General features: G+C 72.1%; 55 protein-coding genes and 1 pseudogene (2 of these 56 running past the window's edge). 26 read left to right on the top strand and 30 right to left on the bottom strand.

Annotated elements, in window-relative coordinates; translation table 11 throughout:
* From D7223_RS24090 to D7223_RS24100, 3 genes are all read right to left on the bottom strand, one after another.
* Positions 1-228, bottom strand: the 5' end (the start) of a protein-coding gene (locus D7223_RS24090) for a GNAT family N-acetyltransferase (RefSeq protein WP_120730719.1). It extends 945 nt beyond the left edge of the window; the window shows 228 of its 1,173 coding nt (coding positions 1-228); it begins with the start codon at positions 226-228; its stop codon lies beyond the left edge, outside the window.
* 72 nt (positions 229-300) lie between these two features.
* Positions 301-1,299, bottom strand: a complete 999-nt coding sequence (gene cydB / locus D7223_RS24095) for a cytochrome d ubiquinol oxidase subunit II (RefSeq protein WP_120730720.1) — start codon at positions 1,297-1,299, stop codon at positions 301-303.
* A 14-nt stretch (positions 1,300-1,313) separates the two neighbouring features.
* On the bottom strand, positions 1,314-2,729 hold the full coding sequence (locus D7223_RS24100; RefSeq protein WP_120730721.1) for a cytochrome ubiquinol oxidase subunit I: 1,416 nt from the start codon (positions 2,727-2,729) through the stop codon (positions 1,314-1,316).
* 176 nt (positions 2,730-2,905) lie between these two features.
* Between D7223_RS24100 and D7223_RS24105 the strand changes: the two genes are divergently transcribed.
* The 9 genes from D7223_RS24105 to D7223_RS24145 all read left to right on the top strand — a co-directional run bounded on the left by D7223_RS24105 (position 2,906) and on the right by D7223_RS24145 (position 15,283).
* Positions 2,906-3,682, top strand: coding sequence for a lysophospholipid acyltransferase family protein (locus tag D7223_RS24105; RefSeq protein WP_120730840.1), 777 nt, complete (start codon positions 2,906-2,908; stop codon positions 3,680-3,682).
* Between the two features lie 185 nt (positions 3,683-3,867).
* Positions 3,868-4,419, top strand: a complete 552-nt coding sequence (locus D7223_RS24110) for a hypothetical protein (protein ID WP_147252516.1) — start codon at positions 3,868-3,870, stop codon at positions 4,417-4,419.
* A gap of 124 nt (positions 4,420-4,543) precedes the next feature.
* Complete coding sequence (locus tag D7223_RS24115; protein WP_120730723.1) at positions 4,544-5,311, top strand: glycerophosphodiester phosphodiesterase family protein; 768 nt, start codon at positions 4,544-4,546, stop codon at positions 5,309-5,311.
* A 21-nt stretch (positions 5,312-5,332) separates the two neighbouring features.
* Entirely contained in the window at positions 5,333-6,727 is a 1,395-nt protein-coding gene (locus D7223_RS24120; RefSeq protein ID WP_120730724.1) for an MFS transporter, read from the top strand.
* Positions 6,728-6,781: 54 nt separating this feature from the next.
* The gene (locus tag D7223_RS24125) at positions 6,782-7,495 is read left to right on the top strand and encodes a thymidine kinase (RefSeq protein WP_120730725.1); all 714 of its coding nucleotides are present in this window, start codon (positions 6,782-6,784) and stop codon (positions 7,493-7,495) included.
* A gap of 138 nt (positions 7,496-7,633) precedes the next feature.
* Positions 7,634-10,819, top strand: coding sequence for an FtsX-like permease family protein (locus tag D7223_RS24130; RefSeq protein WP_120730726.1), 3,186 nt, complete (start codon positions 7,634-7,636; stop codon positions 10,817-10,819).
* A 35-nt stretch (positions 10,820-10,854) separates the two neighbouring features.
* A complete protein-coding gene (locus tag D7223_RS24135; RefSeq protein WP_120730727.1) occupies positions 10,855-13,617 on the top strand; it encodes an ABC transporter permease in 2,763 nt (920 codons plus the stop codon).
* Positions 13,617-14,585, top strand: a complete 969-nt coding sequence (locus D7223_RS24140) for an ABC transporter ATP-binding protein (protein WP_120730728.1) — start codon at positions 13,617-13,619, stop codon at positions 14,583-14,585. Before D7223_RS24135 ends, D7223_RS24140 begins: the two co-directional genes overlap by 1 nt.
* Positions 14,582-15,283, top strand: coding sequence for an ABC transporter ATP-binding protein (locus tag D7223_RS24145; protein WP_120730729.1), 702 nt, complete (start codon positions 14,582-14,584; stop codon positions 15,281-15,283). The genes D7223_RS24140 and D7223_RS24145 overlap by 4 nt, the downstream gene beginning before the upstream one ends.
* Here the strand turns inward: D7223_RS24145 and D7223_RS24150 are convergent, their stop codons facing one another.
* Positions 15,284-15,742, bottom strand: coding sequence for an Rv0361 family membrane protein (locus D7223_RS24150; protein ID WP_120730730.1), 459 nt, complete (start codon positions 15,740-15,742; stop codon positions 15,284-15,286).
* A gap of 120 nt (positions 15,743-15,862) precedes the next feature.
* Here D7223_RS24150 and D7223_RS24155 point away from each other — a divergent pair, with 120 nt between their 5' ends.
* Positions 15,863-17,566: an acyl-CoA dehydrogenase family protein gene (locus D7223_RS24155; RefSeq protein ID WP_120730731.1), complete on the top strand. Its 1,704-nt coding sequence runs from the start codon at positions 15,863-15,865 to the stop codon at positions 17,564-17,566.
* Between the two features lie 4 nt (positions 17,567-17,570).
* Here D7223_RS24155 and D7223_RS24160 read toward each other — a convergent pair whose 3' ends face one another.
* Complete coding sequence (locus tag D7223_RS24160; RefSeq protein WP_120730732.1) at positions 17,571-18,569, bottom strand: tyrosine-type recombinase/integrase; 999 nt, start codon at positions 18,567-18,569, stop codon at positions 17,571-17,573.
* A gap of 277 nt (positions 18,570-18,846) precedes the next feature.
* Between D7223_RS24160 and rox the strand changes: the two genes are divergently transcribed.
* On the top strand, positions 18,847-20,292 hold the full coding sequence (rox, locus tag D7223_RS24165) for a rifampin monooxygenase (protein WP_120730733.1): 1,446 nt from the start codon (positions 18,847-18,849) through the stop codon (positions 20,290-20,292).
* Between the two features lie 66 nt (positions 20,293-20,358).
* On the opposite strand, the gene D7223_RS24170 is transcribed toward rox, so the two are convergent.
* The 6 genes from D7223_RS24170 to D7223_RS24195 form a co-directional block, all read right to left on the bottom strand.
* Positions 20,359-20,790, bottom strand: coding sequence for an Hsp20/alpha crystallin family protein (locus D7223_RS24170; RefSeq protein WP_120730734.1), 432 nt, complete (start codon positions 20,788-20,790; stop codon positions 20,359-20,361).
* 138 nt (positions 20,791-20,928) lie between these two features.
* A complete protein-coding gene (locus D7223_RS33710; RefSeq protein WP_222622260.1) occupies positions 20,929-21,333 on the bottom strand; it encodes a DUF6069 family protein in 405 nt (134 codons plus the stop codon).
* A gap of 75 nt (positions 21,334-21,408) precedes the next feature.
* Complete coding sequence (locus D7223_RS24180; protein ID WP_120730736.1) at positions 21,409-21,882, bottom strand: MarR family winged helix-turn-helix transcriptional regulator; 474 nt, start codon at positions 21,880-21,882, stop codon at positions 21,409-21,411.
* 52 nt (positions 21,883-21,934) lie between these two features.
* Positions 21,935-22,453 (bottom strand): DUF2087 domain-containing protein, encoded by a 519-nt coding sequence (locus tag D7223_RS24185; RefSeq protein WP_120730841.1) that lies wholly within the window; start codon positions 22,451-22,453, stop codon positions 21,935-21,937.
* Between the two features lie 51 nt (positions 22,454-22,504).
* Entirely contained in the window at positions 22,505-22,900 is a 396-nt protein-coding gene (locus D7223_RS24190) for a cupin domain-containing protein (protein ID WP_120730737.1), read from the bottom strand.
* 49 nt (positions 22,901-22,949) lie between these two features.
* Positions 22,950-23,459, bottom strand: a complete 510-nt coding sequence (locus tag D7223_RS24195) for a DinB family protein (RefSeq protein ID WP_120730738.1) — start codon at positions 23,457-23,459, stop codon at positions 22,950-22,952.
* 63 nt (positions 23,460-23,522) lie between these two features.
* Here D7223_RS24195 and D7223_RS24200 point away from each other — a divergent pair, with 63 nt between their 5' ends.
* Positions 23,523-25,049 carry a hypothetical protein gene (locus D7223_RS24200; RefSeq protein ID WP_238162185.1) on the top strand — a complete coding sequence of 509 codons (1,527 nt, stop codon included), beginning with the start codon at positions 23,523-23,525 and terminating at the stop codon, positions 25,047-25,049.
* A 66-nt stretch (positions 25,050-25,115) separates the two neighbouring features.
* Here the strand turns inward: D7223_RS24200 and D7223_RS24205 are convergent, their stop codons facing one another.
* The gene (locus D7223_RS24205) at positions 25,116-25,916 is read right to left on the bottom strand and encodes an aminoglycoside phosphotransferase family protein (RefSeq protein ID WP_120730739.1); all 801 of its coding nucleotides are present in this window, start codon (positions 25,914-25,916) and stop codon (positions 25,116-25,118) included.
* A gap of 274 nt (positions 25,917-26,190) precedes the next feature.
* Positions 26,191-26,448, bottom strand: coding sequence for a S1 domain-containing protein (locus D7223_RS24210; protein WP_202864691.1), 258 nt, complete (start codon positions 26,446-26,448; stop codon positions 26,191-26,193).
* Positions 26,449-26,525: 77 nt separating this feature from the next.
* On the opposite strand from D7223_RS24210, the gene D7223_RS24215 reads away from it, so the two are divergent.
* The gene (locus D7223_RS24215) at positions 26,526-27,290 is read left to right on the top strand and encodes an inositol monophosphatase family protein (protein ID WP_158610926.1); all 765 of its coding nucleotides are present in this window, start codon (positions 26,526-26,528) and stop codon (positions 27,288-27,290) included.
* A gap of 15 nt (positions 27,291-27,305) precedes the next feature.
* On the opposite strand, the gene D7223_RS34340 is transcribed toward D7223_RS24215, so the two are convergent.
* Positions 27,306-27,587 (bottom strand): VOC family protein, encoded by a 282-nt coding sequence (locus tag D7223_RS34340; RefSeq protein ID WP_158610929.1) that lies wholly within the window; start codon positions 27,585-27,587, stop codon positions 27,306-27,308.
* Positions 27,588-27,644: 57 nt separating this feature from the next.
* On the opposite strand from D7223_RS34340, the gene D7223_RS24220 reads away from it, so the two are divergent.
* Positions 27,645-28,079: a VOC family protein gene (locus D7223_RS24220; protein ID WP_120730741.1), complete on the top strand. Its 435-nt coding sequence runs from the start codon at positions 27,645-27,647 to the stop codon at positions 28,077-28,079.
* A 128-nt stretch (positions 28,080-28,207) separates the two neighbouring features.
* On the opposite strand, the gene D7223_RS24225 is transcribed toward D7223_RS24220, so the two are convergent.
* From D7223_RS24225 to D7223_RS24240, 4 genes are all read right to left on the bottom strand, one after another.
* Complete coding sequence (locus D7223_RS24225) at positions 28,208-28,543, bottom strand: VOC family protein (RefSeq protein WP_202864692.1); 336 nt, start codon at positions 28,541-28,543, stop codon at positions 28,208-28,210.
* A 164-nt stretch (positions 28,544-28,707) separates the two neighbouring features.
* Positions 28,708-29,757: an LD-carboxypeptidase gene (locus D7223_RS24230; RefSeq protein WP_120730742.1), complete on the bottom strand. Its 1,050-nt coding sequence runs from the start codon at positions 29,755-29,757 to the stop codon at positions 28,708-28,710.
* Positions 29,758-29,867: 110 nt separating this feature from the next.
* Positions 29,868-30,695, bottom strand: coding sequence for an aminoglycoside phosphotransferase family protein (locus tag D7223_RS24235; protein WP_120730743.1), 828 nt, complete (start codon positions 30,693-30,695; stop codon positions 29,868-29,870).
* A 443-nt stretch (positions 30,696-31,138) separates the two neighbouring features.
* A complete protein-coding gene (locus D7223_RS24240) occupies positions 31,139-32,209 on the bottom strand; it encodes an adenosine deaminase (protein WP_120730844.1) in 1,071 nt (356 codons plus the stop codon).
* 529 nt (positions 32,210-32,738) lie between these two features.
* Between D7223_RS24240 and D7223_RS24245 the strand changes: the two genes are divergently transcribed.
* Entirely contained in the window at positions 32,739-33,581 is an 843-nt protein-coding gene (locus tag D7223_RS24245) for an alpha/beta hydrolase (RefSeq protein ID WP_120730744.1), read from the top strand.
* 231 nt (positions 33,582-33,812) lie between these two features.
* The gene (locus D7223_RS24250) at positions 33,813-34,022 is read left to right on the top strand and encodes a DUF1048 domain-containing protein (RefSeq protein ID WP_238162186.1); all 210 of its coding nucleotides are present in this window, start codon (positions 33,813-33,815) and stop codon (positions 34,020-34,022) included.
* Between the two features lie 89 nt (positions 34,023-34,111).
* On the opposite strand, the gene D7223_RS24255 is transcribed toward D7223_RS24250, so the two are convergent.
* Positions 34,112-35,059 (bottom strand): tyrosine-type recombinase/integrase, encoded by a 948-nt coding sequence (locus D7223_RS24255; RefSeq protein ID WP_120730745.1) that lies wholly within the window; start codon positions 35,057-35,059, stop codon positions 34,112-34,114.
* Positions 35,060-35,181: 122 nt separating this feature from the next.
* Here D7223_RS24255 and D7223_RS24260 point away from each other — a divergent pair, with 122 nt between their 5' ends.
* On the top strand, positions 35,182-35,550 hold the full coding sequence (locus tag D7223_RS24260) for an ArsR/SmtB family transcription factor (RefSeq protein ID WP_120730845.1): 369 nt from the start codon (positions 35,182-35,184) through the stop codon (positions 35,548-35,550).
* 28 nt (positions 35,551-35,578) lie between these two features.
* The gene (locus D7223_RS24265) at positions 35,579-36,232 is read left to right on the top strand and encodes an SRPBCC domain-containing protein (RefSeq protein WP_120730746.1); all 654 of its coding nucleotides are present in this window, start codon (positions 35,579-35,581) and stop codon (positions 36,230-36,232) included.
* A 93-nt stretch (positions 36,233-36,325) separates the two neighbouring features.
* On the opposite strand, the gene D7223_RS24270 is transcribed toward D7223_RS24265, so the two are convergent.
* Positions 36,326-36,895, bottom strand: a complete 570-nt coding sequence (locus D7223_RS24270; protein ID WP_120730846.1) for a class I SAM-dependent methyltransferase — start codon at positions 36,893-36,895, stop codon at positions 36,326-36,328.
* A 279-nt stretch (positions 36,896-37,174) separates the two neighbouring features.
* Positions 37,175-38,050 (bottom strand): annotated as a pseudogene (locus tag D7223_RS24275) (Tn3 family transposase); the annotation flags it as partial.
* A gap of 290 nt (positions 38,051-38,340) precedes the next feature.
* On the opposite strand from D7223_RS24275, the gene D7223_RS24280 reads away from it, so the two are divergent.
* The 3 genes from D7223_RS24280 to D7223_RS32875 all read left to right on the top strand — a co-directional run bounded on the left by D7223_RS24280 (position 38,341) and on the right by D7223_RS32875 (position 41,269).
* Positions 38,341-39,462: a tyrosine-type recombinase/integrase gene (locus D7223_RS24280; protein WP_186832217.1), complete on the top strand. Its 1,122-nt coding sequence runs from the start codon at positions 38,341-38,343 to the stop codon at positions 39,460-39,462.
* Complete coding sequence (locus D7223_RS24285) at positions 39,459-39,794, top strand: helix-turn-helix domain-containing protein (RefSeq protein WP_120730748.1); 336 nt, start codon at positions 39,459-39,461, stop codon at positions 39,792-39,794. The genes D7223_RS24280 and D7223_RS24285 overlap by 4 nt, the downstream gene beginning before the upstream one ends.
* Positions 39,795-39,910: 116 nt before the next feature.
* A complete protein-coding gene (locus D7223_RS32875; protein WP_158610927.1) occupies positions 39,911-41,269 on the top strand; it encodes a site-specific integrase in 1,359 nt (452 codons plus the stop codon).
* Here the strand turns inward: D7223_RS32875 and D7223_RS24295 are convergent.
* From D7223_RS24295 to D7223_RS24310, 4 genes are all read right to left on the bottom strand, one after another.
* Complete coding sequence (locus D7223_RS24295; RefSeq protein WP_120730749.1) at positions 41,248-41,919, bottom strand: hypothetical protein; 672 nt, start codon at positions 41,917-41,919, stop codon at positions 41,248-41,250. The two genes, D7223_RS32875 and D7223_RS24295, sit on opposite strands and share 22 nt — an antisense overlap.
* A gap of 274 nt (positions 41,920-42,193) precedes the next feature.
* Positions 42,194-43,057, bottom strand: a complete 864-nt coding sequence (locus D7223_RS32575) for a hypothetical protein (protein WP_147252517.1) — start codon at positions 43,055-43,057, stop codon at positions 42,194-42,196.
* Between the two features lie 322 nt (positions 43,058-43,379).
* Positions 43,380-43,784, bottom strand: a complete 405-nt coding sequence (locus tag D7223_RS24305) for a RidA family protein (RefSeq protein ID WP_202864693.1) — start codon at positions 43,782-43,784, stop codon at positions 43,380-43,382.
* Between the two features lie 24 nt (positions 43,785-43,808).
* Entirely contained in the window at positions 43,809-44,702 is an 894-nt protein-coding gene (locus tag D7223_RS24310) for an RNA polymerase sigma-70 factor (protein WP_120730752.1), read from the bottom strand.
* A 171-nt stretch (positions 44,703-44,873) separates the two neighbouring features.
* Between D7223_RS24310 and D7223_RS24315 the strand changes: the two genes are divergently transcribed.
* The 3 genes from D7223_RS24315 (at position 44,874) to D7223_RS24325 (ending at position 46,626) form a co-directional block, all read left to right on the top strand.
* Positions 44,874-45,260 (top strand): DoxX family protein, encoded by a 387-nt coding sequence (locus D7223_RS24315; protein ID WP_120730753.1) that lies wholly within the window; start codon positions 44,874-44,876, stop codon positions 45,258-45,260.
* A gap of 64 nt (positions 45,261-45,324) precedes the next feature.
* A complete protein-coding gene (locus tag D7223_RS24320) occupies positions 45,325-45,891 on the top strand; it encodes a maleylpyruvate isomerase N-terminal domain-containing protein (protein WP_120730754.1) in 567 nt (188 codons plus the stop codon).
* A gap of 90 nt (positions 45,892-45,981) precedes the next feature.
* Positions 45,982-46,626: a LysE family translocator gene (locus tag D7223_RS24325; protein ID WP_120730755.1), complete on the top strand. Its 645-nt coding sequence runs from the start codon at positions 45,982-45,984 to the stop codon at positions 46,624-46,626.
* A gap of 16 nt (positions 46,627-46,642) precedes the next feature.
* On the opposite strand, the gene D7223_RS24330 is transcribed toward D7223_RS24325, so the two are convergent.
* On the bottom strand, positions 46,643-48,238 hold the full coding sequence (locus tag D7223_RS24330) for a pentapeptide repeat-containing protein (RefSeq protein ID WP_238162188.1): 1,596 nt from the start codon (positions 48,236-48,238) through the stop codon (positions 46,643-46,645).
* Positions 48,219-50,291: a beta-galactosidase gene (locus D7223_RS24335; protein WP_120730756.1), complete on the bottom strand. Its 2,073-nt coding sequence runs from the start codon at positions 50,289-50,291 to the stop codon at positions 48,219-48,221. The genes D7223_RS24330 and D7223_RS24335 overlap by 20 nt, the downstream gene beginning before the upstream one ends.
* 163 nt (positions 50,292-50,454) lie before the next feature.
* On the opposite strand from D7223_RS24335, the gene D7223_RS24340 reads away from it, so the two are divergent.
* On the top strand, positions 50,455-52,806 hold the full coding sequence (locus tag D7223_RS24340; RefSeq protein ID WP_120730757.1) for a TIM-barrel domain-containing protein: 2,352 nt from the start codon (positions 50,455-50,457) through the stop codon (positions 52,804-52,806).
* Positions 52,807-52,881: 75 nt separating this feature from the next.
* Here the strand turns inward: D7223_RS24340 and D7223_RS24345 are convergent, their stop codons facing one another.
* From D7223_RS24345 to D7223_RS24355, 3 genes are read right to left on the bottom strand one after another with little or no spacing between them, the layout of a single operon-like run.
* Complete coding sequence (locus tag D7223_RS24345; RefSeq protein WP_120730758.1) at positions 52,882-53,853, bottom strand: carbohydrate ABC transporter permease; 972 nt, start codon at positions 53,851-53,853, stop codon at positions 52,882-52,884.
* Positions 53,850-54,875 (bottom strand): ABC transporter permease, encoded by a 1,026-nt coding sequence (locus tag D7223_RS24350; RefSeq protein WP_120730759.1) that lies wholly within the window; start codon positions 54,873-54,875, stop codon positions 53,850-53,852. The genes D7223_RS24345 and D7223_RS24350 overlap by 4 nt, the downstream gene beginning before the upstream one ends.
* Positions 54,872-56,539 carry an extracellular solute-binding protein gene (locus D7223_RS24355; protein ID WP_120730760.1) on the bottom strand — a complete coding sequence of 556 codons (1,668 nt, stop codon included), beginning with the start codon at positions 56,537-56,539 and terminating at the stop codon, positions 54,872-54,874. The genes D7223_RS24350 and D7223_RS24355 overlap by 4 nt, the downstream gene beginning before the upstream one ends.
* A 210-nt stretch (positions 56,540-56,749) precedes the next feature.
* Here D7223_RS24355 and D7223_RS24360 point away from each other — a divergent pair, with 210 nt between their 5' ends.
* On the top strand, positions 56,750-57,340 hold the 5' portion of the coding sequence (locus tag D7223_RS24360) for an ROK family transcriptional regulator (protein WP_120730761.1). It continues 624 nt past the right edge of the window; the window shows 591 of its 1,215 coding nt (coding positions 1-591); its start codon is at positions 56,750-56,752; the stop codon falls past the right edge of the window.

A 57,340-nucleotide genomic window follows, 5' to 3' on the forward strand; every position in this document is an offset into this window, starting at 1 on the left:
ACCGGCGACGTCGGCGGCGGCCACCGCACGTCCGGTCCACCACTGGTCGTGGTGCAGGTCGACGGCCTTGCCCAGCAGCGCCCCGGAGGCGTCGAACGCGCCGTAGCGGGTCAGGCCCGCCGTGGTGGTGGTGGGCGGCGGTTGCGGGTCGGATCCGAAGGCGAGGCGGCCGAGGGCCCAGGCGTCGGTGAGGTCGGCGTCGGTGAGCGGGCGGACGGTGACGGGCATCGGCACACGATAGTGCCGGGTCGCCGGTGGTCGCCGCCGGGTTTTCCCGTCGGCGACCACCGGCGCCGGGTGTCAGTGCTGCGGGATGTGGGCCACGCCGATGCGCTTGCGGAACACCCAATAGGTCCAGCCCTGGTAGGCCAGCACGATCGGGGTGAACACCACCGCCACCCAGGTCATGATCTTCAGGGTGTAGGGGGTGGACGCGGCGTTGGTGGCGGTCAGCGTGCCGGCCGGGTCCAGGGTCGAGGGCAGCACGTTCGGGAACAGCGCGGCGAACAGGGTCGCCACGGCCAGGCCGATGGCCACGGCGGTGCCGGTGAAGGCCCAGCCCTCCCGGCGTACGCGGGCGGCGGCGAGACCACCGAGCAGCGCCAGGGCCGCGCCGACGGCGAACACGACGGCGGCGGCGCTGGAGCGGATGGTCAGCGTCCAGGACAGGAACGCCACCGCGAGCACGGCGGTGGCCACGCCCAGGCGCACCGCGAGCGCGCCGGCGCGCTCGCGGACCTCGCCGACGGTCTTCAGGGCGATGAACACCGCGCCGTGGGTGGCGAACAGGGCCAGGGTGGTCGCGCCGCCGAGCAGGGCGTACGGGTTGAGCAGGTTGAGCAGGCCGCCGACGTACTCGTGGTCGGCGTCCAGGGGCACGCCGCGCAGGATGTTGGCGAAGGCGACGCCCCACAGGATGGCCGGCAGCACCGAACCCCAGAAGATCGCGGCGTCCCAGCGGCGCTTCCAGGCGGCCTCGGGGCGCTTGTGGCGGTACTCGAAGGCCACGCCGCGGGCGATCAGGGCGAGCAGGATCAGCAGCAGCGGCAGGTAGAAGCCGGAGAACAGGGTGGCGTACCACTCGGGGAACGCGGCGAACATGGCCCCGCCGGCGGTGATCAGCCACACCTCGTTGCCGTCCCAGACCGGGCCGATGGTGTTGATCAGGACGCGCCGTTCGCGGTCGTCGCGGCCGAGGACGGGCAGCAGCATGCCGACGCCGAAGTCGAAGCCCTCCAGGATGAAGTAGCCGGTGAAGAGGACGGCGACGAGGAGAAACCAGATGGTCGTCAGTTCCACGGGGTGCTCCGGGGTCAGTAGGCGAAGGCGAGCGGGCGCTCGGCGTCGTCGTGGGTGTCGTCAATGGGGTGCTCGTCGCTGACGTCGGGTACGCCGGCCTTGGCGTAGCGCAGCAGGAGCTTGACCTCGATCACGGCGAGGGTGGCGTAGATCAGGGTGAACGCGGTGAAGGAGGTGAGGACCTCGGTCAGGGACACGCTGCGGGACACGCCGTCGCGGGTGAGCATCTCGCCGAACACGATCCACGGCTGGCGGCCCATCTCGGTGAAGATCCAGCCGAAGGAGTTGGCGAGCAGGGGCAGGATCGGCATGGCCAGGGCGGCGCGCAGCAGCCACCGGTTGGTGGGGGTACGGCCCTTGCGGTGGGTCCAGAGCACCAGCAGGGCGATCGCGGCGGCGGCCAGCCCGAAGGCGATCATGAACCGGAAGCTCCAGTAGGTGACCGGGATGATCGGGGTGTAGCTGCCGGCGCCGTACTGGCTGGCGTACTGGGCCTGGAGGTCGTTGATGCCCTGGACGGTGCCCTCGGGGTCGCCGGTGCCCAGGTACGACAGCAGGTACGGGATCTTGATGGCGAACAGCTCGCGGGTGCCGTCGAGGCTGCCGACGGTGAGTACGGAGAACGAGGCGGGGCTCTCGGTCTCGTACAGTCCCTCGGCGGCGGCCATCTTCATCGGCTGCACCTGGGTCATGATCTTGCCTTGGATGTCGCCGGTGACGACCACGGCGAAGGCGGCGACGAGGGTGACCCAGGAGCCGAACTTCGCGGCGAACCGGTAGGCGGGGGTGTCGGCGGAGTCGCGGTTGCGGATCAGGTGCCACACGGCGACGGCGACCAGCAGGGACCCGGCGACGAGGAACGAGCCGGCGATGGTGTGCGGGAAGGTGATCAGGGCGACCTTGTTGGTCAGCACGGCGACGAAGTCGGTCAGTTCGGCGCGACCGGTGTCGGGGTTGATCCGGTAGCCGACCGGGTTCTGCATGAACGAGTTCGCGGCGAGGATGAAGTACGCCGACAGGTTCGTGCCGATCGCGGCGGCCCAGATGCTGGCCAGGTGCAGGCGCTTGGGCAGCCGGTCCCAGCCGAAGATCCACAGGCCGATGAAGGTGGATTCCAGGAAGAACGCCACCAGGGCCTCGATGGCCAGGGGGGCGCCGAAGATGTCGCCGACGAAGCGGGAGTAGTCGCTCCAGTTCATGCCGAACTGGAACTCCTGCACGATGCCGGTGACCACGCCCATCGCGAAGTTGATCAGGAAGAGCTTGCCGTAGAACTTGGTGAGCTTGAGGTACTTCTCGTCGCCGGTGCGGTGCCAGCGGGTCTGCAGGATGGCGACCAGCACGGACAGGCCGATGGTCAGCGGTACGAAGAGAAAGTGGTAGACGGTGGTGACACCGAACTGCCAGCGGGCGACGTCCAACGCGTCCACCTGAACCCCCAGCTTTGCGTACTACGAGACGTAGTAAATACTACCGGCCGTCGTAGAAGTTTCGGCAGGGCCGGGGGTCCCGGACCGGCCCGGGACCAATGACCCTGATCACCCCGGCCGGTCGACCGGGCCCGGTCCCCCACCACGGCGCGCCGCCGTGCGAGCATGTCCCGCTGATGGACACCGCCCACTCCCCCTGGCAGCCGCCGTTGATCTGGCGCGGCGCGCAGGTGCTCGCCCGTACCGTGGTCGGCGCCGTGGCCCGGTTGGAGGTCACCGGAGAGGTGCCGGCGGCCCTGCGCCGGGGCCCCCTGGTGCTGGCCGCCAACCACCTCAGCCCGTTCGACCCGGTGGTGCTCGCCGCCGCCTGCCGCGCCGTCGGTGTCGCGCCGCGGTTCATGGCCACCGGTGGGCTGTTCCGCGCCCCCGTCGTCGGCACGGCCATGCGCCGCGCCGGGCACATCCGCGTGGACCGGGGCACCGCCGCCGTCGGCCGGGCCCTCGACGACGCCGCGCGCGCCGTCGCCGGCGGCTCGGTGATCCTGGTCTACCCGGAGGGGCGCATCGGCCTGGACCCCGGGCTGTGGCCCGAACGCGGCAAGACCGGCGCGGCCCGCCTCGCCCTGGCCGGCCACGCGCCGGTCATCCCGGTCGCCCAGTGGGGCTCGCACGAGGTCGTGCCCTACCAGGCGCCCCGGGGCCTGCTGCGCGGTGTGGCCCGCTCGCTGCTGCGCCGCCCGGTCGTGCGGGTGCGCTTCGGCGCACCGGTCGACCTCGGCGACCTGAACCCCGGCGCGCCCGGCGCCGCCCGGCGGGCCACCGACCGGATCATCGACGCGATCACCGACACGCTGGTGCCGCTGCGCCCGGACGAGCCCGACCGGCCCCGGTACGTCGACCCGAGCCGCCCCGTCGACTCAAGCCGCGTGCACCGCCGCCGCCCACCGGGCTAGGGCTCAGCCGGCATCGGAGGCACGGAAACCGGGGCGTGCCCGGCCCCGGACATCCTGCCTCCGCGGAACCGGTGTCGGTCCCCGGGCCGAGGGATGCGACTGGCTCGGTGGAGGGATGAGGTCGCTTCGGCCTGCGCTGATGCTGGAACACGTCAGCCAACCACCCGGCCGAAGGAGTGATGTGCATGTCTGGTTCCCGTGTGACGGCATTGGGGGCGGTGGCAGCCGTGCTGGTTGCCACGTGGCCCTCGGGGGCATGGGCTCAGCAGCCCGAGACCAGAACTGCCGCAGGCGGCTGGTCGGTGGTCACCGGACTGGGACAGTTCGTGTACGACGAACCCCGCGTGGTGGGGCACCGGATCTGGTTCGGCGTCTCGGCGTTCTCGGCCGCCGACGGATCAACGGTTGGCCGGTTCCTCTACCGGCACGAGTGGCCCGACGGCACACTGGCCGCGCAGGGCCAGGCCGACGTGACGTGCGTACGGGTCACCGGAAACGTCGCGCTCTTGACCGCGATCGTGCCGGAGGGCGAAGGCACGGTGAAGAACCACGGCTTCTACGTGAAGATCATCGACGGTGGGCGGATGCCGGATCTGATCGTCGACGCCCAGGTGCAGAACGGCGAGGAGCGGCCACCCACCCACTGCCTCGATCCCGAGACGGACCTCCCGCCGGGCCTGCCCCAACGGCCCCGGTACCCGGTTCTCGCCGGTGGATACGCGGTGGCATGCTGCTGAGCAGAGCCGAACGGGCGCCCGGCCGACCTGACCCCGAGCGCGGATCCGGACGGCGGCGCGGCGGGCGGGTCACCGACGCCGGCCGGTTACCAGCCGGCCACCGACCGGGGGCATACTGCGTCGCGTGCTGACCCGATTCGGCTACCTCGACGCGCCCGCGCCGCTGGCGTTCGCCCACCGTGGCGGCGCCGCCGAGGGCGACGAGAACACCACCGAGGCGTTCGCCCGCGCCATCGGGCTCGGTTACCGGTACGTGGAGACCGACGTGCACGCCACCGCCGACGGAGTGGCCGTGGTCTTCCACGACCCGACCCTCGCCCGGGTCACCGGCGAGCCGGGGCGCATCGCCGACCTGCGCTGGGCCGACCTCGCCTCGGTACGCGTCGGCGGCGCCGCCGTCGTACCCCGGCTCGACGAGGTGCTGGGCGCCTGGCCGCAGGTCCGCTTCAACATCGACGTGAAGGCCGACGGCGGCGTCGAGCCGACGGTCGCCACCGTGACCCAGGTCGGCGCCGCCGACCGGGTGCTGCTCGCGTCGTTCAGCGACGCCCGACTGACCCGCCTGCGGGCGCTCACCGGGGGTCGGGTCGCCACCAGCCTCGGCATGCGCGGGGTGGCCCGACTACGGCTCGCCTCCCTGCACGGGCGCCCGCTGCGGCTGCCGGCGTCGGTGGTCGCAGCGCAGGTGCCGCCACGCTACGGGCGGGTGCCCGTGGTGGACCGCCGGTTCCTCGACTACTGCCACCGGCTCGGCCTGCAGGTGCACGTCTGGACGATCGACGAACCCGCCCAGATGCACGACTTACTGGATCGTGGTGTGGATGGCATCATGACCGATCACGTCGGCGTGCTGCGCGACGTCTACCGCAGCCGCGGCCACTGGGCCGCCTGAGGAGCCCGAGAAGGACCCCCGATGGCCGAGACCGTCATGCCGGCGGTGGGCGACAACCCCGCCCCGTCGAGCACCCGCAGCGAGCGCACCGGCTGGTACTTCTACGACTGGGCGATGTCGGCGTTCTCCACCACCGTCATCACGGTGTTCCTTGGCCCGTTCCTGACCACGGTCGCCAAGCTTGCCGCCGGCTGCGAGCTGGGCGCCGAGTCCTGCTCCGGGTACGTGTACCCGCTGGGGATCAAGGTGGCCCCCGGGTCGTACTTCGCGTACCTGGTGTCGCTGTCGGTGTTCCTCACCGTGTTCGTGCTGCCGGTGGTGGGGGCGGTGGCCGACCGGACCACGCACAAGAAACGGCTGCTGGCCGCCGCCGCGTTCACCGGCGCCGCCGCCACCGTCGGAATGCTCTTCGTCACCGGCGACCGCTACCTGCTCGGCGGGGCGCTGTTCCTGGTGGCGAACATCGCCTTCGGCGCCGGCGTGGTCGTCTACAACTCGTTCCTGCCGCAGCTGGGCGGCCCCGACGACCGGGACGGCATCTCCAGCCGCGGCTGGGCGCTGGGCTACCTCGGTGGTGGCCTGCTGCTGGCGTTGAACCTGGTGGCCGTCACCATGCTCGGCGAGGACGGCAACGACCAGCGCACCCTGGACCTGGCCCGGTGGTCGATCGTGTCGGCCGGGCTGTGGTGGGCGGTGTTCACCCTCGTGCCGCTGCGCTGGCTGCGCGAGCACCCGACCGCGACGGCCCTCGCCGCCCGCGGCGGCAACGTGCTCACCGACGGGTTCCGGCAGCTCGGCCGCACCCTGCGCCAGATCAAGGCGTACCCGCTGACGCTGTACTTCCTGCTGGCGTTCCTGGTCTACAACGACGGGATCCAGACCGTCATCGCCCTGGCCAGCCAGTACGGCACCGAGGAGCTGCGGCTGGGGCAGTCCACGCTGATCGTCACCATCCTGCTGGTGCAGTTCCTGGCGTTCGGTGGGGCGTTGCTGCTCGGCGCGTTGGCCCGGCGCATCGGCGCGTGGAAGACCGTGCTGCTGAGCCTGGTGCTGTGGACCGGGGTGATCCTGGCCGCGTTCCGGCTGCCCGCCGAGGCGCCGGTGCCGTTCATGGTCCTCGGCGCGGCCATCGGCCTGGTCCTCGGCGGCAGCCAGGCGTTGAGCCGGTCGTTGTTCAGCCAGCTCATCCCGGCCGGCCGGGAGGGCGAGTACTACGGCTTCTACGAGATCAGCGACAAGGGCACCAGCTGGCTCGGGCCGCTGGCGTTCGGCCTGGTGTTCCAGCTCACCAACTCCTACCGGGTGGGCCTGGTCTCCCTGCTGATCTTCTTCGTGGTCGGCTTCGTGCTGCTGCTCGCGGTGCCCATGCGCCGGGCCATCGTCGCCGCCGGCAACACCCCGCCGAAGGTGCTGTAACGCGCGTCGCGGGCCTACCGGTTCGGCGGCGTCGATGGGTTAGGCTGCCCGACCGTGACCGACCACGCCACCTCCCCGACCTGCCTCGCGCGACCCCTGCCCGGACCGGGCGACAGCCCCGGCGGGTGCGCCGCGGCCCGCGGGGTGGACGGCCGCCCGCTGCACGCCGCCGCGCTGAAGTTCTTCTGGGGCCCGATGGACTGCGGCAAGTCCACCATGGCGTTGCAGATGAACTACAACCACTCCCGGCAGGGCCGCCGGGGCCTGGTCACCACCCGCATCGACCGGTCGCTGGGTCCGCAGGTCACCACCCGCATCGGGCTGGCCCACGAGGCCATCGAGGTGACCGACGAGCTGGACCTGCGGGCGCTGGTCCGTGACACCTGGGCCGAGGGTGTCCGGGTGGACTACCTGATCTGCGACGAGGCGAGCTTCTACAGCGTCGAGCACGTCGAGCAGATGGCCGAGCTGGTGGACGGCTACGACGTCGACGTGTACGCGTTCGGCCTCGCCACCGACTTCCGGTCCTGCCTGTTCCCGGCCGTGCAGCGGCTGTTCGAGCTGGCCGACGAGGTGGCCCGCATCCAGGTCGAGGTGCTGTGCTGGTGCGGCCGGGAAGGGCTGCTCAACGCACGGGTCGTCGACGGGCGGGTGGTCCGCGAGGGCGCCCAGGTCGTCATCGGCGACACCGTGGACACCGCCGAGGTGCGCTACCAGGTGCTGTGCCGCCGCCACTACCGGGCCGGTGAGCTGGGCCCGCGCCGGTGACTGCGGGCCGCCCGCCGGCGGCCGGTCGGACACGATTCGATCACGGCGCGAACCTTTCGCCACCCCTGACCCCTTCCTGACGGCGACGACGACGGCGAGCGGCGCCCGTCGCGCACGGGTACGGGGAGACACCACGACATGAGGCTCGCGTTACGACGCGCCAAGGGGGCGAAGGGACTGCTCCTGGCGGCGGCCGGGGCGACCCTGGTGGCGACCGCCGCGCTGACCGGACTGAGCGCGTACAACGGTGACGTGGTCGCGTCCGGCACCGGCAGCGTGCTCGCCGCCGCCACCCCGGAGGAACGCTCGATCCTGGTCCGGGGACCCGCCGGCGGTTCGGCGGCGACGCTGCGGGAGCGAGACGCCGCCCTGCGGGCGCACGTCACGGCCGGCCTGACCGGCCTCGACCCGCGGATCACCGCCGCCGGCTTCGCCGCCGGCCGGCAGTTGCGCGGCGACATCGGTGCTGCGGAGCCCGACGAGGGTGGTGCCGCGTACGCCTCGGTGATGTTCCTCGACGACCTGGCCGCGCACGCCCGCCTCACCGCCGGCGCGTGGCCGCAGCCCGGGGCCACGCCCGTGCAGACCGCGCTGGCGGCGCCGGTCGCGGCGACCCTCGGCGTCGGCGTCGGCGACCGCATCCCGGTGACCGACGGCTTCACCGGCCGGGTCACCCAGGTCGGCGTGGTCGGCGTGTGGCAGCCGACCGACCCGGCGGACACCTACTGGCGGCTGGCCCCCGAGGTGGCCAGCGGCACGCTGCCGGGCTCGGCGACGTACGGGCCGCTGACCGTGCACCGCGACGACTTCGACGCCCACTTCCGGACCAACGCCTCCGCCGGGTGGCTGGTCGAGCCCGACCTGAGCGGGGTCACCGCCGGCGCCGGGCTGGACCGGTTGGCCGGCACCGCCGGGCAGGTCGCCGCCGGGGCGCCGGAGGCCGCCGGGCTCGGCGACTCCGGCACCGCCATCACCGCCCTCGACGACCTGGCCCAACGTGTGCAACGGGCCACCCTGGTCGGGCGCTCCGCGCTGGTCACGCCGATGCTGCTGGTGGTGGTCCTCGGCGGGTACGCGCTGCTGCTGGTCGCGGTCCTGCTCACCGAGCACCGGCGCGCCGAGTCGGCGTTGCTGCGGGCCCGGGGCGCCGCCCGCTGGCAGTTGGTCGGGTTGACCGTCCGGGAGGCCGCCCTGGTCGTCGTGCCGGCCGCCGCGCTGGCCCCGCCGCTGGCCGGCTGGCTGCTGTCGTACGCCGACCGGGTGCCCGCGCTGGCCGCGTTGTCACTGCGCCCGAGCGGGTCCGCCACGCTCTGGGTGGTCGCCGCCCTGGCCGCCGCCGGCTGCGCGCTGGCGATGGTGGCGCCGGCGCTGCGCCGCGGCGGCACCTACGTCGCCGACCAGGCCGCCCGTTCGCGGCCCAGCCGGCGCGGTGCGGTGCAGCGGGCCGGCGTCGACGTGTTGCTGGTCGCGTTGGCGGTGCTGGCCTGGTACCAGCTGCGGCAGTACTCCTCGCCGCTGTCGCGGGGCCGCTCCGGCGGCCTGGAGGTGGATCCGCTGCTGGCCGCGGCACCCACCATCGGTGTGCTGGCCGGCGCGGTGCTCGCCCTGCGGCTGCTGCCCCCGCTGACCCGGCTGGCCGAACGGTGGGTCGACCGCAAGCCGTGGACGGCGACGATCCTCGGCACCTGGCAGGCCGGGCGCCGGCCGCACGCCGGCCCGGTGCTGCTGCTCGCCCTCGCCGTCGCGGTGGGAACCCTCGCCTGGTGTCTCGCGGCCACCAGCGAACGGTCGCTGGCCGACCAGGCCAACCACCAGGTCGGTGCGGACCTGCGGTTGACCGAGGTCAACGGTTCGGCCCCCACCGGTCGGGCCGACCAGATCGCCGGGCTGCCCGGCACCCGGGCGGCCCTGGCCAGTTGGCGCGAACCGCTGCGGCTCGGCCCGGTGTCCGAACTGGGTTCCCTGGTGGCCCTCGACGCGGGGCAGGCCGACGGCGTGGTGCGGTTGCGTCCCGACCTGGCCGACTCCGGCGCACTGCGCGCTCTCGCCGAGGCGCGGGTCGACGCCGCCGTCACCGAGCTGCCGACCGGTGCCCGCCGGTTCACCGGCGAGGTGCTGATCGGGGTCTCCGGCCTGGAGAGCACGGTTCCGGTGCAGGTGCACGCGGTGCTCGTCGATCCGCACGGCGGGCACCGCGAGGTGTCGTTGGGGGCCCCGCGCGACGGTGAGCCGATGCGCTTCGCCGTCGACCTGCCCGCCGGCTCGGATCCGCCGCGGCTGGCCGGGTTCACCGTGGAGACGGTCGCCCAGCAGGGGATGGCCCTCGAGGTGTCCCTGCGGGACCTGCGCAGCAGCGCGGACGACTCTCCCGGCACGCCGGTGGACCTGGGCGCCGACGACTGGCGGTGGGTCGACCGGGAGGGGTCCGGGGCCGACGTGCGGGCCGCCGGGGCGACCCTGTCGGTCCGGTGGCTGTGGGACGACACCAGCATCGGCACCCGCGCCACGCCGGTGCGGATGGCCGTCGTACGGGGTGAGCCGACCGGGCCGGTGCCGGTGCTGGCCACCCCGTCGGCGCTGGACTCGCTGCGGACGAAGGTCGGTACGCTGACCCGCCTCTACCTGGCCGGGGCCGAGGTCGAGGTGAAGGTCGTCGGTGTCGTCGACTCCGTGCCCGGCGGCACCGAACCGGGGGCGCTGCTCGCCGACCTGCCGTCGCTGAGCAGCCGCCTGCTGTACGACCGCGGCATCACCCGCGACCCGCAGCAGTGGTGGCTGTCGGTCGACCCGGACGAACGGACGGCCGCGTCCGACGCGGCGGTGGCGCTCGGTGGGCTGGCCGTGGCCGACCGGCAGGTCCTGGCCGGCGAGCTGGCCGGTGACCCGTTCGGCGTCGGCGCCCGGGGGGCGTTGTTCGCCGCCGCGCTGGCCGCGGTGCTGCTCGCCGCCGTCGGGGTCGCCGTCGACGTCAGCGCCACCGCCCGGCGGCGGGCCACCGAACTGGCCGTGCTGCACACCCTCGGCGCCGGACACCGCCTGGTGGCCCGTTCCCTGCTGGCCGAACAGGCGTTCCTCGCCGGGCTGGGGGTGCTGGTCGGTCTCCTGGTCGGTGTCGGGGTGGCTGCGACCATGGCGCCGCTGGTCATCCTGACCCCGTCGGCGGACCGGCCCATCCCGACGCCGTTGCTCCAGATCGACTGGACCCCGGTCGCGGCCACCGGCGCGGGCCTGCTGCTGCTGGCGCTGGCCTTCAGCGCCGGGTTGTCGTTGACGATGCGGCGGCGGCTGACCGCCACCCAACTGCGGATCGGGGGCGACCGGTGAGTGGGCCCCGCAGTCCTGAACGGAAGGTGGACCCGGTGAGCGCGGACAAGCGTGCGGACGGCGCGGCGTCGCGGGTCACGGCGACCTGGTGGCGGGCGGTACGCGGCGGGCCGGCGCGGCGGGTGCGGGCGTTCACCGGGCAGACCGGACTGCTGGCCGCACTCGCGCTGGTCGCGGCGCTGCTGCTCACCGCCGCCCCACGGCTGTCCAACGAGTACGCCGACCGGGGGCTGCGCGACGAGGTGACGGCGCTGCCGCACCTGTCCCGCGACCTGATCATCCAGCAGGAGTCGATCTCCGATGGGCGATCCACCGCAGACTTCGACGGCGGTCAGCGGGACCGGTTCGTCGGCAAGCTGCCCGGACCGCTGCCGGGCCTGGTCGGGCAGCGCTGGTACGGCGAGACGATCGCCCCGGAGTCGTTGGTCGCCACCGGTGACCAACCGCCGATGAACGGTGGCGCGCCGAAGCTGTTCGGTCTGGTGGCGCAGACCGGGATCACCGAGGCGGCGGACCTGCGGGCCGGTTCCTGGCCCCGCCCGGCGCCGGGTGGCCAGCCCACCCAGATCGCCGTGTCGCAGCGGGTCGCCGAGGTGCTGGCGCTGCGTCCGGGCACCGAGCTGCGGGTGAGCGGTACTGGCGTCGCCCCGCTGGTGGTCAGTGGCGTCTTCACGCCGAAGCGGGCCGGCGAGCCGGTCTGGGACGACCTGCGGCTGGCACTGGACCCGGTCCTGCCGATGAACGACGGGGAGCCGTACATCACGGCGGCGGTCACCGACGTCGCGGGCACCGCGACGGTGTCGGCGGCGACCGGCACGCCGGTGACCTACAGCTGGCGGCACCGCTTCGACGAGCGGCTGCTGAACACCGGGAATCTGGAGACGGTCATCACGGCGGTGGGCGACGCCCGGCGTACCGAATGGATGCCCTACTCGGTGGTGCAGACCGGTCTGGACGCCGCGCTGGCCCGCTTCGGCGGGCAACTCGCGTCGGTGCGGGCGTTGCTGGCGGTGGTGCAGACCGGGCTGGCCGTCAGCCTGCTCGGGCTGATCGTGCTGGCCGCCGGCGTCGGTGTGCGCCATCGCCGGGAGGAGTTGGCGCTGCTGCGCTCCCGGGGTGCGTCGGTGCCGACGATCGGCCGGCGGCTGCTCGCCGAGAGCGTGCTGGTGCTGCCCGCGGCGGTGTTCGCCGGTTGGCTGGTCGGCACCTGGGTTCCCGGTCGCGCCGCCGGGACCGGCTGGCTGGTGGTGGCGCTGGCGGTGTTCACCACCGGGGTGGTGGCGGTGCTGGGGATGCTCGACCAGCGGCACGTCACGTTCGCGGCCCGCCGGCAGGACCTGGCCCGGGCCCGGCCGTCGGCCCGCCGGTTGAGCACCGAGGTCGCCGTGGTGGTCGTCGCGGTGGCCGGGGTGGTGCTGCTGCGCCGCCGTGGCCTGGACACCGAGGACGGGGTCGACGTGTTCCTGGCGTCGGTGCCGGTGCTGGTGGCCGTGGCGGTGGCGCTGGTGGCGCTGCGGGTGCTGCCGTGGCCGTTGCGGCTGCTCGACCGGCTCGCCGGCCGGGCCCGGGGGGCGATGCTGTTCCTCGGCGCGGCCCGCGCCGGCCGCGGCTCTCCGGTGACCATCGGCCCGCTGGCGGTGCTGATCGTCGCGGTCAGCACCGGTGTGTTCAGCGCCGTGGTCACCACGACGGTCGATCGGGCCCGGGACCGGGCGGTCGACCTGGCGGTGCCCGCCGACGCGTGGCTGACCGGGTACGGGTTCACCCCGGACACCGGGGACCGGCTCTCCGGCGTCGCCGGGGTGGACGCGGTGGCCCGGGTGTGGACCGAGGGCAACCGGTCGTTGCTGACCGGCGCCGAGGCCGACGCCCGGACGATCGGGCAGGCGCGGGTCCTGGTGGTCGACGGGCCCGCCTTCGCCGAGGTGGTCCGGCGCAGCGGCGTCGACGTGCGGGTGCCGGCGGTGCTGTCGTCGGCCCGCCGCGGCGACGGCCCGGTGCCGGCGGTGGTCTCCTCCGCGGTGGCCGCCGACGTGGCCGGCGGCGCCGCGGCGGACGTGCAGAACCGGATCTTCCCGTTCACCGTGGCGGCCGTCGCCGACACCTTCCCCGGCCTGGGCACGGACGCGGAGCGGTTCGTGGTGCTGCCCTGGCAGGCGCTGCCCGAGTACGTGGACACCCCGGTGATCCCGAACCGGTTCCTGCTGGCCGGGGACGGCATCGCGCGGGCGGAGCTGCTGCGGGTCGCCGACGACGCGCAGCGGGAGCGGCAGGCCGCGGTGCTGGGCCGCGAGGTGGCCGAGCCGGAGCAACCCGCCGCGCTGGACACGTGGCAGGCGCGCCGGCAGGCACTGGAGAGCAGCGGCGCCAACCAGGTGCTCACGCTGGCGTTCCTGGTCGGGGCGTTCGGCGGCACCGCCCTGGCCGTGCTCGCGGTGGGCTTCGCGGTGGTCGCCGACGCCCGCGGTCGGGGGCGGACGCTGTCCCGGTTGCGGACCATGGGCCTGTCCGGTGGGCAGGGCCGCAACCTGCTGGTGTACGAACTGGTGCCGCTGGTCGGGGCGGCCGCCCTGGCCGGCGGGGCGGTGGGGGTGGTGCTGCCGCGGCTGCTCGGCGGCACGCTCGGGCTGTCCACGTTCACCCCGGGCGTGACGCCCCGCGCCCACCTGGATCCGCTGGTCGTGGGCGGGGTGCTGGGGCTGGTGGTGCTGGGGCTGCTGGCCGGGCTGACGGTCGAGAATCTGGCGAACCGGCGGATGCGCCTCGGTGAGGTGCTCCGCGTGGGAGAGGAGAACTGATGACCCTCGTCGAGAACGCGCCGGACCTGGCGAGCCTGCAACGGCGGGCCGCCGAGCGGGCCGCCGCCCGCGCCGGCGGCTCCGACCGGTTGCGCGGGCACATCGTCTGCGACGGCCTGGTACGGATCTTCACCACCGAGGGGGTGGAGGTCGTCGCGTTGCAGGGCCTGGACCTGGTGGTGGACCGCGGTGAGCTGCTGGCCATCGTCGGGGCGTCCGGCTCGGGCAAGTCCACCGTGCTCAACATCCTGTCCGGGCTGGACGTGCCGACCGCCGGGATCGCCCGGGTCGCCGGCTACGACCTGCTGACCATGTCGGCGAAGAAGCGGCTGGCCTACCGGCGGCACACCGTCGGGTTCGTGTGGCAGCAGACCGGGCGCAACCTGCTGCCGTACCTGTCGGCGCAGGAGAACGTGGAGCTGCCGATGCGCCTGGCGGGCCGGCGTGGCCGGGCGGTGCGCCAGCGGGCGGCGCACCTGTTGGAGATGGTCGGCGTCGGGTACTGCGCGCAGCGCCGGCCCGGTCAGATGAGCGGCGGTGAGCAGCAGCGCTGCGCCATCGCGGTGGCGGTCGCCAACGACCCGGAGGTGCTCTTCGCCGACGAGCCGACCGGGGAGCTGGACGAGGCGACCGCCGGTGAGGTGTTCGCCGCGCTGCGGTCGATCAACGCGGAGCTGGGTGTCACGATCGTCGTGGTCACCCACGATCCGCAGGTGGCCTCGCAGGTCCGCCGGACCGTCGCGATCCGCGACGGCCGGACCGCCTCGGAGGTACGCCGGTCGGCGCGGGTCGGCGCCGACGGCGTCGAGGAGATGGTCACCGAGGAGTACGCGGTGCTGGACCGAGCCGGTCGGATGCAGCTGCCGTCGGCGTTCGTCGACGCCCTGGCGCTGCGGGACCGGGTGCGGTTGACGTTGGAACCCGACCACGTGCAGGTGCGCTCCGGCGACGACGAGGAGGACAAGTGAGCAGCGACGACCTGGTACGGGTGACGGGGGTCAGCCGGGACTACCGCACCAGCGGGCAGGTGGTGCACGCCGTCCGGGAGGTGTCGTTCACCGCCGGCCGGGGTGAGCTGGTGGCGGTCCGGGGACGGTCGGGCGCCGGGAAGACCACCCTGCTGAACATGGTCGGTGGCCTGGACCGGCCCACCGCCGGGCGGATCGACGTCGCCGGGCACGAGGTGACCGCCGCCGGCGAGCGGGAACTGCTGGCACTGCGCCGCGACACCATCGGGTTCGTGTTCCAGTCGTTCGGGCTGATCCCGATCCTGTCCGCGGCGGAGAACGTGGGGGTGCCGATGCGGCTGGCGAAGGTGCCGGCCGCCGAGCGGGAGCAGAGGGTGGCGGTGCTGCTGGAGATGGTCGGGTTGGGTGGGCACGCCGCGCAGCGCCCGTACGAGATGTCCGGCGGGCAGCAGCAGCGGGTGGCCATCGCCCGGGCGCTGGCCAACGATCCGCCGTTGCTGATCGCCGACGAGCCGACCGGCCAGCTGGACTCCGAGACCGGCCGGGCGGTGATGGACCTGCTGCGGGCGCTGGTGAACGAGCGGGGGATGACCGCGCTGGTGGCCACCCACGACCCGACGCTGGTGGAGCTGGCCGACCGGGTGCTGGTGCTGCGCGACGGACGGATGGTGCAGGAGGCCGCCTCGGTCGCGGCCTGATCAGTACGGGTCGCCGCAGACCCGCCAGCCGCCGCTCTCCTTGATCACCGACAGTTCCCGCTGCTCGGTGCCGCCGGTGTCGCGGGTCAGCCGGACCGTCACGGTGCCCTCGGGGCGGCCCCGGCTGGTCGCCACCGACACGTCGACGATCTCGTAGTCGTCGACCAGCGGCGGGGTGCGGACCCAACTGGTGAACCCGATCGGGCTCCACCGGGTGCGGGTGTCGGCGCACAACCGGTCGTACGCGCCGTCGGTGTCGCCGGCGGCCACCGAACGCAGGAACCCGTCGGCGGTCTCCCGCACCGGACCGCTGGCCTGGGTGACCACCTGCACGTTCCAGGCACCCAGCCCGGCGACCCCCACGCAGCACAGCGCCACGCCGATCCCGGCGAACACCAGGCCGGCGCGGACCGGCCGGTGCCGTCGGGCCGGCCGGCTCCACCGCTGCTCAGCGCCCACCCGTCGACCGTAGGCAACGGGCCGTCCCGCGCGCAGGAAGTCGGCCCTGTCGCCGGTGCCGCGCCATCGTCTACCGTCGGCGCACACACCCTGTTCCACCCGTGTCAGGAGCCGACCGAGATGAGCCGCTTCGTGCAGCCGGTGCCCGCCCCCGACGACCCGTACACCGGTGACCGGCTGCTGCGCTCCTGGCTGGAGCGGCAGCTCGGCCCGGCCGGGCACGCCGCCGCGAAGGGACGCCTGGCCGACCTGGCGGCCGACGTGGTCGGGCCGCTGCGCGCCGCGCACGCCGACGCGGAGGCGCACCCGCCGAGGCTGGTCCGCTACGACGGGTGGGGCGCCCGGGTGGACCGGATCGACACCTCCCCCGGGTGGCGGGCGCAGCGGGCCGCCGCCGCCCGGCACGCGGTGGTCGCGCTGCCCTACCTGGATTCGGCGCGCGGCACGTGGGGGGCGGCCGCGCGGGTCGTGCAGCACGCGCTGCTGCACCTGTACGGGCCGGAGTCGGCGACGTTCTCCTGCCCGGTGGCGATGGCCGACGGCGCGGCGGCGCTGCTGAGCATGCCGGAGGTCGACGCGGCCGTGCGGGACGCGTGGCTGCCCCGGCTGATCTCCACCGACCCGGACACGGCGATCACCAGTGGGCAGTGGATGACCGAGGCGCAGGGCGGCTCGGACCTGGGCCGGTCCACCACCGTGGGCCGGCCGGCGGCGGACGGGTCGTGGCGGTTGTCCGGGGAGAAGTGGTTCTGTTCCGCGGCGGACGCGGCCATGGCGGTGGCCCTGGCCCGGCCGGAGGGCGCCGGGCGGGGCAGCCGGGTCCTCGCCCCGTTCCTGGTGCCCCGCTACGCCGCCGATTCGCCGCTGGCCGGCGCCCTGGCACCGGACGCGCCGGCCCCCGGCGTGACGGTGCACCGGCTCAAGGACAAGCTGGGCACCCGCGCCCTGCCGACCGCCGAGATCGGGTTGCGCGACGCGTACGCGCTGCCGCTGGGTGATCCGGCGGTGCCCGGCCTGGTGCGGGCGATGACGCTGGTGGTGGTGACCCGGGTGCACAACGCGGCCGCGGCGGCCGGGGGGATGCGGCGGGGGCTGGCGTACGCCCGCGGCTACGCCGAGGCCCGGCACGTCGCCGGCGGGCCGCTGTCGACCAACCCGCTGCACCGGGCCACCCTGGGCGCGCTCGCGGTGGACTCCGCCGGGGCGTTCGTCCTGGCCGGGCACGCGTTCGCGCTGCTCGGCCGGGTCGAGGTCGGCGCCGACCCGCAGGCCGCCGCGGAGCTGCGGATCGTGGCCCCGCTGGCGAAGCTGGCCACCGGCCGGTTGGCGGTGGCCTCGGCCGCCGAGTACGTGGAGAGCTTCGGCGGCGCGGGCTACGTGGAGGACACCGGGGTGCCCCGGCTGCTGCGCGACGCGCAGGTGCTGCCGATCTGGGAGGGCACCACCAACGTCCTGGCGGTGGACGTGCTGCGCGCGGTCAGTCGGGAGGACGCCGCCGGCCCGCTGCTGCGCCGCCTCGACGCCGCCGCCGACCTGGCCCGTCCGATGTCGCCGGCGCTCGCGGACACCCTCGCCGCCGTGGCCGGCGAGCTGCGCGAGGAGCTCGCGGCGGTGGCCGCCGACCCGGGCGCGGTCGCGGTCGTGGCCGGCGCGCGGGGGCTGGCGCTGCGCATGGCGTACGCGCTGACCGCCGCGCTGCTGGTCGAGCACGCCGCGTGGGGCGACGAGCAGGCGGAGCTGGCGGCCCGGTTGTGGGCCCGCCGGTGGCTGCGCCACGAGGACATCGCCGCCGACGCCCACCACCACCTGGACCTGCTCGGGTGACGGGTCAGCCGCGCCGGCGGGCGCGGGCGGCCCAGATGGCGTACGCCGGGTCCCGGTCGAGGTTGTGCCGGTCCCGGTCGTAGCGGCGGGTGGTGCGCGGGTCGGCGTGGCCCATGGCGTCCTGTACGTCCTCCAGGGGGACCCCCTCGGCGCGGGCGGTGGTGGCGAACGCGTGCCGCAGCGAGTGCGGCGACAGGCTCGCCCAGGCGGGGATCCCGGCGGCCCGGGCCAGCCGGCGCACCAGCCGGAACACCGAGTGCCGGTCCAACCGGGCGCCGCTGGCGGTGACCAGCAGTGGGCCGGTCAGCTGGTGCACCGCCACGCCCCGCGCCGCCGCCCGCTGCGCCAGGTACGCGTCCAGCGCGTACGCCGTGCCGGGGGTCAGCGCCCGTCGGCGGGCCTTGCCGCCCTTGCCGACGAACCGGATGCTGCGGTGGCCGCGTTCGGTGCCCAGGTCGGCCAGGTCGAGGGAGACCAGTTCCCCGACCCGTAGGCCCAGGTCGGCCAGCAGGGCGAGGGCGGCCCGGTTGCGGACCGCGGTCGAGCCGGTGTCGGCCTCGGCGGCGGCGAGCAGCGCGTCCACCTCGTCCGGGGTCAGGCCGACCGTCGCCGAGTGGTCCCGGTCGATGCGCGGCCGGTCCGCGCCGGCCACCGGATTGGCATCGACGGCGTGCAGTTTGACCAGGAAGTCGTACCAGCTGGACAGGGCGGACAGCCTGCGGGCGACGGTGGCCGGTGTCAACGGTCGGCCGCTGCGCGCCGCGAGGGTCGACTCCAGTGTGCGGGCGTACTCGTTGACGTGCAGGAAGTTCGCCCACAGGGGGTCGAGGTCGCGGGCCGCGCACCAGGTGAGCCACCCGGCGATGTCCCGCCGGTAGGCGTCGCGGGTGTGTGCCGACAGCCGCCGGTTGCGCAGCCACGCCTCGGTGAAGTCGCTCGGGGCGCCGGGCAGGGCCGGGCGGGCCGAGGATCGGGAACGCACCGGAGCGTCCGAGAAGAACATGTGAAAAAGGTTCTCAGTCTCCGGCGGGAAAGCGGTGGAGGCGCGCCCGATCGGCCGGCGGCAGCGCCTGGTCGCCGCATCGGGTGTGAATCGGCTGCGGCGGTCCCAAAAGAAAAGGCAAGGAGTCGGAACTCCCTGCCACTCCTAACGTATACCGCATACCGGGTCTTGCGGCAAGACCCGGTCGGTGCTGCAGAATCTCCAGCCGAAGCCAGAACCTGCGGAAATTGGTGTTTCGCGAAGTACGCGCTCTTCTGGCGGAATCGAGGGGGGATTCATGATCGATGTGATCGTGGCCGGCGGCGGACCGACCGGCCTGATGCTGGCCGGCGAGTTGCGGCTGCACGGCGTGGGTGTGGTCGTGCTGGAGAGGGAGACGCAGCCGACCAGGTTCGTCCGCGCGCTCGGCCTGCACGCGCGCACTGTCGAGGTGCTGGACCAGCGGGGCCTGCTGGAGCGCTTCCTCGCGCTCGGTCAGCAGTACCCCGTCGGTGGGTTCTTCGCCGCCATCACCAAGCCGTCGCCGGAGCGGCTGGACACCGCCCATCCGTACGTCCTGGGTATCCCGCAGACCACCACCGACCGCCTGCTGACCGAGCACGCCGTCGAGGTCGGCGCGGACCTCCGGCGCGGCTGCGAACTGGTCGGGCTGAGTCAGGACGACCACGGGGTGACCGTCGAGCTGGCCGACGGCACGCGGCTGCGCTCGCGCTACCTCGTCGGCTGCGACGGGGGCCGCAGCACGGTGCGCAAACTGCTCGGCGTCGGCTTTCCCGGTGAGCCCAGCAGGGTCGAGACGCTGCTGGGTGAGATGGAGGTGGCCGTGCCGCCGGAGACGGTCGCCGCCGTGGTGGCCGAGGTCCGTAGCCGGCACCTGATATTCGGCCTCGGACCCGTCGGCGACGGGGTGTACCGCGTCGTCGTGCCCGCGCGGGGGGTGGCCGAGGACCGCACGGTCCCGCCGACCATCGAGGACTTCCGGCAGCAGCTGCGGGAGTACGCCGGCATCGACTTCGGCGTGCACTCACCGCGCTGGCTGTCCCGCTTCGGCGACGCCACCCGGCTGGCCGAGCGCTACCGGACCGGCCGGGTGCTACTGGCCGGCGACGCGGCGCACATCCATCCGCCGACCGGCGGGCAGGGCCTCAACCTCGGCATCCAGGACGCGTTCAACCTGGGCTGGAAACTGGCCGCCGAGGTCGCCGGCTGGGCCCCGCGGGGACTGCTGGACAGCTACCACGCCGAACGGCATCCGGTGGCCGCCGACGTGCTGGACAACACCCGGGCGCAGATGGAGCTACTCTCCCCCGAACCGGGCCCCCGGGCGGTGCGCCGGCTGGTGGCGGAGCTGATGGACTTCGAGGACGTCAACCGGCACCTGATCGAGAAGGTCACCGCACTCGGGGTCCGCTACGACCTCGGGGCGGGACACGACCTGCTCGGCCGGCACCTGCGGGACGTACGACTGAAGCGGGGCCGCCTCTACGAACTGCTGCGCGGTGGGCGGGGACTGCTGCTGGACCAGACCGGACGGCTCTCGGTGGCCGGCTGGGCCGACCGGGTCGACCACGTCGTCGACGTGAGCGAGGACCTGGACGTGCCCGCGGTGCTGCTGCGGCCGGACGGCCACGTGGCGTGGGCCGGTGATGAACAGCAGGACCTGCTCGGTGCACTGCCCCGGTGGTTCGGCGCCGCCGCTTCGGCGTGTGCCGCCGTGTCCTGAGTGGGCCGTCGCGGCAGCGGGCGGGACGCCCCGTTCGAGGGGTCTGTCCCGCCCGTTCGCGGATGGTCAGGCGTTGAGCTGCCGGTGGCCGTTGCCGCTGGCGCCGGCGGTGACGGTGACCCGGCGGGGCTTGGCCCGCTCGGCCACCGGGATCCGCAGGGTCAGGACACCGTTGTCGTACCCGGCCTCCAGCTGGTCGGTGTCCAGCGTGTCGCCGAGGAAGAGTTGCCGGGTGAAGGTGCCCATCGGTCGCTCGGCGGCGACGAGTTCGACGCGCTCGCCGGTGGGCCGGCGGCGCTCCGCGCGGACGGTGAGCACGTTGCGCTCGACGGTGCAGTCGATGCTGTCCGGGTCCACCCCGGGAAGGTCGAACGCGGCGTAGAAGTAGTCACCGTCGCGGTAGGCGTCCAGGTGCATCATCGCCGGCCTGGCCGCGGTGCCGAAGAACTGCTCGGCGAGCCGGTCGATCTCACGGAACGGGTCGGTGCGCATCAGCATTGTCCTGCCTCCTCGGGTCTCCTGGCCGAAGAACTCGGGTTGAGCCGGGTCGACTCAACTTCCTCCTCGTTTTTAGCGCGCTTCGCGGCGGGCGTCAACTCCTGCCGCCCCCGTCCCCGGGGGCGTCGCGGGCCGAGGTCAGCGGCGGGTCGGCAGGATCGGAATGAGGACGGCGGCCACCGCGAGGTGCATCGCCGCGAGGGAGAACTTCGCGCCGGTGGACGCCTCCACGCCGAGCAGGGGGAACAGTGACACCAGGGCCACGACGGCGGCCAGGACGGTCCAGATCAGGGTGGCCCGACGTCCGGCGAATCGCTCCAGGACGGCCAGCGCGGCCCAGCCCACCAGGGACGCGCCGAGGGAGACCACGACCACCGGGGCCAGACCCAGTTCCATCGCGGGGCGGCCGGGGGACGTCACCGTCCAGTCCACTCCGGCCAGCGAGCCGATCACCCAGATCAGGACGCAGGACGCGACGGCGGCCAGCACGCCGAGGGCGCGCCGGCGGGCGGACGAGGTGGTGGGCTGCGCGGTGGCGGTCACGGACACTCCTCGGTCGGGGAACTCGGCGGAAGTGACCGTAACAGATAGTCCCACACAAGACCATCTGCTATCGGATCAGCAGCCGATTCGCCCGCCCGACCCGCACGGCCCCGCGCCGGAGAGGCGGCCGGTGACCAGGCCCCACAGCGTCCGCAGCAGCGCCTCCCGCTCCGCCGCCGGCAGCCCGGCGAGCACGTCCTGCTGGATCCGGCCGGCGATCTGCTGCGCCCGGTCGAGAACCGCGAGACCCTGCTCGGTGACCTCCACCAGGCGGGCCCGCCGATCGGTCGGCGACGGCCGGCGCCGGGCCAGACCCGCCGCCTCCAACTGGTCGAGGGTCACCACCATGGTGGTCTTGTCGATGCCACACGCCTCGCCGATCTGCCGCTGGGTCAGCTCACCCGCGCGGGCCCGCAGCAGCACGTGGTAGTCCCGGGGTGAGATCCCCAGTTCCGCCAGCCCGGCGGCGTGCTCGGCCACCAGGGCATGGCTGGCCGAGGAGAGCAGGAACATCAGGTCGGGACCGCTACCCGGCGCGCACGTGGACATCCCTTGAGGTTAACAAGACGATCCGAAACGGGATCGTCCTCACCTCAATCGATCAGCCGGTGCGCCAGTAGACTCCCTGCTCCCGGCTGAGCAGAGCCTCGTCGATCAGATACCGGCGCAGCGTCACGTGATCCGACGCGCCGCCGGCACACCATCCGCGCAGCGTGTCGTCGACCGCCCGCTCCGGGTACCGCACCCCCGGCTCGAACGACGTGGCGATGTGCGCGAGCAGGACCCGGCGGCGGCCACGCTGGGCCGGCAGGCCGACCAGGACACCGTCGCGCAGGAAGGTCCGCAGGACCCGCTCCCCCGCGTCCACCGGCCCCGCGTCCGGTGCCGGCGGCCCGGCCGCGGCCTCCCGCAGCCAGTCACCGTCGACCCGCAGGTCACCGTCGACGCCGGTGACCACGCCCGCGTCGGCCAGCCGCCGCAGCGCGGTGACCACCTCGCGGGCGGTCAACCCGGTCCGGGCCGCGACCGCCGCCCGGTCCGCGGCCCCCAGCACGACCGCCCCGAAAACCCGCCGCCGTCCGTCGTCGGCGAGCGCCCCCGCCAGCACCTGCGCAGTCATGCCGGTCACCCTGCCAGCGGCGTACGCGCACCGCCAGCCGATATCCGCGCCCTACAACGGGTGGCCGGTGGTGGCGTCGACGTGCGCGGGAACCGGGTCGTGCCGGTCGCCGACGCTGGAGGTCCCGGACGGCTCGAACATCAGGATCGACGCCCCCCGCGCCGAGGAGGGCCGGTGCTCCACGCCCCGGGGCACGACGTGCACCGCGCCCCGGGGCAGGACCACCTCCCGCTCGGCGCCGTCCGGCCCGTCGCGCAGGGAGATGCGCAGCTCACCGTCGAGCACCAGGAAGAACTCGTCGGTGTCGTGGTGGGCGTGCCAGACGTGCTCCCCGGCCACCTTCGCGATGCGTACGTCGTAGTCGTTGACCCTGGTCACGATGCGTGGGCTCCACAACTGGTCGAACGCCGCCAGCGCGGTCGCCAGGTGGATCGGCTCATTCCCCATCGGACCATCCTGCCCCGTCGACGGCCGACCGGGGACCCCGCCGGCCCCGTCATTCTCCGACGGGGCCGCCGGCCACCTCGACCACGACGTCCAGGTGCCCGGTGTGCCGCGCGTACTCCTGGACCAGGTGGAACAACACCCGCTCCAGCGACGCCGGGGCGGCGCCCTCCCACCGCGGACCCGGCGCGCCGTAGGCGTCCAGGTCGGCGGCCGTCACCACAGCGCGGGTATGCGCGCCCTGGGCCCGCAGCGCCGCGATCAGCCCGGCCCTGGTCTCCGTCGGCGTCACCTGCCACCGGCCGTCGCGCCAGTCCCCCCACGGCTGGTCGACCTCGCGGCCCTGGAACCCCCACTCGATCCAGCGCAGCTCCACGTGCCGCAGGTGCTTCACCAGCTCCAGCGGCGTCCAGGCTGACGGGAGCCGGCTGCGACGCGCCTCCGCCTCCGGCAACGCCGCGACCTTGGCGATCACCGTCTCGCGGAAGAAGTCCAGGTAGCGCAGGAACACCTCGGCACGACCGTCGGCCGGCAGGGTCGGGGAGGGAAAAGTCAGGCTCACCAGGCCATTGTGCGCACCCCGCCGATCATGGAACACCCGCCCGGCGCTGCGACCCACCAGGACATGCGGCAGAGTGACAGCCGCGAGGCGCGCTCCCCGGCGCGCCGGGGAAGGGAGGCGGTGACCGTGGAGGGTCCGCGCGGCGTGATGTTCCCTCGTACCGGCGAGGGCCGCAGCACATCCGCCCTCGGCCGGGCGGTCGTCGCCGACGCGCTGCGCGCCGTCGACCCGGTCGGCGCCCGCGCCGTCGAGCACGAGACGGACTGGCGGCACGGCTACCTCGGACACTTCCGCCGCCTCGTCGAGGCCGGGCTGCTCTCCCGCACGGCGGCGCTCACCATCGCCCGGGACGGGCTGGCGTCACTGCACACCCGGATGACCGTCGTCGCCGACGACGGCACGGAGACACCGCTGAACGACCTGTTCAACGCACCCGTGCGGGACGAGCCGCTGGCCACCGCCACCGTCACCGGCGACGGGGCGGTGGAACGGGAGTTCTCCCTGCCGTACCGGGGCGAGCGCCTGCGCGGCGACGCCCTGCGCCGGCGGCTCGACGCCTGGGTGGACGCCGGCGTGATCGAGCCGTCCTGCGCGCAGGCGGTCGGCGCGGTCCTGGCCAACCCGGACTGGCTGGACCTGCGCGACCAGCGGATGGTGGTGCTCGGCGCGGGTGCCGAGATGGGCCCGCTGCCGTCGGTGCTGCGCTGGGGCGGCGACGTGGTCGCCGTCGACCTGCCCCGACCGGAGATCTGGCGGCGGCTGTTGCAGACCGCCCGCCGCCACGGCGGACGCCTGCACCTGCCGGTGCCGGCCGGCACCAGCGCCGACGATCCCGCCCTGGCCACCCGCGCGGGCGCCGACCTGCTGCACCGCCTGCCCCAGGTCGCCCGGTGGCTCACCGGCGTCGAGGGGCGGCTGGTGCTGGGCAACTACGTCTACGCCGACGGGGCCACCAACGTCCGGGTCGCCACCGCCGTCGACGCCCTCACCGCGCACCTGCGCGGGCAACGCGACGACGTCGCACTGGCGTTCCTGGCCACCCCCACCGACGTGTACGCGGTGCCCGCCGACGCGGTCCGGCACGCCGAACAGGGCTACGCCCGCCGTGGCGCCGCGCGCCGCGCGCTGCGCGTCGTGTCCGGCGGCCGGCTGCTGCACCGCAACTACCCGCCGGAGGCCGACCCCGGGGTGAACGACAGCCTCGTCCCGCAGCAGGGCCCCAACTACGCCCTGGCCAAGCGCCTGCAACGGTGGCGGGCGGCGGTCACCCGGGACACCGGCGCGGTCGTGTCGTTCACCGTCGCGCCGCCGACGCGGACCCGCTCGGTGGTCCGCAACCGGGCGCTGGCCGCCGCGTACGCCGGCGCGCACCGCTTCGGCATCGAGGTGTTCGAGCCGGCCACCAGCAACACCCTGATGGCCGCGCTGCTCGTGCACGACCTGCGCACCGGCGGCGGCCCGACCCATGAGCAACCCTGGCAGGACGAGGCGTACGCGGCGGCGCACGGCGGACTGTGGCGGGTGCCGTACGCCCCGCGCAGCGCCCTGGGCCTGGCCGTGCTGCTCGGCCTCGGTGGCGCGCGGACCTGACCCCACGCGGTGGTCCGGTGACGGCCGGGACCGCCGACGGATCGGCGGCCCCGGCCGTGCTCCCCGCTAGCCGGTGACGGACCGTTCGAGCAGGGTGCGGTGCCGGATCATCCACCCGGCGGCACGAGCCCGCCAGGCCAGTGCCCACAACGGCGCCGGATCGGTCGAGTCCGGGGTGATGCCGGCGCTGACGGCCTCGGCGGAACAGTCCCGGATCGCGAACTCGATCATCCTGCTGACCAGCCCCCGCCGATCGGGGCGGGGCAGCTGGTAGCCGTCGAGGAACAGCCGCAGCTGCCCGGCGCGGGTAGCCGCGTCGGGCAGGCCGTGACGTTCCGCGACGTCGTCGTCGTGCAGCTGTGCGTGCCACCACGCGGCGGCGACGACCTCGTCGAGACGCTCGACCGGTCCCGCCAGGGTCCAGTCGATGAACGCCACCGGTCTGCCGTCCCGGGCGACGGTGTGCCACGGTCCGGCGTCGCAGTGGCCGATCACCGAATCTGGTCCCTGGTGGTGCATCCACCAGCGTTGCCAGGTCACGTCCGGCGGGGGCCGGAAGCTGGCCGTGGCGGTGTGCAGGTCACGGAGCAACGCGCCGACCTGCCCGATGGCCTCGTCGGACCATGCGTGAGGGTGGGCGATGCTGCCGTCGACGTAGGTCAACACCTCGTTGCCGTCGGCGTCGAACCCGTCGCCGACCACCCGCGGGGAGCCGGCGAATCCGACCTCCTCGAGGTGCCGGAGCAGGGTGTGGACCGTACCGGTCCACGGTCGGGCGGGACGCTTGATCGTCCCGCCGGAACGGATGACGTGACTTGGTCCGCCTTCAGCCGCCGTGAGCGGCTCGAAGGACGATGCGGAAACCACGATTTCTCCTCGTGTCAGCGCGACAGGCGGTGATATGACGCCGAACGACGGCGTCCGGAGCTGGCGGCGCGGAGCGGCCGCGGCCAGCGGGACCGCTACGAGGCGAGGAGCGCGTACGTCACCGGCAGGGTGCCTGCCGGCGGGTGCGGCGACCGTTCAGATCGCGGCGAGCTCACCCGGCGTAGCGGTGACAGCCATCTCGCGGGAAACCATGCACATCATCGGGACCTCCTCGACGGGCCGGAGACCGAAGGCTAGCGAACCGCCCGCGCCGTCACCAGCGAGTTTCGTCCCCGTCGCGGGAAACGACCTCGGTCGCCCGGGCGGGGTACCCGTCCTGGCCGGGAACCTCGTAGCGGCATCGCACCCGCTGACCGGGGGCCAGACTCCGGTACTCACCCGGTGCCGCGACGACCGCGCTGAAGTGGACCCACACGGTCAGGTCGGCACGGTCGAGGACGACGGTCCCCCAGCCCTCTTCCTCGTGCCAGGTCGCCACCACGCCGGTGTCCCGCGGATCCTGCTCGCCCACCCTCCCACCGTACTCATCCGGATCGGCCGCGGCGGCCCGCCGAGGCCAAGCGACCGGGGCTGTTACCGTCGTCCGTCGTGGACCTGGCAGACGACCTGCACCTGGCGCTGGAGACGTCGGACCTGGCGGCGCGTCTCGCGCTCGCCCACTTCGAGTCCGGTGTCTCGGCGACGCTGAAGGCCGACGGCACGCCGGTCACGGAGGCCGACCGGGCAGTCGAGCGGTTGTTCCGGGAGACCTTGTCGGCGGCGCGGCCGGCGGACGCCCTCCTCGGCGAGGAGTTCGGTCGGCGCGGTGAGTCCGATCGTGTGTGGATCATCGACCCGGTGGACGGCACGTCGTTCTTCAGTCGACATGACCCGAACTGGCGTGTCCAGCTCGCGCTGGAGGTCGCCGGGCGCACCGAGATCGCGGTGGTCACCGCTCCTGCGCTGCGCCGCTGCTGGTGGGCGACCCGGGGTGGCGGGTCTTTCGAGTCGTCCTGGCCGCGCGAGGACGCACGCGTAATGCGCCTCGAGGTCAGCACGACCTCGACAGTGGCCGAGGCTCGGCTCCAGGCTCTGGACGTGTCGTCCAGAGCCCGTCGTCCTCCGGACGGGTGGCACGCGCCGGCGAGCCCACTCCCGCTCGTCGAGCTTGTGCGGGGCGAGGTCGACGCCTTCCTGGTCGAGCGTTACCACATCTGGGATCACGCGCCATGGATTCTTCTCGTCCAGGAGGCCGGCGGCCGTTTCACCGATCGCACCGGAGGGATGGGCGGCGACCAGGGCGGGGGGCTGTACTCGAACGCCAACCTGCACGGTCAGCTACTCACCGCGCTCGGGTACCCGACGCGTCCCTGACCGCCCCCGCCGTGGTCAGGCCACGCAGAACTCGTTGCCCTCCAGGTCGTGCATGGTCACCCCGTAATGGTCCATTCCGGGTTCGGCCAGCACCCGGACGACGGTGGCGCCGAGCCCGGTCAGCCGCTCGACCTCGGTGTCGACCCGCTTCCGACGTTCCAGGAGCGTTGCCGATCGATCGGTGACCCTGACATCCAGATGTAGTCGGTTCTCACCACCTTGGCCTCGGGGGCATATGGCAAGAAAAGGACTCCTGCCCGAGTTGGTCAGGGCAGCCTTCGGAAACCAAGTGCCGATCGATCTTGGTCTCGGGGCGGCCTATGGCGGCGGAAGAGCCTGCTTTAGGGTGAAGCCATGACGTCGATCAAGAAGTTCCAGGTCACTTTCGACTGCAAGGAGCCTGGGCGCGTCGCTCGATTCTGGTGCGAGGTGTTGGGGTACGTCTTGCCGCCCCCACCGAAGGGGTTTGCCAGCTGGGAGGACTACAACCTCGCCCTGCCGTCCGAGCAGCGGGACGCATGGTCGGCCTGCATCGACCCCAACGGCGTCGGCCCGCGACTGTTCTTTCAGCGCGTCCCAGAAGGCAAAGTCGTAAAAAATCGGCTGCATCTCGATGTGCGGACCGGCGCCGGGCTCGTGGGCGCCGAGCGCCTGGCCGTACTTGAGGCCGAAGGCGCACGGCTGATCGCGCTCGGGGCGACACCTGTGCTGCTGCAGCATGCCGATGAGGAAAACGAGTCGTGCTACACGCTCCAGGACATCGAAGGCAACGAGTTCTGCTTGGACTAAGTGCCGCACATGCCGGCTTCGCAGTCGACCGGTGCAGTTCACCATCGCGCGATCCGGGTGCGGAATCCGACAATCTCCGGTCCGGCAAGCGCGATTTCAAGGATTGTTGAATCGAGGAAGCCCGAGGATCAGGCGACGCAGAATTCGTTGCCTTCCGGTTCGGCCATCGTGACCCATGCATGTAGCCCCTGCCGGCCATCCCACAGCTTCATCGCACCACGAGCGATCAGCTTCGCGACCACCTGAGGGAGGTTCTCGGCCCCGCCCCGAATGTCGAAGTGCAGCCGGTTGTGTCGCCGCACCGATTCGGGATCGTCGTCTCTTGGTTCACGAACTCTCCCCTCGGGGACCGGCTGGAACCAGATCCGTGGCCCGAGGCCGTCCGGGGCGACGATGGAGTCCACGTCGTCGTCGGTCATCTCCTCCAGCTCGTCCGCCGGCACGCCGAGGGGGAGGTAGTACACCTTCCACCAAGCGTGGCCCGAGGGCGCCGGTTCACGCACCTAGCCGAGCGCCCCCGCCCAGAACACGGCCTGCCGGGCCGGGTCGGCACAGTCGATGACAAGCTGAAAACGTACGCCCATCGGACGAACCTAACGCGCGCCCGTTGCCGGGGTGAGCCCGTCGGTCAGCGATAGTCGGCGAAGATCCGGCGTTGCACCCCGTCGACGGTGACCGGGCCGCCGTGCGGAAGGATCCACTGAGGTCGGGTGTGACCGAACGGGACGCCGACGCAGACGACTGCCCCCGGGTTGTAGCGGGCCACCACGTCGACGACGGTGTCCCGCTGCTGCTGCCGCAGCCGTGCCCGTTCCGCCGCAGCGGGACGGCGGTGAAAGTCGGAGACCGGCGGACGGGCCACCAGGACCGCATCGACCGCGCCGAGGACTCCACGCTCGCCAAGTGCGCGGACGATCCAGCCGACTTCTCGTGCCGGAAGCAACTCCTCGGACGTCTCCACGATCAGCACCCCGCCCCGCAGTACCTCCGCGGGGAACCGAAAGCGTCCCGCCGTCAGGATCCACTGGAGGACCTCCAGGCAACCACCCCAGGTGGCGCCGGTGACGACCCGGCGTGGCCCGTACCAGTCCCACGGCTGCGTCGGCTCGCGTTCACCGAAGGACTCCAACGCCCGCGGATCGGCCCAGTCGATCCCGACGTCCTCGGACTCGCCCGGATCGGTGATCTCCAGCCGCTCCCCGGTGAGTAACGCCGCCCGCAGCGACCGGGCGTGAATGTCGTCCACGGCCGGCCCGGGGCCGAGGTGCACCTGGGAGGACCCCCCGTAGAAGCTGGCGATGCCGAGACCCCAGAGCCAGTGGTGCAGATTGGTGTTGTCGCTGGTTCCCAGGAACGGCTTCGGATCGGCGCGGGCCAGGTTCGCGTCCAGATGCGGGATGACGGTGATCTGGTCCTCGCCTCCGACGACGGCGAGAATCCCGCGCACCCGGGGATCCGCGAAGGCGGCGTTGACGTCCGCCGCACGCGCTGCCGGGCTGGCACCCACCTCGCGGGTGGTGGGGTATTCCACCGGAACGAGGCCGGTCACCTCGGCGAGGCGCCGCATGGCCTGCTCGTGGATCTCCGGAAAGGCACCGGCCGCCGCGAAGGACGGCGAGAGGACCGCGATGTGGTCGCCCGGGCGCGCCTTGCGCGGACGGACGAGATCGTGCTCCATACGGAGATCCAACAGGTCCGTCGCTCCGTGCGCATCCCCATTCGATGCACCGGCTCTGGGACCCGGCACGGGACGGTCCGCTGTCCTGCGGATAGCGGGAGTCGAGATCCCTATCCAGACTGGGCCGTTGCCTTACGGAGTTCGCTCAGCCACTCGACGCCGAGCCGGTGGCCGTCGGGGAACTGGTCGCCGCGATCCCAGCGCCACGCCGTGATCATCGCCAGCATGAGCGACCGGCAATCTCCGAGCAGCTGGCGATCGACGTTCGGGTAGTGGTCTGCCACCTCGTCGGGCGCGTGGGCCAGGTCGAACTCGATCGGCCCCCGGCAGCACGTCTCGAAGTCGATGAAGAGCGGTCCGGTCCGGGTCGACAGCAGGTTGCCCGGATGGGGCTCGCCGTGCAGGAGTTGCTCGCGATGGCCGCTCTCGCTGACCGCTCGCCGCATGCGGTCCAACGTGCCGGCGAGGAAGACCCGGTCCGGGTCAGCCAGTTCCGGTGTCCGGGCCTGGTCGTTCACGAGTCTCTGGGCCTCGGAAACTCGTTCCGTGAAGTGCGGGGCGGGCAGGTCGACCCGACGCATTCCGGCGTGCAGACGTTCGAGCGCGCCGGCGTACTCCGCGTCGGGGATCGCTTGGGTGGTCACCGGTTCGTAGTAGGCCCACAGGGTGACCAGGTAGTCGTCCCGGACAAGGACCTCGGACGATTCCAGCGCGGCCACCGGGCTCCCCACCTCGGCCAGCCGCTGAGCGACATCCACTTCAAACTGGACGCCCCGGTGTGCCGACGGCGCCACCCGGGCCAGCACGTCGCACGGCTGCAGACGCAGGGTGAGCTTGTTCGAGTTGTGCAGGACGACGGCGTCGTGGGCGGTCAGGCCGAGCAATGAAGCGCTCGACATGGCTGCCTGCGTCGCCCGCTGAGTCTCGTACGCCTGCATTGGAGCACCGTAGCTCAGGGTTCGTGGCCCGATCGGCCCTCGAATGCCGCCACGATCCGGGAAACGACGGCGGCATCCGCGACGGCACGCAGGTCGCGGAGTTGACCGGCCTGCTCGCCCTGGTCGGCCGCATCCCGGCGCCCACTGCGGCCGCCCATCTCCGGACACATCGGCCGTGAGGCTCGCTCACGGCCTGGCGATGCCGGGCTTATGCCTCACGGAACACCCGTCGAGACGCTGCTCCTCCTGCCCGCCGAGGGCACGACCGACGAGCCGTTCGTGGAACAACAGGATCGGCTGACACTGATGCCGCTGATCGTCATCCCGGTTGATGGGAGGGAACCCGCAGGCATCGCAGCGCGTCAACGGGCGTGCCGTTCCAGTCGCACACGATGTGCCGCAGCTGCGGTCAACGACACGGATGGTGCCCGCTCCGGCGGTGGTCATCGGGGTTCTCCCGCGATCCGGCTGGTCGCCGCAGCCGCACGGTTCGAGAACACCTTGAGATAGTTGTCGATCTCGGCCAGCACGGCCGCCTTGCCCGGATCGTCGAGGAACGAGAACCGCACGGCCTGGCGAGCCAGCTCAGCGACGCCGTGCTCGTCCAGGTCGAGCAGGTCTGCGGCCACCTGGTATTCCCGGTTCAGCGTGGTGGAGAACATGGGCGGGTCGTCGGAGTTGATGGTGACCGGCACACCCGCGGCCACCAGCTGCGGCAGCGGATGCTCGGCCAGCGACGCTACCGAGCGGGTACAGGCGTTGGAGGTCGGGCACACCTCCAGGGCGATGTCGTGCTCGCGGAGGTGCTCCATCAGCTTGGGGTCGCGGGCGGCGGCGATGCCGTGGCCGATGCGTTCCGCGCCGAGGTGGCGCACGGCGTCCCAGACGGTCTGCGGACCGGTTGACTCGCCGGCGTGCGGGACGCTGTGCAGCCCGGCCGCGCGGGCGGCGGCGAAGTGGGCGGTGTACCGGGCGCGGGCGATTCCCTCCTCCGGGCCGCCCAGCCCGAAGCTGACCAGCCCCTCCGGGCGCTGCTTGAGCGCCACGTCGAGCGTGACGTCCGCGCCCGTCATCGTGGGCTCGCCCGGGATGTCGAAGCACCAGCGCAGCTGAATGCTGTGGTCGCGGGCGGCCCGAAGCCGAGCGTCCTCCACCGCCTCGCAGTACTCCTCGGCCGGGATGCCCCGCACGATCGACGAGTACGGGGTCAGCGTCAGCTCGGCATACCGCACGGACTGGGCGGCAAGACCGGCACCGATGTCGTAGGTCAGCGTGGCCACATCCTCGGCGTCGCGAATCAGGTCCACCACCGACAGGTACACCTGAATGAAGTGCGCGAAGTCAGTGAACGTGAAGTACCCGGCCAGCAAGGCCGGGTCGGCCGGCACGGACGTGGTTCCGGCATACCGCTCGGCCAGGCGAGCCACGGTCTGCGGTGTTGCCGACCCGACGTGGTGGACGTGCAGTTCCACCTTGGGTAGCCCGGTAATGAAGTCAGTCAGGTCCATTGCCATCTGTACGACCCCCACAGTGCGAGCTATCCGCTGGGGGAAGGGCGACCTCCCCAGCGGGAGGCGCCCTTGGACCATGGAACGGACCGAGCGTGGCGGATGAATATCCGTCGCAGCGCCTCTCGACCCGCATCGGCACGCTAACAGCCTGTTCGACGGCCGACAACCCCGTCCGAGGCAGGCGTCAGCGACTCCTCTGCCTCAACTGGAGGACCTGGCGGTCGATGGTTGTTTGAAGCTACCGGCCTCGCCAGGAGTGACTTGAACGATGCCGGCATTGATCGGTAGGGTTGTGCCGTGCCCCGGATGGGCCGACACGATGGAGGCAGCAGCTTCAGCCGCCGCTGATTTATGGCGCGATATCTGCGTCGCGCGCCGGTCGAGCCTATCCGGAATCTCATGTCGCTTCGGCCCACAGGTGAACCTTGCGGTGTGCCGGTGGGGCGTGCTCCACGCCGGCTCGTAGCTCGAACGAGTTTCTCGGCTGTCTGTCGCTGCTTCCGTCGTTATCACCAACGACGCGAAGGATCACATGACCACCGACCCGACAAGTACCACCACTGCGCGCCAGGACGCGGTGGGGGCCGACACCGCGAGCGTACGGCGTGACCACGCCGCCGGCGAACCCGACATCACCTCCTACCCGGCTGATGAGCGTTTTCCCGGCCGGCGACCGGCAGTGCTCGTGCTGCCAGGAGGCGGATACCGATTCCACACTGAACACGAGGGCGAAGGCTATGCCCGCTGGTTGAGCGGTATCGGGCTCCACGCGTTCGTCCTGCGGTACCCGCTGATGACCGACCACCGCTTCCCTGCACCGCTGGAGTCCGGCCGTGCCGCCCTGGAGTGGATCCGTAGTGGCGAGCACGGATTGGACGTTGGTGAGCGCGTCGGCGTCGTCGGCTCGAGCGCTGGCGGGCATCTCGCCGGACTGCTGGCGACCGGCACGGTGCTGTCGACGGAGCAACTGGTCGCGCTGCCGCCGCGGCCGGACTTCGCGGTCCTCGCCTACTCACCAGCGGATCTGCACCTACTGCCGGATGAGCCGGTGCAGTGGATCCTCGACGGGCAGATGGAACTGCGCGAGGAGCTGTCACCGGCTCGCAACATCGACGCTGACACCTGTCCGACCTTCCTGTGGGCCACCGCCGAGGACCCGCCGGGGTTCCCGAACGCCCTCGCGTACGCGAGGGCGTTGTTCGACGCCAACATTCCTGTGGAGCTGCACATTTATCCGCGGGGATGGCACGGCCTCGGCTTGGCGAACGGAGTCGCCTACGGCGCGCACGGTGCCATCCACATTCCGCACACGGCCCGCTGGGCCCAGGCCTGCGAGGCGTGGCTCGGCGCGGAAGGGTTCCTGCCGGCCGGCTGACCGCAAGCTTCGAGGCACCCTGCCCCGACCGGCCGCCGGGTGCCGCCACGACCCGGCACACAATAACAGTCATTATGATGCCTGTCTGGTTCAGGTGTTTTGTGCCGAATAATTATTGGATTGTCCTTACCGGTAATTCATTAATTGGAAGTCGGCTGTCCCGGCTCGATCTGGCGCAGTGGAGGGGTTCGAAGCCCGGGCAGCGGCTCTGCCAGCCGACTACCAGGCGGCGTGGGAACAGATCACGGTCCACCGGGCTTCACCGGCCGCAACCTGATGCCGATCCTCGACGCCGCCCTGGGGCAGCTCGAAGAAGCATCGGCGGACGGGCAGAGCATCCAGCAGGTGCTCGGCGACGACATCCCCGGCTTCTGCACGGCGTTGGCTGGTGGGGCCGCCCGTAGTTTCCAGACCAAAAACAACGGTAAGCAGTTGATCTAGGCCCTCACCTGGGGCGTAGTTCCTCAAGGCGAGGTTGCCTGGCAGCCGATTCGGCCGTTTTCCGTGATCTCGGTAAGTGGGACGGGATGTCAGCGCCGGTGTCGGCGGTGGTGCTGATCGTTCTCGGCGGTGATGCGGGCGGAGGTCTCCTCGCCGAGGCGGACGTAGATGCCGAGGGTGGCCAGGTGCCGGTGGCGGGACTTGGCCTGCAGCTCGGCGGCGCTGCGGCCCTTGGCGGCCAGATGGGTCAACCCGGAGTGACGCAGCTGGTGGAGGGTGTACCCGGCGCCGTGCGGATCGTGGAGCTGGGATGCCTGCTTGAACAGGTACTCGGCGCGCGGGTAGGAAAGCCGGCTGCGGCCGGTGTCCGGGCAGATGTCGCCCAGTGCCGGCGCGCGGCGCCCCGCTGCTGCGGCCCGCCGGTCGGTGAGGAACACCGGCCCGATGGCGCGGCCGGCCAGTAGCCGGGGCAGCAGGCGTGCGGTCGGGGTTTCCCAGTGCACGTAGGCGCGGTCGCCGCCTTTCTCGACGACCAGGGCGCGGCGGAACTCCATGTCGAGGTCGGGCACGTTCAGCCTGAGGATCTCCTCGGTGCGGGCGCAGGTCTCGTAGAGCATTCGCCACAGCACCCGCTCGCGCAGTGAGTTGCGGTCGTCGGTGAACAGCCGGTCGAGCCGGGCGCGGGGGATGGCCTTGTCCCGTGTTCGGGTGACCTTGCGGCGTTCCAGGCGCCGGCCGGGGTCGGTGGTCAGCCAGTCCTGGCGGCGGCAGTAGGCGGTGAACGAGGTCAGCGCGGACAGGTGCTTGTTCCAGGTGTTCGCGGCCCGCTCGTCCCAGCGGGCCATCGTCTGCTCGTAGATCTCCGGGGTGAGCGCGGCGACCGGTAGCTGATCCCCGGCGGTCTCGCGCAGCCGATGCAGAGTCTCGGTGTAGGTGGCGCGGGTGGCAGGGTCGTCGCGGAACCGGTCGAGGAACGCGTCGACGGCGACCACGAGCGCCACCGGGCGCCGGGCGGTCGGCAGCGGGATCACGGACACCTCGGCGGCTCCTCCGGTGATGCCCGGAGTTCGTCGAGGAGGATTTCGATGCCGATACCGCGAAGCCTTTCGGGGAAATACCACTGTCGGCTTGTACAAGTGAACCATGGTAAGCTGTGGTCGTGAACGCGTTCGACGTCCTCGGCGACCCGGTGCGTCGGCGGATCTTGGAGCTGCTCGCCGACGGTGAGCAGACCGCTGGCGCAATCACAGATGTGATCCGGGTCGAGTTCGCACTGTCGCAGCAGGCTGTCTCCCAGCATCTGCGGGTTCTCCGTGAGCACGGGTTCGCGTCGGTCCGGGCTGAGGGGGCTCGTCGGTTCTACGCCGTCGAGGCCGGGCCGTTGAGCGAGGTTGACGCGTGGCTGGACCGGTTCCGCAGGCTCTGGGACCAGCGACTAGACGCACTGGAGACCGAGCTCGCCCGCGGCAGACGTACTACCCGGCAATCCGCCAACGACGAGCCTGGCGGGCCCAACGAAGAAGCGTAGGCACGAGGGGTTCCCTACCGAACGGAGCATGACGATGAAGGATGTTCTCGACGAGCTGTCCGCGGCCCGCCGGAAGATGGGCACGGCGACTTTGCCCGCCGGTGAGGCCTACACGATGGAGCTGAGGCGTCGCTACAACGCGCACCTCGATGACGTGTGGGACGCCATCACCAACACCGAGCGACTGAGTCGCTGGATGAAGCCGGTCACCGGCGACCTTCGCCTCGGCGGGACATTCGAGCTAGACGGCGGCGAGCATGGCGAGATCCTCCGGTGCGAGCCGCCGCGCTTGCTGCGGGTGTCCTGGATGTTCGGGCCCGGCGCGGACGAGTGGCCCGGCACAAGCGAGGTCGAGGTGCGACTGTCTCCCGGATCAGCCGGAGACACCGAGTTCGAACTGGTCCACGCTGCCGCCGTCGGAGAACCTATGTTCCCCACCTACGGTCCCGGTGCCGGCGGTGTCGGCTGGGACCTGCATCTGCTAACCCTCGCCGGCTTCCTGGGCGACGGCGAGGTCCTTGACCACGAGGAGTTCAGGGCATCGCCCGCCGGCCGCGAGTTCAGCCGGCGTAGCGCCGCCGCCTGGGGCGAGGCCCACCTGGCCGGCGGCGGCGAACCGAGCCAGGTCGCGGCCGCGGTCGAGGCCACCACCGCGTTCTACCAGCCCGCCGGGGACGCGTGATGAAGTAACGCCACCGCGGAGGTGACCGCACCGTCGGCGCGCAGCAGTCGCCGCCGAGCATGCGCGTCGGCCGCAGGGCTGGTCAGTCGGCCACTATGACGCAGCGGCTGCTGCGGCGATGGCCGCACACTTGCGGCCCGGAAACTGCTGCCTAAGACGCTGAAGTTCGGTGAAACCGGCTTCTCTCAGGCGGGCGGAGAACTCGTCCACAGGCCAGCGGTATGCGGTGTGGACCTTGTGATCGAACGCGGCCACCCCGTCGTCGCTGTCGAAGAAGCCGATTACTAGCCTCCCGGAAGGGGTCAGCATCCGGCGGAACCGGGCTAGCACACCGTCCAGCTCCGGTGGCGGTATGTGAATGGTTGAATACCAGGAGAGGATGCCGGCCACCGAATGGGCGGGAAGGTCCAGGTCGGTCATCTCTCCGAGCTGGAACTCTGGCCCGGGAAAGTTGGTCTGGGCGTAGTCGATGAACTCGGGGACCAAGTCGACGCCGGTCACGTCGGCGCCGAGCGAATGCAGGTAGGCGCTCCAATGGCCGGGGCCGCAACCGAGATCGAGCACCGTGCCGTCCAGGCCGACGAGGTGACCTCGGACGAGGGCCGCGTCGTCCGCGTGGGCCTGCCAGTCACCATCGAACAAGGCGATGTACTGCTCCGACATGTACGAGTAGGCGTCACGGACCGGTTGGCTTCTCACGGCGTCACTTTAAGAGTCAGTCCTCGATCCCACTCATCCCGCGAGCGTAGAACCGGCCCCTAACCCGCTCTGGGAGTAGCGAGACAGGCACATACCGGGCAGTAGGCACTGCGGCGAGCGACCAGTCACCGTCCGGCAGCAGAGACGTCGCCGCCGATGCCGATCTCGTTGCCATCACCGTCGCGGAACACGTACTTCCCCCACCACCGTCACCGACGACGTCGTCACCTCACCAGCCCGTGGTTAGCGTCGTGCCGAGGTGGCCTCGATCAGCCGTAGCGGCCGGTAGCCGTCGGTGTCGAGCTGAGCGAGCTCGCCGTCGATGTCGACCGAGTGGGTGCCGTAGAAGTGCACGTTCTCATGGTGGGTCGGCCAGATGTGCGCCAGGACCTCGTCGTCGACGTCGCGGCCGCCTCTGCGCAGGGCGGCCACGCCCAACCCGTGGTATTCCGTGGACCAGCAGACGATCGCATTGGTGGCCACGGTCAGGCACCACATCTGCTCGCTCTGCTGCTCGTGGTGCCGCCGTCGCAACGCGCCCTCGCCGGCGTACGCGAGGCAGCGGCGCAGGGCGTGCAGGTTCTCGCCCTTGTTCAGGCGCCGCCGGTAGGTCTCGTCGGCCAGGTATCGGGTGGCGTAGACCGTGCGGCGCAGCGTCCCGTACTCCTTGATCGCGCTGGTCAGCGCGTTCTGCTGCCGCTTCGAGGAGCACAACTTCCCGACCACCAGCGCCGCCGTGGCGTGCCCGCCCTGCACCGACGCGGCGACCCGCAGCAGGTCGTCCCACATGTCCGTGATCAGGTCCAGGTTCAGCCGCCGGGTCAGCAGCGCCCCGGCGCGCGGGTAGCGGTCCATAAAGTCAGCGCGGGGCCCGGTCCGGTACAGGGTGATCTTCCCGAGGTCGCGGATGCGCGGCGAGAGCTGTTTGCCGACCAGGTCGAACAGGGCGAAGTTCGCCAGGGTTGCGCCGTGGGTGTCGGTGGCGTGCTCGAACACGGGCAGGTCGGTCTCATTGCCGAGCAGTCCGTCGAGCACGTAGTGCGACTCCGGCGCGGTCGCGACGATGACCTTAGTGTCGAAGGTCGAGTGCTGGTCCGAGACGTGGGTGTACGTGGGCTCAGGACAGAGCTTGATCAACCCTCAGTTCTTACCGTTGTTTTTGGTCTGGAAGCTACAACCGCCGCGTATTCGATCTGATGCGAATACAAGACAGTCTGCGCGCGGCGTGCGGCCGAGGTCGGCGCTGCTGGTTACGCGAGTAGCCGTTTCGACGACTGTAGACCCTCCTGGAGGTAGCTCCCTGCCGCGAGGGTTCCGAATCCGACCATCCTGACCTGCATGTTTGACAAACGGCTCGCATCAGATGCGAAAATCTCGCATCTGATGCGAGTGGTGGGAGGTTACTGTCGGTGGACGTGGAGCGCGCCGCGCCGGGCTCGGCGGCCCTGCAACTGGCTGACGGTGTCCGGCTGCTGCGACCGGACGAGCAGGTCTTCACCGCGATGCTCGACGGCTGGCGTAACCAGCAACTCGCGCGGAATCTGTCCTTCGGCACTGTGGAGAGCCGGCAGCGGTCGGTGCGAGCGTTCGCTGAGCATGCGCAGGCGCTGCCGTGGCGGTGGACTCCGCAGCTGGTTGACGAGTGGTGCACCGATCTGCGGGCCGTGCGTCGGGTGCGGCGCTCGACGCTGCGCGGCTACCAGGAGGCGGTCCGGCTGTTCTGCGCGTATCTGACCGACCCGGCCTACGGCTGGGTCGGCGAGTGCGAGAAGCGCTTCGGTACGCACCCGGTGCAGGTGGTCCACGAGTGGAACGCCGCGGTTCACGTTGCCGCGGCCGAGGGTGACCCGGCCAAGCGCGCGTTCACGCTCGACGAGATGCAGGCTCTGCTGGACTACGCCGACGAGCAGGTCACCCGGATCCGGGCGGCCGGGCGCAAGGGTTGGCTGCCGGCGTTCCGCGACGCGACCCTGTTTAAGGTCGCCTACGGGTACGGGCTGCGGCGCAACGAGACCCGGATGCTCGACGTCGCGGACTTCGGCCGCAACCCGCACGCCGCTGAGTTCGGCGAGTACGGCGTGCTCTACGTGCGCCACGGCAAGGCGATGAAAGGCTCGCCGCCGAAACGGCGCAGCGTGCTGACCGTCTGGGCGTGGGTGCCGGAAATCCTCGCCGAGTGGATCGAGGAGATCCGGCCCCTGCTGGCTATCGAAGGCAACCCGGCGCTGTGGCCCTCGGAACGGGCACCTCGTGTCGGGCTGGCCCAGCTCAACGCGCGGCTGTCGGCCTACCGCGACGCCCTCGGCCTGGACGCTGGGCTGGACTTCCACTCCCTGCGCCGCTCCTACGTCACCCATCTGATCGAGGCCGGCTGGGATCCGTTGTTCGTGCAGCAGCAGGTCGGCCACGAACACGCTTCCACCACGGCGATCTACACCTGCGTGTCGTCGGACTTTCGCACCCGCACGCTGCGGCAGGCTCTCGACGCGACCATGAAGGCGGCACTACGGCCGACACGGAGGGCCCGATGAGCATGCAACGCCAGGTCAGCTACCGGTGGCGACTGCGGGAGGTGATGGCCGCCCGGGGCGTGTTCACCGCCACCGAGCTCGTCCCGCTGCTGCACGAACGCGGCATCGACCTGTCCGCCTCCCAGGTCCACCGCCTGGTGACCGGCACCCCGGAGCGGCTGTCGCTGCCCGTCCTCGCGGCGCTATGCGACATCCTGGAGGCCACCCCCGCCGACCTGGTCGCCACGACGGCGGCCAACGTCGCACCGCGCAAGGCCGTCGCCGGCGACGCCCCAGCGCCGGTGGACCTCGCTACTGTCCGACCCAAGCGCGCCCGCGTGCGCCCCGACTAATGAGCCGGACCGACACCGCTGATCAGTACGAACGCGACTGTGTCCGCTGCGGCCGACGCAGTTCCACCGTTCGGTGGCCTGACGGCCAGGTCTGCCGCACCTGCCAAGATCGGGCGTTGCGGACCCAGGGCCGCTGCCCCGGCTGCAGTTACGACCGGCTCCTGGCCGGACGGCGGGCCGAGGACCGGGCTCTGATCTGCACCAGCTGCGCCGGATTCTCCATCTCGTATACCTGCGCCGAGTGCGGGCAAGAGGGCAAGCTGCACGCCGGTCGCCGCTGCACCCGCTGCACGTTCACCCGGCGGATCGCCGAACTCCTCGACGACGGCAACGGCCGCATCCGCCCTGAACTGGCGCCCCTGGCCGAGCTGCTGACCAGCATGGACAACCCGCTCACGGGGCTGGCCTGGGTCTCCTCCCGGCACGGCGTCCCCGCCCCGGCTGCGGACCTGCTGCGAGGTCTGGGCCGCGGCGACATCGAACTGAACCATGACGCGTTCCACCGCTTGCAACCATGGCGAGCTGCCGCCCACCTGCGGGAACTGCTCATGCAGTGCGGTGTCCTGCCCCCGATCGACAAGCAGATCCTGCTCTTCGAGAGATGGCTACTCGAGCACCTCGACACCATCACCGACACCGAACAGCGCCGGCTGCTGCGCCAATACGCCACCTGGCATCAACTACCCTGGCTGCGCCGCCGCGCCGAACGCGGGCCGATGAGCCGCAGCACCCGCGGCGAACTCGGACAGCAGATCCTGCGGGCTGGCGACTTCGTCGCCGGAGTCCAGAAGCAGGGGCTCACCCTCGCCCGACTCCGGCAGCACGACCTGGACCGCTGGATCGTCACCCATCCGCCGCGTCACCGGCAGCTCCTCAAACCGTTCCTGACCTGGGCCGCCCACGCCGGGCACATTCCACGGCTGCACACCGCCGCGCCCCGGCCCGGCCAGCAATCGCCGATCACACAGCACCGGCGCATCGGACTACTCCGCAAGCTGATCACCGACGACACCGGCGAGCTCCGCGCCCGCGTCGCTGCAATCCTGCTGCTGCTCTACGCCCAACCGCTCGGCCGCATCCTGGGCCTGACCATCGACGACATCGACACCACCGGCTCCGACGTCCTGCTCCGGTTGGGCGACCCGCCAACGCCGGTCCCCGAACCCGTCGCCGACCTGCTATTGGCGCTACGTGACCAGCGCACCAACATGCGCACCGCCACCAACCGCAACGCCCGCTGGCTGTTCCCCGGACGCCGCGCCGGTCAACCGTTGACTACCCGCACGATCGGCCCGCTCATCCGCGACCTCGGCGTCCCCACCATTCCCGGCCGCCTGGCCGCACTGCACCAACTCGTCCTCCAAGCCCCGGCACCGGTCATCGCCCAGGCCCTCGGCTTTCACTACACCACCACCCAGCGCCACCACGCCGCGGCCGGTGGAACCTGGAACCGCTACACCGGCCGAGACGGGTAACCGATCTCCGCGAGATCCTCCCCGAGATCGGCCACCACAAGATCGGGATTCAAGCGGCGAACCAGGTCGTCGGTCAGCGGGTGCAGAGCGAAGATCTCGCCGACCGCTTCCACATCGACGGCCGTCTCGTAGTAGTCCTCTGCGAAGCGCTGGTACGCCACCGGGCTGCCTTCGACGAGAACCTGGAACAGCCTGTCAGCCCCATCGGGATCATCACCCGCGGGAAAGACCAGCTCCCCGGCATGCCACCGGTCATCGCCCTGCTGCCGCCACAGGCACACCGTCGCTTCCAGCGTGCCGTCGAAGCTGAACGCCGGCTCAGCGACACAACCCGAGAAGACGTCCGGCACCGCGTCGACCAGCCCCGGCCACAGCTCATCGTCGTTGTTGGCAGGACTCATCGGCGACTCGTGGTCGAAGCCCCGGATGAACGCGCCAGCCGACGAGAACACGATCGACCACGCGTCACCCGACCCGTTTCGCATCGACGCCATCTGCTCGCCCGGCGCCCACCGGGAATCGAACGAGTAGTACCGCGACTCCCACTCCGGACTCATGATCGCGTCCGACATCGCCAACGCTTGACACCGCTGGCGAAGCACCGCGATGTCTGGCAGGGCACTCGCTACGTCATGAACCGTCACCGGCACATCTAACCTCGACGAGCCTCTCGCACTGCTCCGACCCCAGCAATCTCACCAAGAGTCACTCAGTCACGACCACCAGCCGGAAATACCAGACACTTTGATTACACGACCCTGCCAGTCGGGCGGGCCGGTGGCGAGGCAGCCCGGACCCATCGAGACCGGTGGCGACCTGGTCAAGGACTCACCCACCTACGCGGACGTCTATCAGGCGTCCATCAGCGGGAAGTCCGGCCCGCACAAGAAGTAACAAGCGCCGAGCATGCCCACGGACCCGCCGTCAGCAGGAGTCCCACTGACCATCGAAGTCGCGGCAGATCTGGGCCGAGGCGATGTTGTGGCCGCCGCGTGCGGTGCCGCTGCTGGTGGTGGTACGACCGGCACCGGTGACGGTGAGGACGCAGCTCACGTGACCACCGCCCTGGAGTTGTGCGCTGATCCGGTAGTACCGCACCGAGGCACTGACACCGCCGCGTGCGTTGAACGGCAACCTCGTCGCCTGCAGACCGCTGCCGCTCGGCCCGTAGGTGATGTCGATCCCGGCGAGTGCCGAGCCGGCGCATCGATACGTGACGCCATCGGGCCGGGGTGCCGGTGCCGTAGCGATCGGCGCAGGCGTTGCTGGCCCGGGGTTCGTCGCCCCGGCTGCTGCCGGCGACGACGGCGACGGCGACGGCGATGTGTCCGCAATCCGTGCGGACGAACCCTCCGGCAGGAGGATCCCCTGTGCGACGGCGACGACCAGAACGGAGACGAAGAGGACACCGCCGATGACGACGATCCCGGCGAGGGTCGGCCCACCGGACGAACGGGGGATCCGTGGCGGTGGCCGGCGGGCCGGTTCGGCGACGGCACCGCGGGCCGGGTCCGCGTCCCCGGCGGTCGCTGACGCTGGCATGGTCGGCGCCGCGGATTCCGGCACCACTGATGTCCGCTCCGGGGAGTCGTGCGGAGCGGGGCGGGTGGGCGGAGGCAGGGCCACCCACACGCTGCCGAGGGCGGCTGCGACAGCTACCGCGGCGGTGGCGAAGTCCGTTTCCTTGTCAGTCGGTAGGAACGGAACGAGCGGGGCGACAAGAGCGGCCAGCATGTACATCCCCATGGTCGACGCGGCGACCACCAGTGCACGAGCTGAACGAGACATGCGGCGCGTACCCCTCCTTCGGGGAAATCCCCCGTAGTGCTGTCCGGCCGGGCGCCCGTCGACCGTTCACCCTCCCGCCACGACGCCATCAGATCATCCGGGGGCGCTACCGAAGGTGCGACGCGACGGCTTCGGCCACCTGTTCCGGCGGCAGGGAGGCGTCGACGAACGTGGCGTCGGTCAGATCGGTGAAGGCCGCCAGTGCCCGGGCGACGTGGCGGTGTCGCCGGTGGCGGGCGTCGACGTCGAGATGGTCGGCGTCGACGCGGGCTGGTCACCGCCGGACCGGATCGCCTGGCCCGGATCGGACGACCGCCGCGACCTACCGGTCGCCCGGTGTCACCACGGCGTCGACCTCGACCTCCACCAACCACTGCGGATCGATGAACCGCGACACCTGCACGAAGGTGCACGCCGGTCGTACCTGGGCGAACCGCTCGCCGTGCGCGCGCGCCGCCTCCCGCCACCGGGAGACGTCCACCAGCATGATCCTGGTCCGGATCACGTCGGTGAGCGACGCACCGGCCTCGGCCAGCGCCCGCTCGGCGATGTCCAGGCAGCGCACGGTCTGGGCGTACACGTCTGTCGGAGCGGCGGTGGTGCCGTCGTCGGCGATCGGCGCGGTTCCGGCCACCGCCACGTACGGCCCGATCCGGACGGCCCGGGAGAAACCGATCTCCGGTTCCAGCGGTGAGCCCGAGCTCACCAGGCGGCGCGGGGAGGTCACGCACCAGAGCATGCCAGGGCGACCTCAGCGGCGCAGCGTCGTCGCCCGCCGCATGTGCGTCAGCTTCTCCGGGTTGCGAACCGCGTAGAGGCCGGTGACGAGGCCGCCGTCGACGTGTATCGCGACGACCGTGTCGATCTCCCCGTCGAGCCGGAAGACCAGCGCCGGGTGGCCGTTGACGTGGACCGGGGAGGTCGACCGGGCGGCGATCCTGGCCTGCCGGCTGACCAGCAGGCGGGCCACCCGACCGGCCCCCGAGACGGGCCGCGGCACGGCCTGTCGCAGGCCGCCGCCGTCGCCCAGGAACACCACGTCCGGCGCGAGGAGGTCGAGCAGGCCCTGCATGTCGCCGGTCTCGACCGCCCGCCGGAACGCGTCGAGCACGCCCCGGGTCTCCGCCGGTGACACCGCCGCGCGCGGCCGGCGGGCGGCGACGTGCGCCCGGGAGCGGTGGGCGATCTGACGGACTGCGGCCGGGCTCTTGTCGACAGCCTCGGCGATCTCGTCGTACCCCATTTCGAACACCTCGCGCAGCACGAACACCGCCCGCTCGGTCGGCCCGAGCGTCTCCAGGACCAGCAGCATCGCCATCGACACGCTCTCGGCGAGTTCGACGTCCTCGGCCACGTCGGGTGTGGTCAGCAACGGCTCGGGCAGCCACGAGCCGACGTAGGACTCCCGGCGTCGGCTGAGTGTGCGCAGCCGGGTGAGGGCCTGCCGGGTGGTGATCCGGACCAGGTAGGCGCGCGGGTCGCGGACCGTGTCGAACTCGACGTCGGCCCACCGCAGCCAGGTCTCCTGCAGGACATCCTCGGCGTCGGCGGCCGAGCCGAGCATCTCGTAGGCGACGGTGAAGAGAAGGTTGCGGTGGGCGACGAACGCCTCGGTGGCGGGGCCCGGCTCGCCGTCCTGGCTCATCTGCGGCTCCTGCTGGGTCGGTGTGGTCGGCACCAGTAGGCGCCGGATCCCCCGGGTGTGTGACAGCGCCGGACCGTGACGCGCGCCACCCGGTCGACGGTGTCACAGGCGGCCCCGGGCCGGCATCCCATGGACGAACGGTAAGCCCGGCCAACGTCAGGGAGAACAGCCATGAATCTCGCTCTGTGGATCGTCGCCGGTCTGCTCGCCACCGCCTACCTGATCGGCGGCAGCGCCAAGGTGGTCATCCCGAAGGAGAAGATCGTGTCCTTCGGGCGTTCGGCGCACTGGGACGGGGACTTCGGCGCCGGCACCGTGAAGGCCATCGGAGCCCTGGAGGTGCTGGGCGCGGTGGGGCTGATCCTGCCGGCCGTCCTCGACATCGCGCCGGTCCTGGTGCCGTTGGCCGCCCTCGGCCTGGTGACCGTGATGGCCGGTGCGACGATCGTCCGCCTGCGTCGGCGCGAGTACCTCTTCGCGGTGGTGGACCTGGTCTACCTCGCCCTGGCCGCCTTCGTGGCGTGGGGCCGCCTCGGCCCGGAGTCCTTCACCGGCTGAGCGGGCACCGGGTAATGCCCTGGCGGTGCGGGGTGGTCGCTGCCAGAGTCGGCGCATGCCTGCGATGAACGGCCGCGACGTGCGGCGCGCGATGACCGCGATGACCGGCGTGCTCGGGCCACACACCGACCGGGACTGGTCGGTGCCGGCCGGCGACCTCGACTGGAGCTGCTGGACCACCGCCGCGCACGTGGCACACGACCTGACCGCGTACGCCGGTCAGGTCGCCGGCCGGCCGACCGACGGCTACCTGCCGTACGACCTGGTGGTCTCCCCCACCGTCGGGCCCGGCGAGGTGCTGCGGGTGGCCGCCGCCGGCGCGGCGTTGCTGGCCACCGTGGTGGACGCGGCCGCGCCGACCGAGCGGGCCTGGCACTTCGGGCCGTGCGACCCGGGTGGTTTCGCGGCGATGGGGGTCGCCGAGACGGTGCTGCACACCTGGGACGTCACCCGGGGACTCGGCGTGCCGTGGACGCCGCCGGAGGACCTGTGCGCGGCGGTGCTGCGCAGGCTGTTCCCGGACGCCCCGGCCGGGCCGGCACCGCGGGTGCTGCTCTGGTCGACCGGCCGGGGCGAGCTGCCCGGCCGGCCCCGGCGTACGTCGTGGGTCTGGCGGGCCGCGGTCGACTGAGCGCGGGCCGGGACCCGCGGATTGGCCGCTGCCGGCCGGTGACGGTCGCCGTAGCGTCCGGGTGGCAAGCGGCGGAGAGCGGGGGGTGTCGTGGTCACGGTGGGTGCGGTGGTGGGAATCGGGCTGGTGGCGTTGGGGCTGGTGCTCACGCCGGGGCCGAACATGGTCTACCTGGTGTCCCGGTCGGTGACCCAGGGCCGGCGGGCCGGACTGGTGTCGCTGCTCGGGGTGGCGGCCGGGTTCCTGGTCTACCTGGTCGCCGCCGTGGCCGGGATCGCCACGGTGTTCGTGCTGGTGCCGGCGTTGTACACGGCGGTCAAGCTGGCCGGGGCGGCGTACCTCGGGTGGCTGGCCTGGCAGGCGCTGCGCCCCGGTGGCCGGTCGGCGTTCACCCCGGCGCCGCTGCCACCGGACCGTCCGCGCCGCCTGTTCACGATGGGCCTGGTGACCAACCTGCTCAACCCGAAGATCGCCATTTTGTACGTGTCGTTGCTGCCGCAGTTCGTCGACCCGGCACGCGGGCAGGTGGCGGTGCAGAGCCTGCTGCTCGGCCTCACCCAGATCGTGATCGCGCTGACGGTGAACGCGCTGATCGTGCTCACCGCCGGGTCGATGTCGACGTTCCTGGTCCGCCGGCCGGGCTGGGCACGGGCGCAGCGGTACCTGATGGGCGGCGTGCTGGGCGCGCTGGCGGTGCGGATCGCGGCCGACCGGTCGCGGGCGGCCGTGGCCTGACGGCGGGAAGAACCGGTCACCGACCGCCGGTTAGTTGATCTTCGGTTTCCCGGGTGGTCGGTGTGGGTTCGGCCAGGTAACGGTGCAGTGAGGTTTCGCGAATGCCGGTCTTGGTGGCGATGGTGCCCAGGCTGGCGCCCTGCGCCCTGAGCAGCCGGGCGTACTCGATCGGGTAGGCGAGCGCAGCCAGTTCGGCAGGCGGCGGTGCCGGGTAGCTCTCTCCGTTCAGGGTCGCCCCGTCGAACTCGGCGTCACCGTTGAACCTCGCCCCGTCGAACCTGATGCCGTTGTGGTACAGCAGGCTGAACGTCACGCCGTGGTGGAAGTCCACCCCGCCGAAATCGGCGTCACCGTGGAACGTGGCCTGGTCGAACCGGGTGCCGTGGTGGAAGTCCCCACCGGCGAACACGGCCCGGTGGTGGAAGGTGGCCCCGCTGAACCGGGCGCCGTTGAAGCAGGTCAGCTCGATGAACCAGGCTTCACCGCCGAACACCGCGCCGTCGAAGTCGGTGACGCCGTGGAAGGTCGTGTAGTCGAACACGGCGCTGTCGTGGAAGGTCGCTCCGCGGAAACTGGCGTCCCCCAGGGACATGACGTCACCGCTGATCGTCCCCCCGACGAACGCGGCGAAGGTGAAGTTCGCCGCACCGTGGAACGTCGCCTCCTGGAAACGGGCGCCACCGTGGAAGGTCGCCGAGGTGAAGTCGGCGTTGCGCAGGTGGCAGCCGGTGAAGTCGACGTTGACGAGGCTCGCCTCGGCAAGGTCTAGGACGACTGCCGGTCCCCAGTACGAGGGGTCGGGCGCGGCGTTCTGGGTGGTGGGGCGCAGATGGCGGGCGAGGATGCGTTGCGCGGCGAGGCGGACCTGGCGTTCTTCCCGCGGGTCCACGGCTGTCGGGTCGGGGCCGGTGGTGGCCGGGGCGGGGTCGGCCGGGGTGGACCTGGTCCCGGGCGGGGTGTAGGGCATCCGCAGGTAGGCGCAGATCACCTCGACGATGCTCGGCCGGTGGATCGGGTTGCCCTGGGCGAGGCGTTCCAGGGCGTACAGGCCGGCGAGGCGGACCGGGGCCTTGTCCGAGCCGAGCTGGTCGGCGGCCTGGAGGTACAGCTCGGTGACGCGCTTCTCCCCCGCGTCGTACTCGGTGGCCTGCTGGGTGCGCTCGGCCAACTGTTGCCGACGGAACGCCAGCAACAGCGCGAACGCGCCGGCCGCCGCCGCGCCGATGGTCAGGCCGGTCCGGATGGACTCCACCCGCAGCTGGGCCCGCTGGAGCCCGTCGCCGGACGTGGGCACGGAACGTTGCAGCCAGGCCACGGCGGCCCAGGTGACCACCGCCACCACGGCCACCCCGGCCGGGATCACCCACGACGGTAGGGGCCGCACCTGCCGATCCGGTGGCGTCGGCGCGGCGGACGCCGGATGGTCCGGAGTAGCCCGACGCCGCAGCAGCAGCCCCGTGGCCAGCGCCGCCAGGCTCACCGCCACCAGTGTCAGCACCGGCCCCGAGGAGGCCAGGGCCGTCCACCATGGTCGGGGAACCAGCGTCAACGCCACCACCACCAGGGCCAACCCGCCGGTAGCGGTCAGCGCGTCACTCCACCGTCTCGTCACACTGCGGAATCCTTCCATCACGCGGCAAGCGTCGTGTGGTCCGACGAGCCGGTGGCGACAGCTGTCCGGCCTCGCGCAGCACCGCGACGCCGCCGGCCGGCAGGTCGACCGCGTCGCGCACCGGCTCGCCGGTGCGCACCTCCCACCCGGCGGCCGGTACCCGTTGCGGCCGGTCGGTGTGGTTGAGCAGGAACAACCAGCTCCCGGTCGCGCCGACGCGGCGGACCGCCTCCACCCCGGGCGGCGCCGCCGGGCAGGTGGGCGCGACGCCGGCCCGCCGGGCCGCCCCGGTCAACAGCCGGGCGTACGTGTCGTCGTCCGGCCGGGTCGAGACGTACCAGCAGGTCGCCGCGCCCACGTCGCGGCGGGTGACCGCCGGCAGCCCGGCCAGGACCCCGTCGGCGTACGCGGACACCGTCTCCGCCCCGGCCAGGCGCACGGTCTCCGACCAGAGCGTCGCGGTCCCACCGCCGGTCAGCGCGGGCCGGTCGTCGCCAGCGAGCGGGTGGAACTCCTCCACCCGGACGCCGAGCAGGTCGCGGAACGCGCCGGGGTAGCCGCCGAGGCGGATCCGGGCGTGCTCGTCGGCCACGCCGCTGAGGTACGTCACCAGCAGGTGACCGCCGCCGTCGACGTGCCGGCGTACCCAGTCGGCGGTGGGGTCGTCGGCGAGGTAGACCGCCGGCAGGACGAGCAGCCGGTACCCGTCGGTCGGGTCGCCGGGGGCGAGCACGTCACAGGCGTACCCGTCGCGCCACAGCGCCCGGTGCGCGGCGGCGAGGTCGGCGGCGTGGTCGAGCCCGGTCGCGGGCAGGCCCGGGTGGCGCAGCGCCCACTCGCTGGCGGCGTCGCGGACCAGCGCGACCGAGGCGTCGACCGGACCGTCCACCTCGGCGAGCCGGTCCAGCAGGCCGCCGAGGGCGACGGCCTCGCGGAACACCCGGCTGTCCGGACCGGCGTGCGGGACCAGGGCGGAGTGGAAGCGTTCCGCGCCGCCGGCCGGGGCGCGCCACTGGAAGAACAGGACGCCGCGCGCGCCGCGGGCGACGTGGGCGAGGCTGTGCCGGAGCAGCCTGCCTGGTTCCTTGGTGTGCATCCGGCCGTCGACGTGCAGCTGGTGGGGCGCGGTCTCCATCAGCAGCCACGGCGTGCCGGGCCGACCGCCGCCGTGCCGGGCCCAGCCCCGGGCCAGGTCGGCGGCGAGCGCGGTCTGTTCCTCCGCTCCGCCGTCGGCGGCGGACGGGTAGTGGTCGACGGCCACCACGTCGACCTCGCGCGCCCAGCGGGCGTGGTCGACCGGCACCCACTCGCCGAGGACGTAGTTGGTGGTGACCGGCACCGTCGGGTTGGCGGCGCGCAGCAGGTCGCGCTGCTCGGTGTACGCGGCGAGCAGGGTGTCCGACCAGAAGCGGCGGAAGTCGAGCAGGTGGGTGGGATTGGCAAGGTACTGGGTGGCGCGCGGGGTGTCGATCTGCGCCCAGTCGGTGTAGTGCTGGCCCCAGAAGCTGGTGGTCCAGGCGTCGTTGAGGGCGTCCAGGGTGCCGTGTCGCGCGGCGAGCCAGCGGCGGAACGCGGCGGCGGCGTGCGCGCAGTGGCAGGTGGTGCCGTACTCGTTGTGCACGTGCCACAGGGCGACGGCCGGGTGGTGGGCGTACCGGTCGGCGAGGGCACCGGCGATGCGGCGGGCGGCGGCACGGTAGGCGGGCGCGGCGGCGCAGTAGGTGTCCCGGCTGCCGTGGTGCAGGCGGACACCGTCGGCGGTGACCGGCAGCGCGTCGGGGTGGGCCAGCGAGAACCACGGTGGTGGGGACGCGGTCGGGGTGGCCAGGGCGACCCGGATGCCGCCGTCGTGCAGCAGGTCGAGCACCCGGTCCAGCCAGTCGAAGGTGAACCGGCCGGGTGCGGGTTGCAGTCGGGACCAGGCGAAGACGCCGACGGTGACCAGGTTGACCCGGGCCCGCCGCATCAGGGCGACGTCCTGCGCCCACACCTCGGCGGGCCACTGCTCCGGGTTGTAGTCACCGCCATAGGCCAGCCATGGCGCGTTCCACATCGATGCCTACCTAACTTTGTTGGATATCCGACCAAACTAGGAAGACGCGAAGACCGATGTCAACGCCCTCGGTCGACGACGTCATTGATACTTTTCGTTGACACTTAGTTGGGAAATTGAAGAAACTGTAGGTGCCACCGGAATCCTGCCGAGGAGATCCCCCATGCCCTACCGCCCGCCGCTGGTGCCGTACGAGACCTTCGTGGCCGACCCGCCCGACCTGCCGGTGCGCGAGCCCGGCGAGGACGGTGCCGCGCTCGTCGGCCGGGCCGAACTGGTCACCACCGACGCGCACGGGATCGCCGTCAAGGCCACCCTGTCCGACGGGTCGAGCACGGTGGTCCGGGTGGACGCCGCCGGCGACGGCGTGATCCGGGTCCGCCTCGCCGACGACCCGCAGGCCCGCAGCCGCTCGGCCCGCGTCCTGCCGCTGGTGCACCCCGGCACCCACCCGGCCACCGTGACCGTCGAGGACACCCACGTACGCGTCGATGCCGGGGCGCTGGTCGCCGAGATCCGGCTCGACCCGTGGCACCTGGAGTTCCGCACCCCCGACGGGCGGCTGCTGCTGGCCCAGGACCGGGGCACCCGGGACATCAGCGGGCGGCGAAGGACCCTGCCGTTCGGCCGGTCCACCGTCGACGGCACACCGGTGGCCTGGCACGAGAGCTTCGTGGCCCCCGGCGACGAGAGGTTCGTCGGCTTCGGCGAGAAGTTCACCTCCCTGGACAAGCGGGGCCAACGGGCTCTGATGTGGAACTTCGACGCCTTCGGCGGGGAGTCCGACCGGTCGCACAAGAACGTGCCGTTCTACCTGTCCAACCGCGGCTACGGGGTGCTGGTCGACAGCGGGCTACCGGTGCAGTTCGACGTCTGCCAGTCCACCCACAGCAGCGTGCAGATCCTGGTCCCCGACGAGCTGCTCGACTACTACGTGCTCGCCGGCCCCACCCCGGCGCGGGTGCTCGACCGCTTCGACGCGCTCACCGGCCGGCCGTACCTGCCGCCACGCTGGGCGTTCGGGGCCTGGATCTCCTCCGGCTTCTTCCCCGACTCCCAGCAGCGGGTGCTGGAACGGGCCCGGACCATCCGCGACCGGGACATCCCCTGCGACGTGCTGCACCTGGACTGCTACTGGCAGGTCGCCGGCCGTTGGTCGGAACTGCGCTGGGACCGCGACGCGTTCCCCGACCCGGACGCGATGCTGCGCACCCTCGCCGAGCAGGGCTTCCGGGTCTGCCTGTGGATGAACCCGTACCTGATGACCGACAGCCCGCTGTACGCCGAGGCCGCCGAGGCCGGCTACTTCCTGCGCCGCCCCGACGGCGGCACGTACGTCGCCGACGTGTGGCACGGCAGCTACCCGCCCTGCGCCATCGTGGACCTCACCAACCCGGCGGCGGTGCGGTGGTTCACCGGGTTGCTGCGCCCGCTGCTCGCCCAGGGCGTCGCGGTGTTCAAGACCGACTTCGCCGAGGGGGTGCCGGCCGACGCGGTGGCCCACAACGGGATGACCGGCGTGGACCTGCACAACGTGTACGCGCTGCTGTTCAACGATGTGGTGGCCGCGGTCACCGAGGAGGTCGCCGGGCACCGGACGGTGTGGGCGCGCTCGTCGTACCTGGGCGGGCAGCGGCACAGCGTGCAGTGGAGCGGCGACGTCAACGCCACCTGGCCGGGGCTGGCCTCCACGCTGCGCGGCGGGCTGTCGCACGGGCTGTCCGGGGTGCCGTTCTGGAGCCACGACACCGGCGGCTTCCACGGCACCCCGGATCCGGAGCTGTACGTACGCTGGTCGCAGTTCGGGGCCCTGTCCCCGCTGGTCCGGTTGCACGGCACCACCAGCCGGCTGCCGTGGGACTTCCCGGCCGACGCGGAACGGCACGCGGTGCACGCGCTGCGGCTGCGCTACCGGCTGATGCCGTACCTCTGGTCGGCGGCGGTCCGGGCGGCCCGCACCGGCACGCCGGTGATGCGGGCGCTGCTGGTCGACACCCCGGACGACCCGACGGCCTGGACCACCGACCTGCAGTACCGCCTCGGCACCGACCTGCTGGTCGCGCCGATCCTCGACCCGTCCGGTGAGCGTGACGTCTACCTGCCGGTCGGCGACGACTGGATCGACGCCACCACCGGCGAGCGGCACACCGGCGGGCGGCACCTGCGGGTCCGCGTGCCGCTGTCCCGGATCCCGCTGTACGTGCGCCGGGGCACGCTGCTGCCCCTGCTGGTCGATTCGTCCGGCACGGTCGGCGAGGGGCCGTTCGGGGAGGTCACCCTGCTCTGCTGGGGGGCGACCGACGGGCGGACGGTGGTGCACGACATCGACGGCGACACCGAGATCGAGGCTGTCCGCGACGGTGCCGAGTTGCGGGTACGGACGCGAGGGCCGCTGCAGGTGGGGCAGCTGGTCCTCGTCGGGGTCGGCGACGCCGACCCACCGGCCCGGTTGCTGCTCAACGGTGGGGCGGTGACCGTTCGGTCCGCGCCCGGGATGTTTCCCGAGGCGGACTGACCGCCGGGTGCGACGTCCGTACCGGGCGGGGCGGGCGTCGCACCCGGCGGGCTGGGCCCCGGCAGCCGTGCGGGGTCAGCCCTTGATCGCCCCGGTGATCACACCCTTGGTGAAGTGCCGCTGCACGAACGGGTAGACGATCAGCGCGGGCACGACGGTCACCACCACCACCGCCATCTTGACCGCGAGCGTCGGCGGGTACGCGGTGACGCCGGGCAGGTTGACCGGGGTGCCGGAGACGTTGGGCGACTGCCCGGCCAGGATGTAGCTCTGCAGGACCCGCTGGATCGGGAACTTGTCGTTGGAGTCGATGTAGAGCAGCGCGTTGAAGTACACGTTCCAGTAGCCCACCGCGTAGAACAGGCCGACCACCGCCACCACCGCCTTGGACAGCGGCAGCACGACGCGGGTGAGGATGCGCAGCTCGCCGGCGCCGTCGATGCGGGCACTGTCGATCAGCTCGCCCGGCACATTCATGAAGAACGCCCGGATCACCACCAGGTTGAACACGCTGATCGCGCTGGGCAGGATCAGCGACCAGATGCTGTCCTTGAGCCCGAGGCCGGTGACCACCAGGTAGCTGGGCACCAGACCGGGGAAGATCAGGAACGTCAGCAGGAAGAAGAACAGCAGGCCACGGTGCGCCACCGAACCCGGCCGGGACAGCCCGTACGCGGCGAGCACGGTCAGGGTCAGGCTGACCCCGGTGCCGAGGACGGTCACCACGGTGCTGATCCACACCGCGCGGCTGACCTCGCCCCCGCTGAAGATCGTCAGGTAGGCCGACGGGTCGATCTCCCGGGGGACCAGCACCATGCCGCCGACCTCGTCGATGGTGCGGCGGGAGGCGAAGCTGGTCACCAGCACCGTCCACAGCGGCACGAGCACCGCCAGGACCAGCAGGGTCAGCACCGTTCCCTTGCCGAACAACCCGAGCGGGGTCGGCGGCTCCTCCCACACCGGGCGGCGGGAGCGGCGCCGGCCGCGCGGGGGCGGACCGGCCGACGGTACGGGCAGCGGCGTGGCGCCGCCGAGCTGCGTGGTCATGATCGGGAATACACCCCCTGCTCGCCGAGGCGGTGCGCGACGTGGTTGGCGGTCAGGATGAGGGCCAACCCGATCAGCGCCTTGAACAGGCCGGCGGCCGCCCCGAGCCCCCACTGCTGGGTGACCACGGCCTGGTGGTAGACGAACGTGTCGAGCACCTCGGCGGCCTGCCGGCCCACCGCGTCGCGCTGGAGGATGAACTGCTCGAAGCCCACCGACAGCGCGTCGCCGAGCCGCATGATGAGCAGCAGCACGATCACCGGACGCAGGCCGGGCAGGGTGATGTGCCACAGCCGCCGCCAGCGCCCGGCCCCGTCGGCGGCCGCCGCCTCGTACAGGTTCTGGTCGATCGCCGACAGCGCGGCCAGGAACACGATGGTGCCCCAGCCCAGGTCCTTCCAGACCGCCTCGGCGGTGACCAGCACGATGAACGTGTCCGGGTTGGTCATGATGTCGACCGGTTGCAGGCCGGCGTGGCGCATCTCCTGCGCCAGCAGGCCGGCCCCGCCCAGGGTTTGCACGAAGAACGTCACCACCAGCACCCAGCTGAAGAAGTGCGGCAGGTAGACCACGCTCTGCACGAAGCCGCGCACCCAGCCGGAGACGACGCTGTTGAGCAGCACGGCCAGCAGGATCGGCAGCGGGAAGAAGAACACCAGTTGGAACGCGGTGATGGTCAGCGTGTTGCGTACCGCGTCCCAGAACAGCGGGTCGCGGAACAGCGCCTCGAAGTTGCCGAAGCCGATCCACTCGCTGCCCAGGAACGCGTCCAGCGGGTCGTCGCCGACGAACGGGTTGTAGTCCTGGAAGGCGATGACGTTGCCCAACGTGGGCAGGTAGTGGAACACCAGCAGCAGTGCGGCGGCCGGGGCCGTCATCGCCAGCAACGGCCAGTCGCGGCGCAGCCGGGCCCGCAGGGATCGGCGGCCCCCGCGGGCCGGCGTACGCGGGGGCACGGCGGCCCGCCGGACCGCCGGCGCGGTCGACGCGCCGGCGGTGTCGGTGGTGCCCGGTGCGCTCATCGGCCGTTGTCGGCGAGCGCCTTCTCGTGGAACGCGCGCCCCTCCTCGCCGCCGGTGGCGAGGAACTCCTTGCGGACCTGGTCGAGGTCGCCGAGCGGGCGGCGCCCGCGCAGGATGTCCCGGATCTTGTCCTCGGTCGGTTGGATGATCTTCGACCAGTTCGCCGGCAGCTCCAGCTTGATCCCGGCGAACAGGTCCTTCTCCATCAGGGCGAGGTGCTTCTGGTAGTAGCCGATGTAGTCCTGCACGTAGTTCGGGGTGTCGCCGCTGCGCACCTTGACCGGCACCCGGCCGCCGATGTGGGTGTACTGCGCGCCCATCTCCTTGCGGCCCAGCTCGGTGGGGGTCGGGCTGCCGTCCGGGCCGCGGGTGAAGTGCTGGCCCTCGACGCCGTACTCACGCAGCTCGAACTCGCGGCTGCCGAACGGCGCGGCGCACCAGTCGAGCACCCGCAGCAGCTCGTCGACGCGCTCGTCGGGCAGGTCCTTCTTGACGAAGGTGTAGAAGACCGGCTTCTCGCTGCCCCAGATCACCGGCGTCGCGCCGGGCGCGCCGAAGACCGGCAGCGGTTGCATGTCGAAGCTGGGCAGCTCCTTGACCCGCTCGCTCTGCATGCCCTGCCACGCGCCGAGGCCGTCCTGGTACATCAGGATCTTGCCGGCCTTGAACAGTTGTTTCTCGTCGGCGCCCTTGCTGACCACGGTGTCCGGGTGCACCAGCCCTTCGGCGAACAACCGGGCGGTGAACTCCAGCGCGGCGGCGAAGGCCGGGTTCTCGAACTTGTGCTCCAGGCCGCCGTCGGGCTTCTTGCGCCAGTACTGCTGGCAGCCGTAGAACTGCTGGACCATGTCGAAGACGCTGCCGAAGGCCCAGACCCCCTTGGCCGGGTCGGTGAGCTGCTTGGCGTGATGGTGCAGTTCCTCCGGCGAGGTGGGCGCGGCCAGGCCGGCCCGGGCGAAGAGGTCCTTGCGGTGGAACAGGGCCCACCCGAACGGCCCGTCGGTGGGGAACGGCACCGCGTGGAGCCGTCCGCCCCAGACCGAGTACTCCCAGGCACCGGTGGGCAGCGACGCGAGGTACGGGTACCGGGCGGCGGCGTCGCCCTTGAGCTGGTCGGTGAGGTCGGTGAACAGCGCCTTGACCGCGTCGGAGAACCGGGCGACCTTGTCCACCTCCCAGTTCGGCACGCAGAGCAGGTCCGGCACGTCCCGGGCACCGAGCATGGCGTTGAGCTTGTCGGCGTACAGGTTGCCGTCCTGGAGGCTGGGGTCGACCTCGACGCCGAGCTTGGCGTTGACCGCGGCGAGGTAGGCGTTGCGGCCGGCCGGCGGCGGGGTGGGTCCCCACCAGGGACTCATGGTGCGGATCGGCGCCCCGCCGCGGCCCGGCTGCTCGGTCACCGCGTCGACCAGCTGCCGCGGGTAGGTGAGGTAGCCGTCGGGGATCGGGCCCTCCCCGACGATGTCCGGCTTGAGCACCTCGGCGGGCTGGTAGGTGGGCAGCACGGACCGGATCGCGTCGGCGCCGGTGGCGCTGCCCTTGCTGCCGGCCTCCTTGCTGCACGCGGTCAGTCCGGTGCCGCCCAGGGTCGCGGCGGCGCCCAGGCCGGCGAGGCGCAGCACGGTCCGGCGGTCGGTGGATGCGCCCGGCAGGGACGGCTTCACGGCGCACTCCCTTCGTGGTGGGTATCGGGTTTGCCGGGCGTCCCGCCTCGGCTAGAGTTAGTTGGGGTTCTAGCCGAATAAACTAATCGACGGGCATGCGTCCCCACAAGACAGGCGTGCCGGCGGCGCGCACCGCCGGAACGCGGTACGCGATGATGGACGCGCCACCGTCGGGACCCCCGCACCGCCGGCGCAGGGAGCGAACAGATCGTGATCAGCATCGACGCCGAACCGCAGCCGAGCGACCTCGGCGACGTACGGGTCGCCAACCGGGCCGTGGTGCTACGCCACGTCCGCCTGCACGCGCCCTGTTCCCGGGCCGACATCGCCGCGCACACCGGCCTGAACAAGGCCACCGTGTCCAGCCTGGTCACCGAGCTGATCGACCGCCGGCTGCTGCGCGAGACCGGGCTGACCGAGAACCGGATCGGCCGGCCGGCCACCATGCTCGTGCTCGACGGGTCCCGCTACGCGTCCCTCGGCGCCCAGATCGAGGCCGACGAACTGGTGGTGGTCGCCGTCGACCCCGCCGGGAGCCGGCTGCTCACCTGGCGGCGGGCCGCCACCGCCGGCGCACCCGGGGACACCGTCCGGGCCCTCGCGGCCCTGGCCCGGCGCGCGGTCGGGCGGCTCACCGCGCAGGACCGTACCGTCCTCGGGCTCACCGTCGCGGTGCCCGGACTCGTCGACGCCGCCGGCGCGGTGCCGCTGGCCGGCGCCCTCGGCTGGCGCGACGTGCCGCTCGCGGCGGACCTGCGCGCCGCGCTGCGCGACCCCGGAATCGCCGTCGGAGTGGACAGC

It is taken from the genome of Micromonospora endolithica, assembly GCF_003626595.1.
Taxonomy (GTDB): Bacteria; Actinomycetota; Actinomycetes; order Mycobacteriales; family Micromonosporaceae; genus Micromonospora; species Micromonospora endolithica.

Coding starts and splice junctions, on each gene's coding strand:
- D7223_RS24105 (WP_120730840.1), top strand. CDS start 2,906: ATGGACACCGCCCACTCCCCCTGGCAGCCGCCGTTGATCTGGCGCGGC.
- D7223_RS24110 (WP_147252516.1), top strand. CDS start 3,868: ATGTCTGGTTCCCGTGTGACGGCATTGGGGGCGGTGGCAGCCGTGCTG.
- D7223_RS24120 (WP_120730724.1), top strand. CDS start 5,333: ATGGCCGAGACCGTCATGCCGGCGGTGGGCGACAACCCCGCCCCGTCG.
- D7223_RS24130 (WP_120730726.1), top strand. CDS start 7,634: ATGAGGCTCGCGTTACGACGCGCCAAGGGGGCGAAGGGACTGCTCCTG.
- D7223_RS24140 (WP_120730728.1), top strand. CDS start 13,617: ATGACCCTCGTCGAGAACGCGCCGGACCTGGCGAGCCTGCAACGGCGG.
- D7223_RS24155 (WP_120730731.1), top strand. CDS start 15,863: ATGAGCCGCTTCGTGCAGCCGGTGCCCGCCCCCGACGACCCGTACACC.
- D7223_RS24160 (WP_120730732.1), bottom strand. CDS start 18,569: ATGTTCTTCTCGGACGCTCCGGTGCGTTCCCGATCCTCGGCCCGCCCG.
- rox (WP_120730733.1), top strand. CDS start 18,847: ATGATCGATGTGATCGTGGCCGGCGGCGGACCGACCGGCCTGATGCTG.
- D7223_RS24170 (WP_120730734.1), bottom strand. CDS start 20,790: ATGCTGATGCGCACCGACCCGTTCCGTGAGATCGACCGGCTCGCCGAG.
- D7223_RS24180 (WP_120730736.1), bottom strand. CDS start 21,882: ATGTCCACGTGCGCGCCGGGTAGCGGTCCCGACCTGATGTTCCTGCTC.
- D7223_RS24185 (WP_120730841.1), bottom strand. CDS start 22,453: ATGACTGCGCAGGTGCTGGCGGGGGCGCTCGCCGACGACGGACGGCGG.
- D7223_RS24190 (WP_120730737.1), bottom strand. CDS start 22,900: ATGGGGAATGAGCCGATCCACCTGGCGACCGCGCTGGCGGCGTTCGAC.
- D7223_RS24200 (WP_238162185.1), top strand. CDS start 23,523: ATGCGGCAGAGTGACAGCCGCGAGGCGCGCTCCCCGGCGCGCCGGGGA.
- D7223_RS24220 (WP_120730741.1), top strand. CDS start 27,645: ATGACGTCGATCAAGAAGTTCCAGGTCACTTTCGACTGCAAGGAGCCT.
- D7223_RS24230 (WP_120730742.1), bottom strand. CDS start 29,757: ATGGAGCACGATCTCGTCCGTCCGCGCAAGGCGCGCCCGGGCGACCAC.
- D7223_RS24235 (WP_120730743.1), bottom strand. CDS start 30,695: ATGCAGGCGTACGAGACTCAGCGGGCGACGCAGGCAGCCATGTCGAGC.
- D7223_RS24240 (WP_120730844.1), bottom strand. CDS start 32,209: ATGGCAATGGACCTGACTGACTTCATTACCGGGCTACCCAAGGTGGAA.
- D7223_RS24245 (WP_120730744.1), top strand. CDS start 32,739: ATGACCACCGACCCGACAAGTACCACCACTGCGCGCCAGGACGCGGTG.
- D7223_RS24265 (WP_120730746.1), top strand. CDS start 35,579: ATGACGATGAAGGATGTTCTCGACGAGCTGTCCGCGGCCCGCCGGAAG.
- D7223_RS24270 (WP_120730846.1), bottom strand. CDS start 36,895: ATGTCGGAGCAGTACATCGCCTTGTTCGATGGTGACTGGCAGGCCCAC.
- D7223_RS24285 (WP_120730748.1), top strand. CDS start 39,459: ATGAGCATGCAACGCCAGGTCAGCTACCGGTGGCGACTGCGGGAGGTG.
- D7223_RS32575 (WP_147252517.1), bottom strand. CDS start 43,057: ATGTCTCGTTCAGCTCGTGCACTGGTGGTCGCCGCGTCGACCATGGGG.
- D7223_RS24310 (WP_120730752.1), bottom strand. CDS start 44,702: ATGAGCCAGGACGGCGAGCCGGGCCCCGCCACCGAGGCGTTCGTCGCC.
- D7223_RS24315 (WP_120730753.1), top strand. CDS start 44,874: ATGAATCTCGCTCTGTGGATCGTCGCCGGTCTGCTCGCCACCGCCTAC.
- D7223_RS24320 (WP_120730754.1), top strand. CDS start 45,325: ATGAACGGCCGCGACGTGCGGCGCGCGATGACCGCGATGACCGGCGTG.
- D7223_RS24335 (WP_120730756.1), bottom strand. CDS start 50,291: ATGTGGAACGCGCCATGGCTGGCCTATGGCGGTGACTACAACCCGGAG.
- D7223_RS24340 (WP_120730757.1), top strand. CDS start 50,455: ATGCCCTACCGCCCGCCGCTGGTGCCGTACGAGACCTTCGTGGCCGAC.
- D7223_RS24345 (WP_120730758.1), bottom strand. CDS start 53,853: ATGACCACGCAGCTCGGCGGCGCCACGCCGCTGCCCGTACCGTCGGCC.
- D7223_RS24350 (WP_120730759.1), bottom strand. CDS start 54,875: ATGAGCGCACCGGGCACCACCGACACCGCCGGCGCGTCGACCGCGCCG.